This is a genomic window from Actinokineospora lacus (assembly GCF_053813445.1).
Map to the genome: position 1 here is coordinate 166,802 of NZ_JBQERA010000001.1, position 54,994 is coordinate 221,795.

The window sequence follows — 54,994 nt, forward strand, 5'->3', positions numbered from 1 at the left end:
CAGGCCGCCGACCTCGGTCCAGCGCTCCACCAGCTTCTCGTGCAGGGAGTTCCACTGGTCGTCGTCCGGGAAGACCTCGGTCTTCCAGAACCACTGCACGACGGCGGCCTCCAGCAGGGAGGTCGGGGTGTCGGCGTTGTACTCCAGCAGCTTGGCCGGGCCGGTGGAGTCGTAGCGCAGGTCGAAGCGGCCGTAGAGGTGCGGGTCGTGGCGCTTCCACGACTCGGCGATGTGCGGCCAGGCCCACTCCGGGATGCCGAAGTCGCGGTAGCGCTCCATCAGCACGACGGTGTCGACGGCCTCGAGGCACATCGAGTGCAGCAGCTCCACGTCGGCCTCGATGGACAGGATCTCGTCCATGTCGAACACGTAGTGGACGGACTCGTCCCAGTACGGGCGCGCGCCGCCGTCGCCGTAGCGGGCGGGCTGGCCGAAGACCAGCCCCTGCGACTCGATCTTGGCACGCCAGTCGGCGCGGGGCCGTGAGCGCTCACGGCGCACGTCAGCTGCCCCCGCTCTTGCCGCCGCTGCCGCCGACGCCGAGCCCCCCGCGCTGCACGGTCTTGCCCGAGGGGGACTTCACGGTGGCGCCGGAGGGGGCGACGAAGCTGCCCCCGCTGACCCGCTGCCCGACCGCGCCCGCGCCGCCGTAGTTGTAGCGGTAGGAGGTGCCGCCGATGAAGATGAACCCGCCGCTCACGTAGCCGCCGTTACTGCGCGCGTAGTTCTCGTCGCAGTAGTCCTCCTCGACGATCACGCCTTCGGGGTTGACGCACTGGGCGGTGACCTCGTCGGGCTGCGAGGACGCGTAGATCACGGCCACCAGTCCGACGACGCCGACCGTCACACCGGTGCCGATCAGGATGCGCTTGCGCTTCTTGCGCTTCTCCTCGGCCTCGGCCGCGGCGGCGTACTCCGCGTCGCGGGCGCGCCGCTGCGCCTCCTGCCTGGCCCGGCGCTCGGCCAGGCTCGGCTCGCGGGGCACCGTGGTGTGGGGGTCCTGGTAATTGATCGACCCCGGCCGGTGCTCCGGCGGCTCGTAGGGCTCTGGGTTGTCTTTGTCAGTCATGAACCACTCCCGGCGCGCACATTAGCCCAAACACCAGCCTTGACGTCGGGGGAATGACCTGATCGAAACCTGAATCACTCCCGAGGGCGTCCGCACTCCCGCGGACACGGCATCATGGTGTAGATGTCTGGACCCGGTGATTGGTTTCGCTCAGCCGACAGGGGCACGATGCGCACCCGGCTGTGGATGGTCGCCGCCTGCGTGGGGGCGGTCATGGTGCTGGGCACGAGCATGGCGTTCTCCTGGCCGGTGGCCGTCGGCGGCACCGACGTGCCCACGCCGGAGGACGAGCGCGCGCTGGCCTTCGACTCCCCCGCGGGCACCTGCCTGTTCTGGTCGGCCCCCGACGGCGCGGACATGCGCAGGGTCGACTGCGCCGAGCCGCACCTGTTCGAGGTCACCAGCAACGTCGACATCGCCGCGGAGTACCCCGAGGCCGCGCCGCCGCCGGAGCTGGCCCGCTGGCAGGAACTCGCCGTGGAGAAGTGCGCACCCGGGGTGACCGACTACCTCGGCGGCACCCTGGACCCGAACGGCCGCTACAAGGTCAACGCGCTCAAGCCCTCGGCCGCGCAGTGGGAGGAGGGCGACCGCAAGCTCCGCTGCGGCGTCCAGACCGCCAGCCGCTCCGGGGCGCTGCTGCCCGCCAAGGGCTCGGCGGCGGGCCAGGACCAGTCCGGCATCCACGAGCCGGGCACCTGCCTCGCGCTGGACGGCCAAGCCATCGGCGACCCGGTCCCGTGCAGCGAGCCGCACGCCGTGGAGATCGTCGGCAACGTCGACCTGGGCGCGTCGTTCCCGGACAAGTACCCGGCCGAGGACGCCCAGATCGAGAAGGCCATCGCCCTGTGCGTCGCGGTGACCAAGGAGTACACCAACGGCCTCGACCTGGATAAGAAGCGCCTGATCCCCTACCCGGACGCGCTGAGCGAGGAGAGCTGGGCGGCCGGGTCGCGCAAGGTCGACTGCAAGGTCGCCGCCAAGCTCGGCGACGGCACCGGCCTCGCCCCGGTCACCGGCAGCGTCCGCGGCACCAACCCGACGACCACGACCGCCCCACCGCCGACCACCGCCACCCCCGGCGGCTGAGCCGTGCCGGTGGAGATGACCAGGACCCGCTTCGAGGAACTGGTCGCCGACGCGCTGGACCTCCTCCCCGCGGAGTTCGCCACGGCGATGAACAACGTGGTGGTGCTGGTCGAGGACCGCGACCAGGAGGAGCCGTCCCTGCTCGGCCTCTACCACGGGGTCGCCCTGACGGAACGCACGTCGATGTACGGCGGCGACCTCCCGGACCGCATCTTCATCTACCGCGAGGCGATCCTCGACATCTGCGACTCGGAGGAGGACGTGGTGGAGGAGGTGGCGATCACCGTCATCCACGAGATCGCCCACCACTTCGGCGTCGACGACGCCCGCCTCCACGAACTGGGCTGGGGCTGAACGTCCCGTTTGGACACTTCGACAGTCACAGCAGGTGGGCGGCGCGCAGGAGGTGGGTTGAGGGGCCGCCGACGAGGCCGGTGTCGGTGAGGAAGGACATGACCTTCTCGGTCATCCAGCGGCGGGTTTCGCGGTGGTGGGGGTTGGCGAGGGCGGCGGCTCGGCCCTGGCGGGGGTCGATGCCGACGGAGCGGTAGGCGCGGGGGTTGACCATGGCGTCGATGACGCCGACGGCGGTGACGGCCAGGAGCCAGCGGTGGGCTTCGCGCTGGGCGCGGGTGAGCTTGGGGGTGTCGCGGAGGACGATCTCGCGGGCGAAGCGGACGTGGCGGGCCTCCTCGACGACGTGGATGCGGTTGACCATGCGGATCAGCGGCTGCATGTCGGGGTCGTCCATGGTGGCGCGCTGCAGGCGGTCGGTGGCCTCCTCGGCGACGAGGACCGCGCCGAACATCGACGGGCCGCCCGCGAGCGCGCCGTAGACCTTGCCCGCCTGGCGGATCAGGCGGACCGGGCCGTAGGCGGGCGCGCCGAAGCGGGTGATGGCCTTGGCGAACATGATCGAGTGGCGGGTCTCGTCGCCGATCTCGGTCAGGGCGTACTGGGCGTGGGCCGAGCGCGGGTCGAGGTCGTAGACGTGGCGGACCAGCAGCTGCATGAGGACGATCTCGAACCACAGGCCGACGCTGGCGATGCTGGCGATCTCGTGCTTGGACAGCTCGACGCGCTGCTCCCGCGAGAGCCCGCGCCACAGGTCGGTGCCGTAGAGGGAGACCCGCTCCAGCGGCATGAACGCCTTGCCTGGCTCCAGCGGCGCGTCCCAGTCGATGTCGACGTGCGGGTCGTAGCTGCCGCGGGCCGACGCGTCGAGCAGGCGGGACGCGACCAGGTCGGCGTCCTTGGGCTGCGGGGTTCGCGCCATCGCGAGCCACCTCCTGTTACTAGCGGTAACACTCAACAGGTTGGCGTGGCGCCGGTCGCTTTGTCAAGGGTCGCGATCATCCGGCGGAGCGGCCGTCGTGCCGATACCGTCCGGGGAATGAGCCTGGGCACAAGGGTCCTCGACACCGCGCTCGACCGGGCCGTGGTGCCCGGCTACAGCAAGATCGGGTATTCGGTGCGCAGCCGGTTCTGGCCCGCCGACCCGGCGCCCGGCGCGCTGGAGGGGCACACGGTGCTGGTCACCGGGGCGAACTCCGGGCTGGGCAAGGCGACGGTGGCCGGGCTGGCCAGGCTGGGCGCGACCGTGCACATGGTGGTGCGCGACCGGGAGAAGGGCGCCGACGCGCGCGCGGAGATCCTGGCCGGGGAGCCCGACGCGCACCTGGAGGTCGAGGTCTGCGACATCGCCGACCTGACCTCGGTGCGCGCCTTCGCCGAGGAGTTCCTGAGCGCCCACGGCAGCCTGGACGTGCTGATCCACAACGCGGGCACCCTGCCGCCGCGGCGGGAGGAGACCGCCGACGGCAACGAGGTCACCGTGGCCACCCACGTCCTCGGCCCGTTCCTGCTCACCGCGCTGCTGCGCCCGGCCCTCGCCCAGGCCCGCGGCCGCGTCATCTTCGTGACCTCCGGCGGCATGTACACCGCCCCGCTGCGCGTCGACGACCCGCAGTACGCCCAGGGCGACTACTCCGGGGCCCGCGCGTACGCCAGGACCAAGCGGATGCAGGTCGTGCTCGCCGAGCAGTGGGCCGCCCGGCTCGACAGCGACGGCGTGGTCGTGCACAGCATGCACCCCGGCTGGGCCGACACCCCGGGCGTGACGGCGTCGCTGCCCGGCTTCAACCGGATCATGGGCCCGCTGCTGCGCACCCCCGACCAGGGCGCGGACACGGTGGTGTGGCTGGCGGGCTCGCCGGAGCCCGCGCGGATGACCGGCCGGTTCTGGCACGACCGCCGCGACCGGCCGACGCACCTCACGCCGTGGACGCGGGAGAAGCCCGAGCAGCGCGCCGCCCTGTGGGACCTCTGCGTGGCCCGCACGGGCGTCAATCCTTAAGGACAGCTCTGCGGACAGCAGTTCTCTGGGACACAACTTTCTGGGCGGCAATCTCGGGGCGGCGATCCCGGGGGCGGCAGTCTCGGGGCGGCGATCCCGGGGGCGGCAGTCTCGGGGCGACGATCTCGGGGGCGGCAGTTTTCCGGGCAACCCTTCATGTTCCGCTCACCCGGATGTCGCCGAAGAATGCCAGGGTGACACGCCCACCTTGGAGGTTGCCCGTGAAGATGCGGACCCTGTCAGTCGTCCCGGTGCTCGCGCTGGTCGCGGGCGCGGTGGCCGCTCCCGCCGCCCATGCCCACCCGGCGGGTGAGGTCGTGCGGTTCGCGACCTACAACGCCTCGCTGAACCGGTCGGCGGCGGGACAGCTCGTCGCCGACCTGTCCACCCCGGACAACGCGCAGGCCCGCGCGGTCGCCGAGGTCATCCAGCGCAACCGGCCGGACGTGCTGCTGATCAACGAGTTCGATCACGCGCCCGCGGCCGTGGACCTGTTCCGCGCCAACTACCTGGAGCGCGGGCAGAACGGCGCGGACCCGATCCGCTACCCGTACTCGTTCATCGCCCCGTCGAACACCGGGGTGCCCAGCGGGTTCGACCTCAACCGCGACGGGCGCACCGGCACCGCGGACGACGCCTTCGGGTTCGGCTTCTTCCCCGGCCAGTACGGCATGCTGGTGCTGTCCAAGCACCCCATCGGCCCGGCGCGGACGTTCCAGGAGTTCCGCTGGAAGGACATGCCCGGCGCGCTGCTGCCCGACGACCCGGCCACCGCCGCCCCCGGCGACTGGTACTCCCCGGAGATCCTGGCGGACTTCCGGCTCTCCTCGAAGTCGCACTGGGACCTGCCGGTCAAGGTCGGCCGCGGCGAGGTGCGCTTCCTGGTCTCGCACCCGACCCCGCCGGTGTTCGACGGCCCCGAGGACCGCAACGGCACCCGCAACCACGACGAGATCCGGTTCTGGGCCGACTACCTGAACCCGGGCAGGAGCCGCTACATCTACGACGACAGCGGCAGGCGCGGCGGGCTGCGGCCGGGCGCGCGGTTCGTCGTGGCCGGGGACCAGAACTCCGACGAGGTCGACGGCGACAGCGTGCCCGGCGCCATCCAGCAGCTGCTGAACGCGCCCCGGGTGCACGACGTGCGCCCGGCGTCAGCGGGCGGGCCCGAGGCCGCGGCCCGCCAGGGTGGGGCGAACCTGACCCATCAGGGTGACCCGCGCCATGACACCGGCGACTTCAACGACGTCGCTCCCGGCAACCTGCGCGCGGACTACGTGCTGCCCTCGCGCGGGCTGTTCCCCCTGCGTTCCGGCGTGTTCTGGCCGCTGCCGGGCTCGCGGTTCGACCACCTCAACGGCGCCACCGACCACAAGCTGGTCTGGGTCGACGTGATCGCGCCGGGCAGGTAACCCGACCGTGTGACCCCGGTTGCGGATCGCCGACAGCGCGCACACGCTCGAAAGGACGAGCGGAGGTCACGCTATGCGACGGTGGACCGCGACCGGGGTCGCCAGTGTTCTATTCGTGCTGTTGAGCGCCACGACCGCCGCGGCCGGGCCGGACCCGGCTGCCGCCGTGGTGGACCAGGAGGCGGTGCGGGCCTCGGCGCTGGCCATGGCCGACCCGGACTACCTGGCCGCGGCCGAGCCGCCCGCGCGGGCCGTGGCCGCCGAGTACGGCATCCCGGCGTCGGTCGCCGCGGCGCAGTCGATCCTGGAGTCGGGGTGGGGTCGCAGCAAGCTGGCCGTCGAGCGGCGCAACTTCTTCGGGTTCAAGTGCACCTCGGCGGGCCCCGGGCCGATCGCGGTCGGCTGCCACGAGTACCCGACCACCGAGTGCACGCCCGAGTGCCAGCCCGCGGTCGCCGCGTTCCGGGTGTACAAGTCGATGACCGACTCGTTCCGCGATTACGGCAGGCTGCTCACCACGAGCAAGTACTACACGCACGCGCTGCCCTTCGTCGACGACCCCGACAAGTTCATCACCGAGGTCGGCAAGCGCTACGCCACCGACCCGGCGTACGCGCGCAAGGTGATCGACCTAATGGTCCAACACGACCTCTACCGCCTGGATGTCCCTGAGTGACCGACTGGTGGCCTGCTGCTTCGGGACCGAGAAAGTGTCATCTCGTCCGGCGGAAATCGCTGCCATCCGGTATTTCGTGCCGCCTCCCGCGCTCTCTAAGGAGTGAAGTCACCCTTCCGGCGTAGGAGGATCACATGTCGTGCACGGTGGCGCTGGACCCCGACCGCGTCAGGCTCGACACCCGCCGAGTCCCCCGGGCGCAGCCCGCGCGCGAGAACCTCGACGAGTACGTGGTCGCCGCGAGCGGGGGCGACGACCGGGCGGTGGAGGCGCTGCTGCTGTTCCTGCGCCCGCTGGTGGTCCGCTACTGCCGTGCCAAGCTCGGCCGCCTGCCGCGCTCGTTCAGCACCGCCGACGACGTGGCGCAGGAAGTGTGCGTCGCGGTGTACCGGGCGCTGCCGACCTACCAGCACATCGGGCGCCCGTTCCTGTCCTTCGTCTACGGCATCGCCGCCCACAAGATCGCCGACGCGCACCGCGCCAACGCCCGCGACAAGTCCGACCCGATCGCCGACACCCCGGAGGTGATCAGTGTCGAGGACGGTCCCGAGCAGCTGACCCTCCGCCGTGAGCTGGCCGACCAGACCGCCACGATGCTGGCGATCCTGACCCCGCGCCAGCGCGACATCCTGCACATGCGGATCGTGATGGGCCTCTCCGCCCAGGAGACTGCCACGGTCCTGGACACCACCGCGGAGGCCATCCGCGTCGCCCAGCACCGCGCCCTCAACCGCCTGCGCAAGACCGCCACCCACCCCTGACAACCCTCACCGGCGCCAGTCAGTCGCAGTGCTCAGTCAGTCGCGGCGCAAATCGGTCGCGGCGCAAGTCGGTCGCCCGTGCCCAGTCGCTCGGTGGAGGTCAGTCGCTCGGTGGGGGTCAGTCGGTCAGGGGCGCCGGGCGCGGGAAGCGGTGCTCGTTGCGGTCAATCTTGGCGTGCGCGGCCTTGACGAGGTCGGCGCCCAGGACGTCGGCCAGGCGGACCAGGTAGAGCAGGACGTCGGCCAGCTCGTCATCGATGCGGGCGCGCAGGTCGGGGTCGGCGTAGGCGGTCGCGGCCTGCTCCGGGGTGAGCCACTGGAAGATCTCGGTGAGCTCGCCGACCTCGCCGGACAGGGCCATCACCAGGTTCTTCGGGACGTGCCAGCGCTCCCACTCGCGGGCAACGGCGAAGGCCCGCTGGCGGGCGGCCAGGTCGTCCAGGGTCACGCGTCCGTCTTCTTCTTGGAGCGCAGCAGGACCTTGTCCGACTGGGGCACCACCGTGCCCGCGGCGGGGACCTGCTCCACCACGACCCAGTTGCGGTCGGACACCAGCATCCTCCCCTGCCCGGTGGCGTCCTCCTCGGTGAGGTAGAAGAAGCCCGCCGACTGCATGGCGTCCTGGGCCTCCTGATGGCCCATCCCCACCACGTTCGGCACCGCCAGGGCGCGCACCGACTCGCTCGGCGGCACCAGGGTGGGGACCTCGGGAACGGTGACCGGCGGCGGTGTGCCGCCTGGCGGGGTGTCCCCGGCGGGCGGGTCCCCGGCCGGGGAGCACCCGGCGAGCAGAACGGCGGTGAGGAGTCCGAGCACAGGCGCGCGCATGATCACCAGTCTGGCAGCTACCGCCCACCGCGCGCCTCCGCGGGCTGTTGCCTCCTGCGCTCGTAGAGCTTGCTGTCGATCTGGACGATCACCGGGCCGAGGGCCATCGTCAGCAGCAAGACCATGGCCAGCACCACACCGATCCAGACGAGCACCGCGGTCACCATCGTGGACACCTCCGAGTTGTCGTTTTCACTGCTCATAGCCTCTCTCGCCGGGCCGGGGCCGCGGATCGGCCGAGCAGGCGGGAGTGGGTGGCCGACCGGCCGGGTTCGATCGGCCAGAGACTGGCCGATCGGCCGATGCCGGGCCGCCGGTTGGACGAGGCGCCACCGGTGCGGCGGCCCTACCGTTTGCCGACATGGACACCGAGGCGACCGTGCGGCGCTGGATGGCCGGGCTGCTGGCGTTCGCGTACCTGTTCGACGTCGCGTCGACGGGCATCGGCTGGTGGTCGGCCACCCTGCTGCTGAGCGTGCCGGTCGTGGCCTCGGTGTTCATCGCCCTGCGCCTGCCGGTTCTCGGGGGACTGGCAGGCGCGGCGTCCGTCCTGGCCGTGTCGCTGGTGATCAGGGTCAACCAGGGGTCCCGGCTCGGCCTGGAGTGGCTGGCGTCGCTGTCGGCCACCGAGGCGCTCGCCGGGATGATGCTGATCGCCATCGTCATCTGGCGGACGCCGCGCTGGGTCGCCGCGCTGGGCACCGCGGGGCTGCTCGCCGCGGCGCTGGGGGCGGTCCTGATCAGGGTGGGCCCCTGGTACTTCTCCCCGGACCGGGCCCTGCAGTTCGCGCCGGCGGGGGTGCTGGTGGCCGTCGGCGCCGGGGTGGCGCTGCGGCTGGCCCAGGGCGACTCCACCCTGCGGACGTTCCTACGCGCGCAGTGGCCGCTGACCGCGGCGCTGGCCGTGATCCTGCTGGTCGACACCACGGCCACGGTGAACGTCGACCGGTTCGGCCTGTATGCCGCGGTGCCGCTGCTGGCCGCGCTCGCCACCGCCGTGTGCGCGGTTCTCGGCCCGGGCAACCCGGTGCGGTGGGCGCTCACCGCGGCCGCGATCGCCGGGGGGCTCGCCGCGCTCGCCGCCGTGGTGGCGGCGCTGGTCTTCGACAGCAGGCTGTTCGAGGTCCGGCCGCCGCTGAGCATGGTGGCGGCGCACATGGCCCTGATCGCCTACGTCGTGCGCCACGCCGACCGCAGGCAGGCGACGGTGACGGTGGCCGTGCTCGTCGGCGCCGACCTGCTGGGCGCCATCGCGCTCGCGGCGCTCACCCGCACGGAGCCGTCCAGCGAGCTGTTGCTCCTCGCGGCGTTCCTGCTGCTGGTGTCGCTGGCCACCGGCCAGTACTTCGGCTCCCGCGACCGCGCCCGCGGCCAGGCGGTGCGGGTCGCGGTGCGCGGGGCCCAGCAGGCCGAGCGGATGGCGCTGGCGCGCGAGCTGCACGACGTCGTCGCCCACCACGTCACCGGGATCGTGGTGCAGGCCCAGGCCGCGCAGCTGGTCAGGGACCCGGAGGCCAGCACGCTGGCCATGGCCAAGATCGAGCGCAGCGGGACGGAGGCGCTGGCCGCGATGCGGATGCTGGTGGCCAGCATGCGCGCCGCGGCGGCGGGCGAGGCGGGCGCGGCCGACGCGGCCACCAGCGACCTGGCCGCCGACCTGCGCGCCGTCGCCGACAGCTACTCCGGGCCGCCCGTCCACCTGGAACTGTCGCTGCCGGACACGCTGCCGCCCGAGGCCGGGCGCACGGTGCTGCGCGTGGTGCAGGAGTCGCTGACCAACGTCACCAAGCACGCCGGGGACGCCACCGCCGCCCTGGTCACCGTCGGGCCCGAGGACGGCGACCTCCGCATCCGGGTGAGCGACGACGCGGCCACGGCCCGGCCGCGGCCGGGCGGGGACTCCGGCGGCTACGGTCTGGTGGGCATGCGCGAGCGCATCGAACTGCTGGGCGGCACGTTCGCCGCGGGCCCGGGACCGGCCGGGGGCTGGACCGTCGACGCCCGCTTCCCCCTGCGAAAGGACCGACCGTGATCCGCGTGCTCATCGCCGACGACCAGGAAATGGTGCGCGCCGGGTTCCGGATGATCTTGGAGACCCAGGACGACATGGAGGTCGTCGCCGACGTGCCCGACGGGATCACGGCCGTGGCCAGGGCCCGCGAGCTGCGCCCGGACGTGTGCCTGCTCGACATCCGGATGCCCGGCATGGACGGCCTGGCCGTGACCAGGGCCCTGGCGGGCCCCGAGGTGGCCGACCCGATCCGGGTCGTCGTGGTGACCACTTTCGACCTCGACGAGTACGTCCACACGGCACTGGCCAACGGCGCCAGCGGCTTCCTGCTCAAGGACGCGGGCCCGGCGCTGCTGATGGAGGCGGTCCGGGCGGCCGTGCGCGGCGACGCGCTGGTCTCCCCGCAGATCACCGTGCGGCTGCTGCGCCACTTCGCCGGTCCCGGCCCCACCGACCCGGCGCTCCGCTCCCTGACCGGGCGGGAGACCGACGTGGTGAAAGCCGCCGCCCGCGGCCTGACCAACACCGAGATAGGCGCGGAGCTGTTCCTGTCACTGTCCACGGTGAAAACGCACCTGGGCGCCGTGCAGACCAAGATCGGCGCCCGCAACCGGGTCGAGGTGGCCGCTTGGGCCTGGCGCAACGGTTTGATGAGCTGAGGCCCTAGCGCGCAACGGTTCTAGCCCGCCTCGACGGTCTTCACGATCAGCTGGTTGCCAGGGGGGTTGCCCGCGCAGCCGACCCCCGGCTGGGCCACGAACATCGACTCCGTCTCCTGCGGCGGGTACACCCGCAGCCCGCGCACCTCGGTGGGCTCGCACACCGCCGGTTCGTAGTTGCGCACGTTCACGAACCCGACCGGGGCGACCGCCGCCGCGCCGGGCGCCAGCGACACCGCCCTGCCCTTGGCGCCGTCGCGGTAAGCCGCGGGGCCGACCTGGTGGCCGTCCTTGCCCGCCACATAGGACACACCGGGGAAGCCCTGCATGGTGCACGTGCGCTGACCGGTGTTGGTGAAGACCAGCTCGCGGTATACGGTGCCCGCCGCCGCGCTGTCGTCCTTGATGGAGAGCCCCAGTTCGGCGGCCTTGCAGTCGGTTCCGGTCGCCGCCGACGACGAGCGCGGCGCCGTGGTCGTGGTGGTGGCCGCCGCCTCGGACGAGGTTTCCTCCACCGGCACGACGATCGAGGTCTGCGTGCCGCTCGCGGGTTCGACCGGCGGCGGTGCGCCACAACCGGCCAACGCCACCAGAAGCGCCCCCGTTCCGATCACCCTCCCGCGCATGGCACCCTCCCCGAATGGTTGCCCTCTCACTTTCTCCTCCCACAATGCGCCAATGATCAACCACGCGCCACCCGAAACGCGGACCCGATTCACACTCACGATCGGGTGTTGGGAAGAATTGCCGCCCGTTCGGGGGTGGTGACGCCCCATGTGCAGACAGTAGCGTCGCGGCATGGCGGGTACTGGGGCGGCACGATTACCCATCGTGCCCACGGGGGCGGTGTGGTGACAAAAGATCGACGGCTGGCCTGGCTGCTCAGTTCGAGTGCCTTGTCCAACCTGGGGGACGGCATCGGCAAGGTGGCGTTCCCGCTCCTGGCGGTGAGCATCACCAGGGACCCCGTGCTCATCGCCGGGCTGTCCGCCACCTCCTTCCTGCCCTGGCTGCTGTTCTCCCTGCTCACCGGCGTGCTCATCGACCGGGTCGACCGCCGCCGGGCCATGCTGCTGGCCAACGCCGCGCGCGCGGTGATCGTCGGCGGGCTCGCCGTGCTGGTGCTCACCGACGCGACCACGATCTGGCTGCTCTACGCGTTCGCCCTCGTCCTGGGAACCGTCGAGACGGTCGCGGACAGTGCCGCCCAGGCGCTGGTGCCCGCCGTCGTCAACCGCGCCGGACTGGAATCTGCAAATGGCAAGTTGCAATCCGTGGAGATTGTCGGCCAGACCTTCCTCGGCGGCCCGCTGGGCAGCCTGACTTTCGCGTTGTTCGCCGCGCTGCCGTTCCTGCTCAATTCCGCCGGTTTCGCCATCGCGGCGGTTCTGCTGGTGCTCCTCCACGGCAAGTACAAGCCGAAGAGGACTTCCACAGAGGACACCGCGCTGCGCACCCAGCTCGCCGAGGGCGTGCGGTGGCTGCGCGGCAACGCGCTGATGGTGCAGCTGGTGCTGTTCGCGGCGTCGGTCGCGCTCACCTCGGAGCTGGCCCAGGCGCTGCTGGTGCTCTACGCCGTGGAGGACCTGGGCCTGTCCGCGGCGGCCTTCGGCGTGTTCGCCCTCGTCGGCGGCGCGGGCGGGCTGCTGGGCGCCGCGATGGCGCCCCGGCTGACCAGGATGCTGCCCCGGCGGACCGTGCTGGCGCTGGCCAGCGGGTTCTGCGGGCTGGGCTTCGGGCTGATGTCGGTGGTCGGCGACCCGATCACCGCGAGCCTGCTGTTCGGGCTGTTCGCCGCGTCCGTCGTGGTCATCAACGTCATCCTCGGCGCGCTGCGCGGCGCGCTGGTGCCCGAGCACCTGTTCGGCCGGGTCCTCGGCGTCTGGCGCACGGCGGTGTGGGGCGCGATCCCGCTGGGCGCGCTGATCGGCGGGCTGCTGGCCACCTGGCTGGGCACGCGGGCGGTGTTCGGGGTGTCCGGGGCGCTGCAGGTGCTGCTGGGCGGGTTCGTCTGGGTCTCGCTGGCCCGCCACGCCGACGAGGTGGACAGCCTCAACGGCGCGCCCGCCCCGGCGGAGAACGGCCAGTAACCCCCGGCCGTCCCCCGCCTCGGGCGGGTCCTACTTGCTCGCCACCTTGCGGTACTTGGCGACCGAGAGCGGCACGAAGACCGCCAGGATGATCAGCGAGGACAGCACCGCCCACAGCTGGGGGTGCTGCGCGGGCCAGGCGTCGGAGGTGCCCAGGACGCCGGGGCGCGGGTTGCCGAAGAGCTGGCGCGCCGCGTCGGCGGTGGCGGTCACCGGGTTCCACTCGGCGATGGTCTTGAGGAAGCCGGGCATGCTCGACGCGGAGACGAACGCCGAGGAGATGAACGCGAACGGGAACATCCAGATGAAGCCCGCGCTCTGCGCGACCTGGACGTTGCCCGCCAGCATCCCGACCAGCGCGCCGATCCACGACATGGCGAAGGAGAACAGCAGCAGGATCGCGAAAGCCAGCACGGCGTCGAGGACGCTGCCCCGGATGCGCCAGCCGACGAGCAGCCCGCAGACGGCCATGACGACCAGCCCCAGCACGGAGACCATCAGGTCGGCGCTGGTGCGCCCGATCAGCACCGCGGAGCGGGCCATCGGCAGCGACCTGAACCGGTCGATGACGCCCTTGTCCAGGTCGGCGGCCATGCCCAAGGTGGTGTACCCGGAGTTGAAGGCCACGGTCTGGGCGAAGATGCCGCCCATCAGGAACTCGCGGTAGGCGTCGGGGTTGTCGCCGATGCTGCCGCCGAAGACGTAGGCGAACAGCAGCACGAACATGATCGGCTGCAGGGTGGCGCCCAGCAGCAGGTCGGGCTGGCGGCGCACGTTCAGCAGGTTGCGCCAGGCCACGATCCCGCTGTCGCGGGTGCCCGCGGTGAGCATGGCCATCAGGACTCCCCCATCTTGGCGCGCTTCTTCTTCTTCGCGGGCTCGGGCCGCTCTTCCTCGGCCGCGTGGCCGGTCAGCGCCAGGAACACGTCGTCGAGGGTCGGGCGGTGCAGCCCGACGTCGAGCACGGCGACGCTGTCGCGGTCGAGCAGGCGCAGCGCCTCCACCAGCGCCTTCGGGCCGGTCTCGACCTTGATCGAGAGCCGCCGCTGGTGCTCGTCGACCTCCGGCTCGCCCACCCCGACCGCGGTCAGCGCGGCGCGCGCGGCGGCGAGTTCGCCGAGGTCGGCCACGACGATGTCCAGGCGCTCACCGCCGACCTCGCCCTTGAGCTGGTCGGCGGTGCCCGAGGCGATCACCTTCCCGCGGTCGATCACCAGGATGCGGTCGGCCAACTGGTCGGCCTCCTCGAGGTACTGGGTGGTCAGCAGGACGGTGGCGCCGTCGGCGACCAGCTCGCCGATGACGTCCCAGGTCTCCATGCGCCCACGCGGGTCCAGCCCGGTGGTCGGCTCGTCCAGCACGACGACCGCGGGCTCGGCGATCAGCGCGCCCGCCAGGTCGAGCCTGCGGCGCATGCCGCCGGAGTACGTGCGGGCCGGGCGGCCCGCCGCCTCGGTGAGCCGGAAGCGGCCCACCAGCTCCTTCGCGCGGGAGCGGGCGTCGGCGCGGCTGAGGCCGTAGAGCCGCCCCACCATGTAGAGGTTCTCCGTGCCGGTCAGGTTCTCGTCGACGGCCGCGTACTGGCCGGACAGCCCGATGGACCGACGCACCGCCTGAGGATCGGCGGCGACGTCGTGCCCCGCGACGAACGCCCTCCCGGCGTCCGGCTTCAAGAGTGTGGTCAGGATGCGCACGGTGGTCGTCTTGCCCGCCCCATTGGGGCCCAACAACCCGAGCACAGTGCCCGTGGGGATCTCCAGGTCGACGCCGTCGAGCGCGCGGGTGGACCCGAAGGTCTTCACCAGCCCCTCGGCGCGGACCGCTAGCGATGACATGTGGCGCAGGGTAGACCCGGCGTCCGACAAAAATCGCCGGATTTTACAACCGGACCCCGGTCCATTCAAGACAGTGCCAGCCACCGGCGCGCGTCTCCAGGAGAACGTGGCCGGTGTTGGGGATCAGCCCGGCGTTGGCCAGCTGCGGGCCGACGTTGTCGGCGAGGAACTCCGCGCCCAGCCGGAGCACCCCGCCGTGGGTGAACACCGCGACCGTCTCATCCGGATGCGCGGCGCGCACGGCGGCGATGTCGGCGGCGAAGCGGTCGAGGACGTCCTGGCCGGTCTCGCCGCCGGGCATGGACAGGTGCAGCTCGCCGTCGGTCCAGGCGCGGTAGACCTCGACGAAAGCGGCGAGGGCGTCGGGGTCCGCGCGGCCCTCCAGGTCGCCGACCTGCACCTCGTGGACGCCGTTCAGCACGCTCACGTCCAGGCCGCGGCGCTTGGCCAGCGGCGCGGCGGTCTCCTGGGCGCGGATGGCGACGCTGGCGTAGACGGCGGTCACCGGCTCGTCAGCCGTGCGCTCGGCGAACACCTCGGCCTGGTGGCGGCCCAGCTCCGTCAGGGACGGCCCGGGAGGGGCGGAGTCCAGCACGTGGCCGACGTTGGAGGGGGTCTCGCCGTGGCGGACCAGCAGCAGCCGGGTCACGCGGTCCCACCCGCGCGCAGCTGCGACAGCCAGGCCGTCGACGCGAGGTGGTCGACGTCGCGGTGCCCCGGCGGCGCGATGGACGCCGCGCCGTCGGCCCTGGGGTAGGAGCCGAGGAAGCGCACCTGCTGGCTGCGCCGGTGCAGCGCGGCCAGCGCCTCGCCGACGCGGTGCTCGGCGATGTGGCCGTCGAAGTCGAGGTAGAAGCGGTACTCGCCGAAGCGGCCCCGCAGCGGGCGGGACTCGATCCGGGTGACGTTGATGCCGCGCAGGGCCAGTTCGGTGAGCATCGCCTGCAGCTCGCCGGGCTGGTGGGCGACCACGGCCAGCACCGAGGTCCGGTCGGCGCCGGTCGGGGCGGGGGCCGGGGTGGGCCTGCTCAGCAGCAGGAACCGGGTGACGGCGTCGCGCTCGTCGGCGACGTCGCCCGCCAGTTCCTCCAGCGGGTAGTGCGCGGCGGCGACGGGCGCGGTGACCGCAGCGTCGTAGCCGCCCTCGACCACGCCGACGGCGGCGGCCGCGGTGGAGGTGGCGGCGAGCTGGGCGGCGCCGGGCAGGTGCGCGGCGAGCCAGCGCTGGACCTGGGCGAGGGCGTGCGGGTGGCTGGCCACGCTGCGCACCTCCGTCGTCCCGGGGCGGACCAGGACGGAGAACCGGATCGGCAGCACCTGCTCGGCGACGGCGACCACCGGGTCGTCCACGGCGAGCGCGTCCATGGTGGCCGAGACGGCGCCCTCCACGGAGTTCTCCACCGGCACGCACGCCAGGTCGGCCCCGCCCGCGCGCACGGCGGCGACGGCTTGGGGGATCGTGGGCAGCGCCACCAGCTCGGCCTGTCCATCAAACGCGCGGGCGGCCTGCTCGGTGAAGGTGCCCTGGGGTCCGAAGTAGGCGATACGCGGCACCCGACCACCTTACGGGCAGGCGCGCGCGTCCCCGGTGGGGGCCGCTCGTCTCTCCTCGTGTCACTGATGGACACCTCGGGTTGTGCTCAGGGTTGCCAAATGGCGGTTACCGCGCGCCACGCCGGAATGCCATGCTGGTCGAGTGACCGCGGATTCGGAGACCGGGACAGCGACGGACCGACACCCGCGGGCGGACACGCTGGAACTGGTGCTCTGCGCGGTGGACGAGCCGCTGGCCAGCGCCTGGCAGTCCGCGGCGGCGGGCAGGCGGCGCGTCCGCGTCCACCGGGGATCGGTGCTCGACGTCGCGGCCCAGGCCGTGGTCTCGCCCGCGAACTCCTACGGCTGGATGCGCGGCGGCATCGACGCCCTGTACGCGCGGTCCTTCCCCCGCGTCGAGGAAGCCGTGCGCAGCGCCGTGCTGGCCTACCACGGCGGTGAGCTGCCCGTCGGGGAGGCGCTGGTCGTGCCGACCGGGACGCGCGCGCCGCGCTGGCTGATCAGCGCGCCGACGATGCGCGAGCCCGCGACCACGCTGCCGCCGGACACCGTGCACCCGTACCTGGCCGCGCGGGCGGTGTTCCGGCTGTGGCGCGACGGGGTGTTCGACGACGGCGCCCCCGTCCGCGCCGACGTCCGCACGGTCGCCATGCCCGGCCTCGGGACCGGTGTCGGCGGGGTGTCCCCGCAGACCTGCGCGCGCCAGGTGGCGGCGGCCTGGGACGAGATTTTCCCGGACTAAACGCAACACGGGCTTCATGTCCACGTTGCCTGCGCCACACTCGAACGGTGTACTCGGTCACACCACATTTCGGCTCGGAGCACCTACGTTGACGCGGTACCCCCATAACCCGCCCGCGAGGAGTCCGGACATGGCACGGGTCCGCGAGCTGAGCCCGTACGTCGAACTCCGCCGCGAGCAGTGGCGCGAGCTGCGCAAGTCCACTCCGCTGCCGCTGACGCTGGACGAGCTGGTCCGGCTGCGGGGCCTGGGCGACCCGGTCGACCTGGCCGAGGTGGTCGACGTCTACCTGCCGCTGTCGCGGCTGATCTCGCTGCAGGTCGCGGCCAGGCAGCGGCTGTACGAGACGACGACGGCGTTCCTGGGCGAGGAGCACCACTCGCGGGTGCCGTTCGTCATCGGGATCGCGGGCAGCGTGGCGGTCGGCAAGTCGACCACCGCCCGGCTGCTGCGCACGCTGCTGGCCCGCTGGCCGGACCACCCGCACGTCGACCTGGTGACCACCGACGGGTTCCTGTACCCGCGGGCGGAGCTGACCCGGCGCGGGCTGATGAGCCGCAAGGGCTTCCCGGAGAGCTACGACCGCCGCGCCCTGCTGCGGTTCGTCTCGGAGGTGAAGTCCGGCGCGGAGGAGGTGCGCGCGCCGGTGTACTCGCACCTGGCGTACGACATCGTGCCCGAGGAGGAGCAGGTGGTCCGCAGGCCGGACATCCTGATCATCGAGGGCCTCAACGTCCTGCAGCCGGGGCCGCGGCTGGCGGTCTCGGACCTGTTCGACTTCTCGGTCTACGTCGACGCGCACACAGAAGACATCGAGCGCTGGTACATCGAGCGGTTCCTGGCCCTGCGCAGCACCGCCTTCGCCGACCCGTCCTCGCACTTCCACCACTACGCGGCCCTGTCCGACGACGAGGCGCGCGCGGAGGCGGCGCTGCTGTGGAAGCGGATCAACGAGCCCAACCTGGTCTCCAACATCCTGCCGACCCGGCCCCGGGCGACGCTGGTGCTGCGCAAGGGCTCCGACCACCGCATCTCGCGCGTGCGGCTCCGTAAGCTCTGAAGCGTGATCCGGGTGCTGCTGGTCGACGACCACGAGGTCGTCCGGCGCGGGCTGCGCGACCTGCTCGACGGCGAGGACGGCATCGAGGTCGTCGCCCAGGCGGGGTCGGTGGCCGAGGCGCTGGTGCGGGCCGGGGCCGCGCGCCCGGACGTCGCGGTGGTCGACGTGCGGCTGCCCGACGGGGACGGGGTGTCGCTGTGCCGGTCGCTGCGCGCGCTGGACCCGGCGCCGCACTGCCTGGTGCTGACCGCCTTCGACGACGAGAACGCCCTGGTCGAGGCGATCATGGCGGGGGCGGCGGGGTACCTGTTGAAGCAGGTGCGCGGCCAGGACCTGGTGACCGCGGTGCGCGAGGTCGCCGCGGGCCGCTCGCTGCTGGACCCGGTGACGACGGCCCGCGTGCTCGACCGGATGCGGCGCTCGGCGCAGTCCGACGACCTGGCGTCGATGTCGGAGCGGGAGCGGGAGGTGCTGGCGCTGATGGGCGAGGGCCTGTCGAACCGGCAGATCGCGGAGCGGCTGTTCCTGGCGGAGAAGACGGTGAAGAACTACGTCACCTCGGTGCTGGCGAAGCTGGGGATGCAGCGGCGCACCCAGGCCGTGGCGTGGATCGCGCGCCGGGACAAGCGCGGCTAGACCGGCACTTCCCAGGTCACCGTCGTCCCGCTGCGGGGTGAGGAGCGGACGGTGCAGGCGCCGCCCAGGTTCTCCGCGCGGTCGTGGAGGTTGCGCAGGCCGCGGCGGGTGACGCCCTCGGGGATGCCGCAGCCGTCGTCGGCGACGGTCAGGCGCAGGGTGTCGGGCGAGCGGCGGATGTGGACGGCCACCCGCAGGGCGCCCGCGTGGCGGACCACGTTGGACAAGGCCTCGCGCAGGGCCGCGCGGGTGTTGTCGGCGATGGCCGGGGGCAGGTCGCGGATGCCGCCGGTGACCTCAAGGGACGGCGCGAAGCCGAGCAGCTCGCTGGCGATGGCGACCTCGGCGGCCACCGAGTCGGCGAGGTCGGCGGCGGGCTCGGCGGGGTCGGGGCTGCGCAGGGTCCGGACGACGGCGCGGACGTCGGCGATGGCGGTGTCGAGCTGGTCGATGACCTCGGCGACGCGGGCGGCGTCGGCGCGGGCGAGCTTGCGGGCCGGGCGGCGGGTGAGCAGGTCGAGCTGCATCCCCGCGGCGTAGAGGCGCTGGACGATGACATCGTGCAGGTCGCGGGCGATGCGCTCGCGCTCCTCGTAGACGCCGACGCGGCGGCGGGCGGTCGCGCCCTCGGCGAGGACCAGCACCAGCCCGGCCTGGGCGGCGAACGCGGTCAGCACCTCGACGCCCGCGGGGGTGAAGGGTTTCGCGCCGCGCTTGCGGTACACCGTCAGCGCGCCGAGGCGGCGTTCGCGGGTGCCGAAGGGGGCCGCGGCGAACGGGCCGTAGATCTGGAGCTCGCGGGGCACGTAGGGCGCGGTGCGCGGGTCGGTGGTGACGTCGTCGGCGACGATCGGGACGCCGCCGCGGGCCACGCGGGCGGCCGACGAGCGGGCGGACAGGACCAGGCCGACCGGGCTCTGGGCGCCGTGGGCGGCCTCGACGGTGAGGCTGCCGTCCTCGCCCAGGGCCATGACCAGGCCGAGGTCGGCCTCGGCGAGGGCGGCCGCGCTGCGCACGACCAGGCCGATGACCGCGTCCGGGTCGTCACCGGCCAGGGCGGCGGTGGCGATCTCGGTGGACGCGGTGAGGGTGCGGGCGGCCAGCGTGGGGTCCATGGTCGGGACCAAGGCTATGCCCTGCTCATGGTCCGCACGCGGCCCCGCGCCACCTCGACCACCACATCGGCGGCCGCCGCCTCCGACGGGCGGTGGGTGACGTGGACGACGATCCGGTCGGCCAGGGTTTCCCGCAGATAAGCCAGGACGGCGGCGGCGGTCGCCTCGTCCAGGTGCGCGGTCGGCTCGTCCAGCAGGACCAGGTCGGCGTCGGCGAGCAGGGCGCGGGCCAGGCCGATCCGCTGGGCCTCGCCGCCGGAGACGGCGGTGGCGGGGGCGTCGAGGTCGAAGCCGGGCAGCCCGGCGCGGGCCAGGGCGTCGGCCAGGCGGGGGTCGTCGGCGCGCGGGTCGGCCAGGCGCAGGTTCTCCCGGACGGTGGTGGACACCAGCATCGGGTCCTGCGGGGCCCAGGCGACCGAGCGCGGCCGGGCCACGACCCCGGCGGGCAGGAACCCGAGCAGCGCCGCGAGCAGCGTCGACTTGCCCGCTCCGGACGGCCCGACCACGGCCACGTGCGTGCCCGGCGCGATCCGCAGGTCCACTTCCCGCAGCGCGGGGTCGAGCGAGCCGGGCCAGCGCACCTCCTCGGCCACCACCCGCACCCCGGTGCACTCCTGGGACGGCGCCACGGCCTGCCCCGCGTCCGAGCGCAACGCGGCCACGCGCCCGTAGGCGGCTCGCAAGGGTGCGAGGTGGGTCACCGCCCCCGGCAGCGGTGTCAGCGCCTCGGCGACGGCCAGCGGGACCAGCGCCACGATCGGCACCAGCACCGGATCGAGAACACCGGCCGCCAGGTAGACCGACACCACCGCGGCCGCGCCCAGCAGCAGGGTGATCAGCGCCTGCCCGAGCCCGGCGCCCAGCGCCTGCCGCCGCGCCCCGGCGGTCAGGTCCCGGTCCAGCCGGGCCAGCTCCGCGCGCCGCCCCGCGTCGCGGCCGAACGCGACCAGGTCGGCGGCGCCCTCCAGCAGCGCGAACACCCGCGCGGCCACCGTCCGCCCCCCGGAAGCCAGCGCCGCGCTCGCCCGCCGCTCCACCGCCAGCGTCACCAGCGGCGCGAGCACCCCCGCCAGCACGGCGGCCACCCCCAGCGCGAGCCCGGCGGCGGGCGCCAGGACCGTCAGCACCGCCACCGCGGCGACGCCGACCCCGGCCGCGACCACCGGGGGCGCCAGCACCCGCGGCGTCAGGTCGCGCACGGTGTCCACGTCGTCCACCAGCCGCCGCAGGCCCTCGCCCGCCCGCAGCGCCCGCGCGGGCCCGCGCCGCACCAGGGCCGCCCACAGGTCGCCCCGCAGCGACGTCGCGTCGCGGAACGCGGCGTCATGGCTCACAACCCGTTCCAGGTAGCGCAATCCGGCCCGCGCCAACCCGAAGGTCCGCACGCCGACGATCGCCACCGACAGCACCAGGAGAGCGGGCTGCTGCGACGCCCGCGCGATCAACCACGCCGACAGCGCCGTCAGCGCCACACCACAGACCAGCGCCACGGCCCCCAGCAGCGCCCCTCCCAGGGTCCGCCGCGTCAGCAGCGCGCGCAGCCCGCCCACTGTCGTGTCCTCATCGGACACCTGCGAGACGACCGACCCCTCGGCGACCTCCCGCGTCCCCTCCTCCACGCCGTGCGAGGCGATGCACACCGCCACCCCGCGCGCGGCCAGCCGCTCGACGGCCCGCAGCACCAGCCCGGCGGTCGCCGGGTCCAGGTGCGCGGTGGGCTCGTCGAGCAGCAGCAGCCGCACATCGCGGCGCACCAGCGCGCGCAGCACCGCCAACCGCTGCCGCTCCCCGGCCGAGAGCCCGTCCACCCGGCGGTCCAGCAGGTGCCCGGCGGCCACGGTCCGCGCCGCGGCGGCCAGCTCCGCCCGCGGCAGCGGGCCCACCTCCTCGGCCACCGTCGACGCCGAGAACACCGGCTTCTGCGGCACCCAGGCCACCACCCGCCGCCACGCCGACGGGTCGATCTCGCCCAGCGGCACCCCGTCGACCAGCACCCGCCCCCGGTCCGGCGCGATGAACCCCAGCAGCACCCCGAACAGGGTGGACTTCCCGCTGCCGCTGGGCGAGTCCAGCCGCACCACCGACCCGGGCCGCAGCACCAGCGACAGCCCGTCCGGCGCCCACCCCCCGCGCCTGCGCACCCCCACGCCCTCGACCCGGACGGTGTCGAACCCCTCGACCGGCACCGTCCCCGCCGACGGCGCGACCGGCAGCGCGGCGACGCGCCGCACGGCCTCCACCCCGTCCTCCGCGGCGTGGTAGGCCGCGCCCGCCGCCCGCAGCGGCAGGTAGCACTCCGGGACCACGACGAGCACGAACAGGCCCACCAGCAGCGTCAGGTCCCCCGACACCAGCCGCAGCCCGATCACCACCGCCACCAGGGCCACCGACAGCGTGGCGATGAGCTCCAGCGCCAGCGCCGAGGAGAACGCCACCCGCAGCACCCCGACGGTGACCGACCGGTGCGCCTCGGAGACCTCCCGGACCGTGCGCTCCTGCGCCCGGTCCCGGCCGAACGCGGCCAGCACGGGCAGCGCGCGCACCAGCTCCAGCAGCCGCCCGGAGAGCCGCTCGGAGACCGCCGCCGAGGCCCCGACCCGGTCGGCGGTGTGCTTGCCGATGAGGATGGCGAACAGCGGGACCAGCGGCACCGTCAGCGCGACCACCACGGCCGAGGGCCAGTCCACGAACAGGATGACCGCGCCCACTCCCAGCGGGGTGGCCACCGCGGTCACCAGCGACGGCAGGAACGTGCCGAAGTAGGCGTCCAGCGCGTCCAGCCCGCGGGTGGCCAGCGCGGTCAGCTCGCCGGGGCCCCGTGCCGCGATCCACTCCGGACCGGCGGCCAGCGAGCGGTCCAGCAGCACCGCGCGCAGCTCCGCCTTGGCCCCCGCCGCCGCTCGGGTGGCGACGACCTGCGTCGCCCACCCGAGCAGCGACCGGGCGGCGACCGCGACCCCCACCGCGGCCAGCCACCCCAGGGGCACCCCCGTACCCGCGACGACAGAAGACAGCACCGTGGCCAGCGACCACGCCTGCCCGATCAGCGCGACCGCCGTGAGCACGGCGAGCACGCCGGTGAGGGTCAGCGCCCGGCGCGCCGACGGAGACAGCTCCGGCAGCGCGCCGAGCGGACCCCTGCCCCGGGGGTGTTCGGCGGGAGTGACAGGACCCCGGGGCGAGTTCATGGGGGGCGGGCTCATGGGACGTGCACCGGCGGGATGTGCGCGGCGCTGACCCTGCGCCGGAACACCCAGTACGTCCAGCCTTGGTAGAGCAGCACCGCGGGCATGCCGAACAGCGCCACCCAGCTGATGACCTGCAACGTGTACGGGCTCGACGCCGTCGCGGCGATCGTCAGCGAGAACGCCGAGTCCACAGTGGAGGGGAGGACGTCGGGGTGCAGCGCGCCGAACAGCGCCACCACCGACGCGGCGATCACCGCCCCAAGCGCGGCGAACGCCTGCCCCTCGCGGCCCAGCCGCAGCCTGGTGAACGCCGTCATCGCCGCGGCGAGCGCCAGCCCGGCCGCCACCCAGGTCCACAGCTCGCCCGAGGCCAGCTGCACCACCAGCAGCAGCGCGAACAGCGGCAGCAGCGCCAGCGGCCCCACGCGCAGGGCCAGCTCACGCGCCCGGCGCCGGATCGGGCCGTCGGTCTTCAGCGCGGTGAAGACGGCGCCGTGCGTGAGGGAGAACCCGGCGACGGCCAGCGCGCCCAGCAGCGTCTGGTAGGTCACCACGGCGAACGCGCCGCCGACCCGGTCGCCGTTGGAGTCGAGCGGCAGTCCCAGGAACGTCGTGGTCAGCACCAGCCCGACGCCGAGCGCGGGCAGCCACGACCCGGCCACGATCACCCGGTCCCAGTTGCGCCGCCAGCGCGCGGAGTCCACCTTGCCGCGGTACTCGAAGGCCACCCCGCGCCCGATCAGGCCGAGCAGCACCAGCAGCAGCGGCAGGTACGCGGCGCTGAGCAGCGAGGCGTACCAGCCGGGGAAGGCGGCGAAGGTCGCGCCGACGGCCACGATCAGCCACACCTCGTTGCCGTCCCACACCGGCCCGATGGTGTTGATCATGACCCGCCGGTCGGCCTCGTCGCGGGCCAGCACCGGCAGCAGCATCCCGACGCCGAAGTCGAAACCCTCCAGGAACAGGTAGCCCAGCCACAGCAGGGCGATGACGGCGAACCAGATCAGCGCGAGGTCCACGGTGTCCCCTCAGTACGCGAAGGCGAGCGTGTCGCCGGGCTTGTCGGTCTTCTCCGGCGGCATCACCGCGGCCACCCCGGCGCGCACGTAGCGGGCGATGAGGAAGACCTCGACGGCGGCCAGCGCGGCGTAGACCAGGGTGAGCCCGATCAGCGACGCCCACACCTCCCCGACGCCCAGCCCGGACACCGCGCGGGCGGTGAACATCCACACCCCGTCCACCCCGGAGGGGTTGGGCACCACCACGAACGGCTGCCTGCCCATCTCGGTGAAGATCCAGCCGAAGCTGTTGCCCATGAACGGCAGCGCGATGCCGGCCAGTGCCAGCCGGGGGAACCAGCGCCCCGCCGGGACGCGGCCGCGGCGGGTGAGCCACAGGACGAGCACCGAGATCGCCGCGCCGAGCGCGCCGAGGCCGATCATCAGCCGGAAGCCCCAGTAGGTGACCGGCAGGTTGGGCACGTAGTCGATCGGCTGCCCGGACAGCTCGCCGAGGCGCTCGTCGACCGGGTAGTTCGCCCCGTAGCGCTCGCGGTACTCCACCACCAGGTCCTCGATGCCGCGGACCTCGGTGCTGAAGTCGCCGTGCGCCAGGAAGGACAGCAGCGCGGGCACGGTGATCGACTTGACGTTCTCGCAGTCGGGCCGGGTGAGGTCGCCCACGGCGAAGACCGAGAACGCGGCGGGCGACTCGGTGTGGCACAGCGCCTCCGCGGCGGCCATCTTCATCGGCTGCTGCTCGAACATCAGCTTGCCCTGCAGGTCGCCGGTCACCGCCAGCGCGGCGAAGGCCACCGCCGAGACCCACCCGCCGACGCGCACCGACGAGCGCCACACGGGACCGTCGGCGTCCTCGGCCTCCCGCTCGCGCCACAGGTGCCACGCCGCGATCCCGACGAGGAACGACCCGGCCACCGCGAACGTCCCGGCGATGGTGTGCGGGATCGCGGCCAGCGCGGTGTTGTTGGTCAGCACCGCCCAGATCGAGGTCAGCCGGGGCCGCCCGTCGACCAGCTCCACCCCGACCGGGTGCTGCATCCAGGAGTTCGCCGCGAGGATGAAGTACGCCGAGGCCACCGTGGCCAGGCTGAACGCCCACGCGCAGGCCAGGTGCGCGCGCCGGGGGAGCCGGTCCCAGCCGAAGATCCACAGGCCGAGGAAGGTGGACTCCACGAAGAAGGCGACCAGGCCCTCCATCGCCAGCGGCGCGCCGAAGACGTCGCCGACGAAGCGGGAGTACTCGCTCCAGGCCATGCCGAACTGGAACTCCTGGACGATGCCGGTCACCACGCCCATGGCGAAGTTGATCAGCAGCAGCTTGCCCCAGAACTTGGTCATCCGCAGGTACTTGGCGTCGCCGGTGCGCACCCACGCGGTCTGCATCCCGGCGACCAGGATGGACAGTCCGATGGTCAGCGGGACCATCAGGAAGTGGTAGACGGTCGTGATGCCGAACTGCCATCGCGCCAGGTCGAGTACGTCCACGCGACCCAGTCTTCGCCGATTCCCTGGTCACCGGCAGGTTCCCCGGTCCCGAGCCCGCGGGACGTAGGTCCCGTGAGGGGCTTCACGTGTCTGAAAGGGGCACCGCGGGTTAGGCTGGGCGTGCCTGAGGGGAGTAGTTCCCGCGATCGCGCCTCGGCGCGGTCCGGCGGGGCTGTCGACATACTGACTCGCTCGCGAGTCCGGCACCCCACCCGCGCGCAGCGGGCGAACGAGACCTCCGGCCGGGTAGACCCATGCCCGGTCGGAGTCACCATCCCTCCGTCCGGGTTCCGTTCGGATGAGAGGCATCCCCGTGGGAACCGCACTGGTCGCGCTGCTGAGCGCGTTCGCCCTGGTGTTCGTGGTCGAACTGCCGGACAAGACGCTCGTCGCCACGCTGATCCTGACCACCCGCTACCGGGCCTGGCCGGTGTTCGCCGGGGTGAGCGCCGCCTTCGCCGTCCAGGTCGTGATCGCCGCGGCGTTCGGCGGGGTGCTGACCCTGCTGCCCGACCGGGTGGTCGCCGCCGTGGTCGCCCTGCTGTTCGGCATCGGCGCCGTCCTGCTGCTGCGCGAGGGCTTCGCGAAGCGGGAGGAGGAGGTCGCCGAGACCGCCCCGAACGGCGCGGCGAGCTTCACCCGCGCCGCCCTGACGTCCTTCGGCGTGCTGTTCGCCGCCGAGTGGGGCGACGCCTCCCAGATCGCCACCGCGGGCCTGACCGCGAAGTACGCCGAGCCGGTGTGGGTCGCGCTCGGCGCGTGGCTGGCGCTGGTGTCGGTGGCGGGCATCGCCGTGCTGGTCGGCCGCAAGCTCGCCGACCGGCTGCGCCCGCACCTGATCCAGCGCGGCGCCGGGCTGGTCTTCGCCGGGTTCGCCCTGTTCGCGGCCTACCAGGCGGTCACCGCAGGGCCGTAGCGATGGCCGCCGCGGCGGCCACGACCCGCGGGCCGACGACGGCCGGGTCCAGCGTCTCGAAGGTCACCACGCCGACGCTGGCCCGCAGCCCGGAGACCCCGCGCACCGGCGCGGCGACGCCGTGCGCGCTGGGCTGCAGCTCCCCGATCGTGCTCACCCAGGGCTGGTCGTCGCCGCGCAGGCCGATGGCCTTGCCCGCGGCGCCCTTGTGCAGGGCGTGGCGGGTGCCCACCCGGTAGGCGACGTGGTACGCCGTCCAGGACGGCTCCACGACGGCGACCGCCTGGGCCTCGTCGCCGTCGGCGACGGTCAGGTGCGCGGTGGCGCCGACCGCCTCGGCCAGCTCGCGCAGCGCGGGCAGCGCCGCCACCCGCAGCTGCGGGGCGACCTTGGCGGCCAGCTGGAGCAGCCCGAGCCCGAGCCGGACCTTGGAGCCCTCCCGCCGGACCAGGCCCCGGGACTGCAGCGGCACCAGCAGCCGGTACACCGCCGCCCGGCTGGCCCCGATCGCCACGGCCAGGTCACTGATCGTCGGCGCCTCGGTGTCGGCGTCGGCCACGGCCTGCAGCAGGGCGAGGCCGCGGTCGAGCGTCAGCGAGCTCTCCTTGCCCGCCGGGTTCGACGGCCGAGGCGCCGACGACCGGATGCCGGGCACGTCAGTCCGCCGCCACGACGGTGCCGGTGACCTCGGACAGGCCGACCACCGAGCCGTCCGGGCCGGGCGCGGTGGCGGTGATGGTGACGGTGTCGCCGTCCTCCAGGAACGTCCGCACGCTGCCGTCGGCCAGGGTGACCGGCTCGGTGCCGTTCCAGCTCAGCTCCAGGAACGAGCCGCGCTGGTCCTTGCGCGGGCCGGAGACCGTCCCGGAGGCGAACAGGTCCCCGGGGCGCACGGTGGCGCCGTTGACGGTCATGTGGGCCAGCTGCTGGGCGCAGGAGTACGACATCCCCCGGAACTCCGGGCGCGAGACCACGGTCCCGTTCCAGGTGATCTCGATGCTGATGTCCAGGCCCCAGTCCCGCGTGTCGACCAGGTAGTCCAGCCGGGGCAGCTCGCCGGGGACCGGCACGCGCGCGTCGGCGAAGGCGTCCAGCGGGGTGATCCAGGCGCCGACGGAGGTGGCGAAGGACTTGCCGAGAAACGGGCCGAGCGGCACGTACTCCCAGGCCTGGATGTCGCGGGCGGACCAGTCGTTGACGGCGACCACGCCGAAGATGTGGTCGGCCGCCGCCGAGGTGGGCACCCGGCGCGCCACCTGCCCGCCGCAGACGAAGCCGATCTCCGCCTCGACGTCGAGGCGGACGCTGGGACCGAACACCGGGCCGTTCTCGCCCGCGCGCTGCCCGTGCGGGCGGGGGATGTCGGTGCCGGAGACGCAGACCGTGCCCGCGCGGCCGTGGTAGCCCACCGGCAGGTGCGTCCAGTTCGGCAGCAGCGCCTCGGCGTCCGGGCGGAACATCCGCCCGACGTTCTCGGCGTGGTCGCGCGATGAGTAGAAGTCCACGTAGTCGCCCACGGTGAACGGCAGCCGGGCGGTGTCGACGGGCACCAGCACGGCCCGCTCGGGCGCGGTCGGGGCGGTCACCAGCTCGCGCAGGGTGGACCGCACGGCCGACCACGCCTGCCTGCCCGCGGCCAGCAGCGGGTCCAGCGTCGGCGCGGTCAGCAGCGGGCCCACCTGGACCGGGAACGCCGAGGCGATCGGGGCCAGCGGCAGGGCGTGGTCGCCCACCCGCACGGCCACGCCCTCGGCGACGACGCCGTAGGGCAGCGTCTGCGGGCCGAAGGGCTGGTCGGCGGCGAAAGCGGGGTCGTCGATCCAGCTCACAGCAGGCCCAGCCCTTCGAGGTCGGCGATCGGCTCGGTCAGCGAGCAGGAGCCGTAGGAGCTGAACACCGCCCGCACGGCGTGCGCGGCCTGGTCGGTCAGCGCGCCCGCCTCCTCGGCGAGCGCGGCCCCGTCGGTCTCCAGCAGCGCCGCGCGCACGTCACCGCCGGAGAGCAGCCGCGAGGTGGCGACCAGCAGGTTGAGGAAGCCGTGGTGGGTGAACCCGGTGGCGTCCTCGGTGTGGCGCACGGCGTTGTGCAGGCCCGCGGTGGCCTTGAACGACGCCTCCCCCGCGCTGATCACGGCGAGGAAGTCGGCGACCTCGTCGACGCTGGGGAACGCCTCGCGGCTCACCCCGCCGCAGCGGATCTTGGGCCAGCTGCCGTGCTCGACCACCCGCCGGATGCCGTCGAGCCACTCCACGCCGCCGCGGCGGGGCTCGACGACGCGGATGACGTCCTCGGGCACGAACTCGTTCACCCGCTCCAGCCAGACGTCGTCGAGGTCGGCGGGGGCGGGCATCTCGACCATGCGCAGCGCGAGCAGCTCCGCGCGCGACTCCACGATCGACAGGGCCTTCGGCACGCCGCCCAGCCCGGTGTCGATCACCAGGGAGAGGGCGACGGGCCTGGTCGGCTTCGCCTTGATCAACTCAGTGATCAGCTCGGGAAGCCGGGAGGCCGGGCAGAGGAACACGCCCATGGCCGCGGCGTGCCCGCCCTCCCGTCCTTCCAGGTGCAGGCGCACCGCGTCGGGCATCGCGGCGCTGCCCGGCGGGAAGAGGGCGGCGTCATCGACCAGCCGCGCGAACAGGGGCGGGATGCCACGAGAACCGGGCGCAGGGAGAGGAACGGCACTTGACACGCCTGACACGCTAATGGTGTACCGGCTAATGAACAAAGATGTCCGACATGCGGACACTCGGAGGGACCATGCCCTACTACCGCCAAGTCGGTGAGATACCGCCGAAAAGGCACACCCAGTTCCGCTCTCCGGACGGACGGCTCTACGCCGAGGAGCTGATGGGGGTGGAGGGCTTCTCGTCGGACTCGGCGCTGCTCTACCACCGCCACCTGCCGACGGCGATCGTGGACGCGCAGGTCGCGCCAGACTTCCGGGGTCAGCTGACGCCCAACCACCCGCTCAAGCCCCGGCACCTTCGCACCCAGGACCTGAAGTTCGCCGGGGAGACCGACGCGGTGTCCGGCAGGCGGACGCTGTTCGGCAACGCCGACGTCGTGATCAGCTTCGCGGTGGCGAGCCAGGCGAGCGGCCTCTACCGCAACGCGGTCGGGGACGAGCTGTTCTACGTCCAAGGCGGCAGCGGGACCGTCGAGACCATTTACGGGGCCCTGCGCGTCGCTGAGGGCGATTACGTCGTCCTGCCCACCTCGACCACCTACCGGGTCGTGCCGGACGGCGAGATGCGCCTCTACGTCATCGAGGCGAGCGGCCACGTGCGCCCGCCGAAGCGCTACCTGTCGACCAAGGGCCAGTTCCTGGAGCACGCGCCGTACTGCGAGCGCGACCTGCGCGGCCCGACCGAGCCGCTGCTGGCCGAGGGCGAGGACGTCGAGGTCCTGGTCCGCCACCGCGGCGGCCTCACCCGCTACACCTACGCCCAGCACCCGTTCGACGTCGTCGGCTGGGACGGCTGCCTGTACCCGTGGGTGTTCAACATCGCCGACTTCGAGCCGATCACCGGGCGCGTCCACCAGCCGCCGACGGTGCACCAGACCTTCGAGGGCCCGAACTTCGTGGTGTGCTCCTTCGTGCCCCGCAAGGTCGACTACCACCCGCTGTCGGTCCCGGTGCCGTACAACCACGCCAACGTCGACTCCGACGAGCTGATGTTCTACGTCGGCGGCGACTACGAGGCCCGCAAGGGCTCGGGCATCGGCATCGGATCGCTGTCCCTGCACCCCGGCGGGTTCACCCACGGCCCCCAGCCCGGCGCGGCCGAGGCGTCCCTCGGCGCGGAGCGCTTCGACGAGACCGCCGTCATGGTCGACACTTTCCGACCGCTCGACCTGGGCGAGGCCGCCGCGGACTGCGAGGACCCGCGCTACGCGTGGTCGTGGAGCCGCCGCGGCCCGGACTGGCCCTGAGCTGTCCGGATATCCCCCATTCGGGCCTCCCCGGACGCATAATGTCGCGGTACCCAGGGAGGCCCGAATGCACAGCCACGTCCGCGCACTCGCCGACCCCTGGGGCCTGCTGCTGGCGGGCAGCGCGGCGGCGGTCGGCGTGGCGATCCACCTGCCGCCCGTGCTGACGGTCACGGTGGGCGCCGCGGTGTGGCTGGGACGGGCCATGGTGCCGCGCTACCTCCGCCGCTTCGAGGCCGCCCAGCCGCCGGTCCCGCCGGACGTCGCCCCCGGCTCGACCGAGGCGTGGTGGCTGGACCAGGCGATCGACGCCGAGGCCGACTTCGACGCGCTGGTCGCCGACGGCCCGCTGACGGCGCTGCGGGCGGTGGTGGCGGAGACGGTCACCGCGCTGTACGCGATCGCCGAGCAGGCCACGGCGACGGGCCGCGCGGACGGCGACCCGGCGGACCTGATCGCCGTCCTGGAGTGGGCGACCCTCGAACTGCAGGACGCGGTCTCCCACACCGCGGGACTGTCCACACCGGCGGACCCGGCCGGGGACGATGTCGCGGAACTGACGGCCAGGTTGGAAGAAATCCGACAGACGGTGACCGAGCCCAGCCAAGTGGCTTAGGACCTGCCTGAAGACCGGGGCTCGCCGATCCTGGCGGTGGCGAGGAACGGGTAGCCGGGAAGGCCGACCGCCACCTGGGCCGTGCCGCCGTCCACCGGGCCCGCCGTCCACATGCGACCGGTGGCGGCGATGTTGGCCAGCAGGGCGGGGCTCGGCTTGCGCAGCTCCGCGACCCTGCCGTCCGGCAGCGCCGCGCGGGCGGTCCCGTCGTCCAGGTCCGCCTGCACCGGCGTCCACGGGCCCCGGGCCAGCAGCCTGCTCACCTGCCGCCAGTGCCGCAGCCGGTGGACGCGCCAGCCCAGCAACCCGAGGATCAGCACCGTCACCCCGAGCAGCCCCAGCAGCAGGTCCGCCCGACCCTGCACCCCGCGCCGCAGCAGGTCCACCATCACGAACAGCGCGAAGGCCAGCAGCAGCCCCGGCGCCACCAGGTCGGTCCGCGACCGCCTGCGGGGAGCGGCGATCGCCCGCGCCAGCACCGCGTCCTCCCCCGCCGTCGCCACGGCGGCGGGCGCGGGCTGCACCGGGCTGACCTCGAAGCCCGCGGTCACGTCGACATCAGCCACCTTGGCCTGGCCCAGCGGCAGCGCCAGGCCCGCCGACCGGATCGCCGCCCACCCCCGGGCGTCCGGGCCCACCAGCCACACCCGCCCGGTCCGCGCCATGACCTGCTGCGCCGCCCACGGCAGCGCCGGGGCCAGCAGCGACACCGTCGAGCCGTCGGGCTCGCGCACGTGCAGCGGGGTCCGCGGCAGGCCCTTGGTCACCCGGTACACCCGCACCCGCGCGGGCCGCCACGGCTGCGCGCGCAGCAGGCGGGTGGCGGGCCGCAGCCAGAAGCCCGTCACCGCGACCGCGACCATCGTTCCGAGCACGAACGCCAGCGCCCCGATGGTCAGCAGGGCCACCGCCAGTCCGCCCGTCCCCCGCACGGCGAGCACAATGGCGGGCAGACCGCACACAAGGGCGGCGGGTGGCAGGACCAGCAATGGGCGCCGCAGCCCGCGCAGGGCGCGCGCGGTGGCCGGGTCGGCCAGCGCCGGGCCGTCGGTGGGCGGCTCTGCCGCCGGGACCTCGCTCATGGTTTCCTCCCGGGGTGGCCGGTCGCGGCAGCGTAACCAGTTCGGGTAACCGGTTCGGGCGGAACTCCCGATGACGACTACCGTTCGAGCCGGACTCAAGTTAGGGTGACCTAAGTCAGGAGGTGGCAGGTGACCGAACGCCGTCCGCCCGCGCCCGCCCCCGCCGAGCGGGCGCGCACCATCGCCGCCCTCGGGGGGCGGGCCACGGTCGCGCCCACGACCGACGAGCGCGTCACCCCGGTGCTGCACCACGTGCACGCCGACGGCGGCGTCACCGTCCTGCTCGCCGCCGACCACCCCGTCGTCGCCGCCGCGTGGCAGGCGCCGCGCGGGGAGGTGGCCACGATGGTCGAGCTGGCCGACGCCGCCCCCGTGCCGCTGCGCGAACCCGTGCGCGGGCTGCTGTGGATCAGCGGCTGGTTGCGCGCGCTGACCGACGAGCAGGCCCGCGACCTGGCCGTCACCGTCGCCGAGACCCGGCCCGACCCGCGCCTGCTCGACGTCGGGCACGGCGCGGCGCTGCTGCACCTGACCCCGGCCGCGCTCGTCCTGGCCGACGCCGAGGGCACCCACCCCATCCGGCTGCCCGACTTCGCCGCCGCCGCGCCCGACCCCTTCGCCGCGCAGGAAGCCGCCTGGCTGCGGCACCTCGAGCTCTCCCACACCGACGTGGTCGGCGCCCTGAGCAGGCACCTGCCGACGGAGCTGCGCGGCGGGCACGTCCGCCCGCTGGGCCTGGACCGCTTCGGCATCCGGCTGCGGGTCGAGGCCGTCGACTCCGACCACGACGTCCGCCTCGCCTTCAGCCGCCCGGTGCGCACCAGCGAGGAGCTGGGCCGGGAACTGCGCGCGCTCCTCGGCTGCCCGTTCCTGGCCGCGCAACGCTGACCACACGCTGACCGGGTACCTTCGCGGCCGTGGGAGGGTGGTTGCGGCCCGAGCGGCCTGACGTCGAGATCGTGGACCCCGCCGAGCGCAGGCTGGTCAAGGCCGAGATCCTGGTCGTCTTCCTGGTGACGCTCGGGCTGGCCGGGATGAGCAGCCTGCTGACCCTGCTCGACGCCCTGCTCGCGCCCGCGCCGATCAAGAACCAGACCATCGCCATCAACGTGCCGCTCGCGCGCGCGGGGCTGCTGGACTTCCTCAAGCAGCTCGTCGGCGTGATCCGGCTGCTCGCCTGGGGCGCGCTCGGGGCCTTCCTGCTCTACCGCGCGGGGACGCGCCTGCACGCGATCGGCCTGGACGCCACCCGCAAGGGCCGCGACGGTGCCGTCGGCGTCGGGCTGGCCGCGCTGATCGGGCTCCCCGGGCTGGCGTTCTACCTCGCCGCGCACGCCGCGGGCATGAACCTCGCGGTGGCGCCGTCGACCCTGGACGACACCTGGTGGCGGCCGGTCGCGCTGGTGCTGCTCGCGGTGGGCAACGCGTGGGCCGAGGAGGTGCTCGTGGTCGGGTACCTGATCACGCGGCTGCGGCACCTCGGCGTGTCCGAGAACGGCTCGCTGCTCGTCTCCGCGCTCGTGCGCGGCTCCTACCACCTCTACCAGGGCTTCGGCGGGTTCCTGGGCAACGTGGTCATGGGCCTGGTGTTCGGCCGGGTGTGGCAGCGCAGCACCCGGCTCTGGCCGCTGGTCATCGCGCACACCCTGCTCGACGTCGTCGCGTTCGTCGGGTACTCGCTGCTGCGCGACCGGGTCGGCTGGCTGCCCTAGCCGCGTCTATCGGGTCGGGTCGGTCACCATCAGCGGGTCCGGGGGCAGCCACTCGCCCTCGTGCATGGCGGCCAGCTCGGCGGCGGTGATGCCGACGGCGGTCAGGAACTCCACCCGCCCGTTCGGGGTCTCCAGCGGCGGCAGCTCCGGGTCGTTGGCGAAGGCCACCGCGGTCAGCGCCGAGCCCTCGGTCAGGGGCTGGCGCAGGTCGACGCGGTGGCCGTCGGCGAGCAGGGCGCGCTGCTCGCGGATGAACCGGGCCAGGTGCTCCAGCAGGGAGAACGGCCAGCCGGGGGCCAAATCCTGCCCCGGCAGCCGCCGCACGCGCATGGTCAGCTCGAAGCCCCAGCCGCTCCACTGGGGATCGGCGTCGGAGTCCTTCTGCCACAGTTCGGTCAGGCCGTAGCTGACGTAGTGCCAGTACGACTCGGTCGGGTACGCGCTGCACCCCTGTAAGCCGCTGCCGAAGTGGACGCCAGGGGTGTAGCCGACGTGGCGTGGTTCCACACCCGGGTACAGCTCGCGCAGCGCCGCTTCGATCGCGTCCCAGCCGGGCGCCTCATCGAGGTCGGTCATCCGTGCATTCTGCCGAATCGGCGGCACAGCAGTTTCGGCGGTGGCGTTTCGCCGCAGGTGGCGGTACCAATGGGACATGGCAGGACTCGGCGAGTACCGCCGGAAGCGCAACGCCGGGCGTACCCCCGAGCCGATCCCCGCCGACGCGGCGCTCCCGCGCGGCGACGACGACACCTTCGTCATCCAGGAGCACCACGCCCGCAGGCTGCACTGGGACGTGCGCCTGGAGCGCGGCGGGGTGCTGGTCAGCTGGGCCGTGCCGCGCGGGCTGCCCACCGAGCCCGGCGACATCCGGCTCGCGGTGCACACCGAGGACCACCCGATGGAGTACGCCACCTTCGAGGGCGAGATCCCGCGCGGGGAGTACGGCGGCGGGCGCATGGTCATCTGGGACCGGGGCCACTACGAGACGGTCAAGTGGAGCGAGCGGGAGGTCGCCGTCGTCTTCCACGGCAGCCGCGCCCAGGGCCGCTACACCTTCTTCCGCGGCAAGTCCGACAAGGACTGGATGGTCCGCCGCTCCGAGGCCGCCCCCAGCGACTGGACCCCGCTGCCGGAGTACTTCGAGCCGATGCTGGCCACCGCGGGCGCGCTGCCGCCGACCGCGGAGGACGAGCTGTGGGCCTACGAGTTCAAGTGGGACGGCGTGCGGGCGCTGGCCAGGGTCGAGGGCGGCAGGCTCGTCCTGCTCTCCCGGCAGGGCAACGACGTCACCTCCCACTACCCCGAGCTGCGCCCGATGGCCGAGGAGCTCGGCGCCACCCAGGTCTGGCTCGACGGGGAGATCGTCGTGCTGGAGAACGGGCGGCCCTCCTTCGGCGCGCTGCAGAAGCGCATGCACGTCGGCCACGAGCGGCTGGCCCGCCGCTGGGCCACCGAGCTGCCCGCCACCTACATCGTCTTCGACCTGCTGCACCTCGACGGCCACTCGACGCTGACCCTGCCGCTGAGCGAGCGCAGGGAGCTGCTGGAGGCGATGGAGCTGCGCGGCCCGAACTGGCTGCTCTCGCCGAGCTACCCCGGCGAGGGGGCGGCCGTGGTGGAGGCGGCCAACGAGCGCGGGCTGGAGGGCGTGGTCGCCAAGCGGCTGACCTCGCGGTACCTGCCGGGGCGGCGCTCGCCGGACTGGGTCAAGATCGCCCACGTCCGGGCGCTCGAGGTGATCGTCGGCGGCTGGCGGCCCGGCGAGGGCAGGCGCGCGAACCTGTTCGGCTCGCTGATGCTCGGCGTGCCCAGCGACGAGGGGCTGCGCTACGTCGGGCAGGTGGGCACCGGGTTCAGCGAGGAGACGCTGCGCGTGATCACCGCGAGCCTGCGCGGGCTGGCCCGCAAGACCTCCCCGTTCCACAACGAGATCCCCGTCGAGCGCGCCCGCGGGGCGCGGTGGGTGACCCCGAGCCTGGTCGGCGAGGTGGTGTTCCGGAACTGGACGGCCGACAGCAGGCTGCGCGCCGCCTCCTGGCGCGGCCTGCGCCCGGACAAGGGGCCCGAGGACGTCGAGAGGTGGTCAGCCGATGCCCCGTGAGGTGGTCGTCGATGTCCAGGGGCAGCGGATGCGGCTGTCCAACCTGGAGAAGGTCCTCTACCCCGAGGTCTCCTTCACCAAGGGTGAGGTGATCAACTACTACAGCCGGGTCGCGGGCGCCCTCCTGCCGCACCTGGCCGACCGGCCGGTGACCTTCCGCCGCTTCCCCGACGGCGTGGCCAAGGCGGGGTTCTTCGACAAGAACGCCTCCCGGCACGCCCCGGACTGGATTCGCACCGTCACCATCGACACCCCGGGCAGCAGCACCGGCGCGGAGACCCTGGACTTCGCGGTGCTCGGCGACCTGCCCTCCCTGGTGTGGGCGGCCAACCTGGCCGGGCTGGAGCTGCACGTTCCCCAGTGGACGGTCGGCCCGCGCGGCGGCAAGCGGCTGCCCGACCGGCTGGTGTTCGACCTCGACCCCGGCGAGCCCGCCACCGTCGTCGAGTGCTGCGCCGTGGCCCTGCGCCTGCGCGACACGCTCGCCGAGGCGGGCCTGACCGCGGTGGCGAAATCCAGCGGCAACAAGGGGATGCAGGTCTACGCCGCGATCCGCACCACCAGCGCGACCCGCCCGTCGGAGTACGCGAAGGCCGTCGCCGAGGAGTTCGAGCGGGAGACCCCAGCGCTCGTGCTGTCCCGGATGGCCAGGAACCTGCGGCCGGGCAAGGTGTTCATCGACTGGAGCCAGAACAACCCGCACAAGACGACGGTCGCGCCGTACTCGCTGCGGGCCCGCGGCGAGCCGACGGTGTCCACCCCGGTCACGTGGGCGGAGGTCGCGGCCTGCCGCGAGCCCGCCGACCTGACCTTCACCGCCGACGAGGTCCTGGACCGCGTCGCCGAGCACGGCGACATCTTCGGACCGCTGGTCACGGGCGGGCCGCCCGCGCTGCCCGCCGGGTTACCGGGAGCGCGAAAGGGGTAGCTACCCCTCATGCGCGCTGTGACGGTCATGCCCGGGACGCCAGGACAAGCGACGGTCACCGACGTGCCGGAACCCGAACCAGGGCCGGGGGACCTGCTGGTCGACGGCCTGGCCATCGGCATCTGCGGCACCGACCGGGAGATCGCCGCGGGCCACTACGGCGCCCCCGCCCCCGGCCGCGACCGGCTGGTCATCGGCCACGAGTCGCTCGGCAGGGTGGTGCGCGCGCCCGGGGGCAGCGGTTTCGCCGAGGGCGACCTGGTCGCGGGCGTGGTCCGGCGGCCGGACCCGGTGCCGTGCGGGGCGTGCGCGCACGGGGAATTCGACATGTGCCGCAACGGCCGCTACACCGAGCGCGGCATCAAGGGGGCCGACGGCTACGGCAGCGAGCGCTGGTCGGTCGACCCCGCCTACGCCGTGGTCATCGACCCGGCCCTTGAGCACGTCGGGATGCTCATGGAACCGACCAGCGTGGTGGCCAAGGCGTGGGAGCAGGTGCGCCGCGTCGGCGAGCGGTCCTGGTTCGAGCCGCAGCGGGTGCTGGTCACCGGCGCGGGCCCGATCGGCCTGCTCGCGGCGCTGCTCGGCGTGCAGCAGGGTTTCGACGTGCACGTCCTCGACCGGGTGACCGACGGCCCCAAGCCGAACCTGGTCGCCGCCCTCGGCGCCACCTACCACAGCACCACCGTCCCCGAGGTCGCCGACAAGGCCCGCCCGGACATCATCATCGAGGCCACCGGCGCGGGACCGGTCATCATCGACGCGATCGCCGAGACCGGCGGCTACGGCATCGTCTGCCTCACCGGGGTGTCCACCGGCGGCCGCGTGATCCCGGTCGACGCGGGCGCGATCAACCGGGAGATGGTGCTGGAGAACGACGTCGTCATCGGCTCGGTCAACGCCAACCAGCGCCACTTCCGCCAGGCCGCGGTCGCCCTCGCCGAGGCCGACCTGGACTGGCTGGCCGGGCTCATCAGCCGCCGCGTCCCCCTCGACCGGCTCGACGAGGCGCTGGAGCCCCGCGAACACGACGTGAAGGTCGTCCTCACCCTGGGGGAGAGCCATGCTGCTTGAGGACTACGCCCTGCTCGGCGACCTGCAGACGGCCGCGCTGGTCGGCCGCGACGGCGGCATCGACTGGCTGTGCCTGCCCCGCTTCGACTCCCCGGCCTGCTTCGCCGCCCTGCTGCACGACGAGAGCGCCGGGCGCTGGCAGATCGGCCCGGCCGCGGGCGGCCCGGCGACGCGGCGCGCCTACCGGGGCGACTCCCTGGTGCTGGAGTCCGAGTGGGACACCCCGGAGGGCACCGTCCGGGTCATCGACTGCATGCCCCCGCGCGGCGAGGCCGCCGACGTGGTCCGCGTGGTGGAGGGCGTCTCCGGGCGGGTCCCGATGCGGATGCTGCTGCGGCTGCGCTTCGACTACGGCAGCGTCGCGCCGTGGGTCAGGAGCGACGGCCACAGCCTCGCCGCGGTCGCCGGGCCGGACGCGGTCTGGCTGCACACGCCGGTGCCCACCCACGGCCGGGACCTGGCCACCCACGCGGAGTTCACCGTCGGGCCGGGCGAGCGGGTGCCGTTCGTGCTGACGTACCAGCTCTCGCACCTGCCGCAGCCGCACGCCGTCGACCCCGAGCGGGCGATCGCCGAGACCGAGGCGTTCTGGTCGGCGTGGATGGCCAAGTGCACCTACACCGGTCCGTGGGCCGAGGACGTGCGGCGCTCGCTGGTGCTGCTCAAGGCGCTGACCTACGCCCCGACCGGGGGCATCATCGCCGCGGCCACCACGTCGCTGCCCGAACTGCTCGGCGGCTCCCGCAACTGGGACTACCGGTACTGCTGGCTGCGCGACTCCACGGTCACCCTGCAGGCCCTGCTGGGCACCGGGTTCGTCGACGAGGCGCACGCCTGGCGCGAGTGGCTGGTCCGCGCGGTCGCGGGCGACCCGGCGAAGCTGCAGATCATGTACGGCCTCGACGGCACGCGGCGGCTGCCGGAGTACACGCTGCCCTGGCTGTCGGGCTACGAGGGCTCCGGCCCGGTCCGGGTCGGCAACGGCGCAGCCGACCAGTTCCAGCTCGACGTGTGGGGCGAGGTCCTCGACGGCCTGCACCTGGCCAGGGAGGCGGGCCTGCCCGCCGACGACACCGCCTGGGACGTCCAGCGCGCCCTGCTCGACTGGCTGGAGGGGCACTGGGACGAGCCGGACAACGGCCTGTGGGAGGTCCGCGGGCCGCGCAGGCACTTCACCCACTCCAAGGTGATGGCCTGGGCGGGCCTGGACCGCGCCGTGCACAGCGTCGAGCACCACGGCCTCGACGGCCCGGCCGACCGCTGGCGCGCGGTCCGCGACCAGATCCACGCCGAGGTGTGCGCCAAGGGCTACGACGCCGAGCGGGGCGCCTTCACCCAGTTCTACGGCTCCGAGGGCCTCGACGCCGCGCTGCTCCTGCTGCCCAGGGTCGGCTTCCTGCCGTGGGACGACGAGCGCGTCCTCGGCACGATCGAGGCGATCCGCGGGGACCTGTGCGTCGACGGGCTGGTGCTGCGCTACCGGCCCGAGCTGGCCGAGGCCGTCGACGGGCTGCCCGGCACCGAGGGCGCGTTCCTGGCCTGCTCGTTCTGGCTGGCCGACGCCCTGGCCGCCACCGGCCGCGCCGGGGAGGCTCGGGAGCTGTTCGAGCACCTGCTGTCGCTGCGCAACGACGTCGGGATGCTGAGCGAGGAGTACGACGTGGCCGCGGGCAGGCAGGTGGGCAACACGCCACAGGCGTTCAGCCTGGTCGGCCTGGTGAACACCGCCCGCCAGCTCGCGGGCGCCGAGACCGCGACAGCGGCGTCGCGGGCCAGCCAGGATCTCTGAGAGGCCAGCCAAGGTTAAGGACAGGCAGGATCTAAGGACAGGCAGGATCTCTAGAGGTCGAGGGGCGCCGAGCCGAAGGCCACGTTGAAGCGGTCGCACCAGATGACGACGCTGCGCATCCCGTCGAGGTCGGCGTCGGCGGGGATGGCGTAGTTCTGGTTGCCGTCGGTGGCCTTGACCTTGCCGAGGCGCAGGTAGCGGCCGTCGTCGTACTTGCCCCACTCGCCGCCCGCGGTGGCGTCGGTGATCCACACGTGGATGTCGGGCCCGTCGGAGGTGGAGAAGCCCTCCAGGCGCAGCAGGCGGGCGCCGTTCTGCTCCAGCACGCGGGCGGTGCCGCGGGTCTCGTGCTCCTGGCTGACGAAGGCGCCCTGGGCGAGGACCGCCGGTCCGGCGGGGGCGGTGGTCGTCGGCGCCGCGGTCATGGGCTTGGCCGCGCCGGTCGTCGGCTGGGCCATCGGCTGGGATGTCGGCTGGGCCATCGGCTGGGACGTCGGTTGGGCCGCGGTGGTCGTGGGGGCGGCCGTGGTCAGCGGGGCCTCGACCGCGAACCCCGCGGGCAGCGCCTCGTCCACCTCGCTGCGGGTGAACACCTTCCAGGGCTGGAAAGCCCACAAACCGACGGTCGCGACGACAACCACGAACGCCAGCGCCACCCAAGTGACCTTCTTGCGCAACAAACCGCGCATCAATGCAGCCTTTCGTTTAACGAACCGACAAACGCCTTCACCGATTCCGGCTTCTTCTTCCAGTCTGCCCGGTCAGCGGCGGCATTTTCCTTACCGACTGGTTACGCTGCCGGACGTGACCGACCTTCCCGTGCCCGACGCCGAGAACCCCGCGCCCGCGCCCCGGGTCGACAGCGAGGTGGGGCCGCTGCGCACGGTGCTGCTGCACCGGCCAGGCAACGAGCTCAAGCGGCTCACCCCGCGCAACAACGACCAGCTGCTGTTCGACAGCATCCCGTGGGTCGACCGCGCGCAGGACGAGCACGACATCTTCGCCGAGGTGCTCGGCAGGCGCGGCGTGGAGGTCATGCTGCTCTCCGACGCCCTGGTCGCCGCCCTGGCCGACGAGCGCGCGCACGCCGCCGCCGCGGCCACCGCCGTCGACCGGCGGCGCATCGGCAACGAGCTGGCCGACGCGCTGGCGGGCTACCTGTCCACGGTCGACGCCAAGGGCCTGGCCGACGTGCTGATGGCGGGCATGACCTTCGAGGAGCTGCCCGCCGCCGAGGGCGCCTCGCTGGTGCGCAAGATGCACCACCCGCACGACTTCGTGGTCGACCCGCTGCCCAACCTGCTGTTCACCCGCGACTCGTCGGTGTGGATCGGCGACCGGGTGGCGATCGCGTCGCTGGCGATGCCCGCCCGCGCGCGCGAGACCGCGCTGCTGGACCTGGTCTACGCCTACCACCCGCGCTTCCGGGCCGCGGGCCGCGCCTACGGGGCGAGCTCCGCCCCGGTCGAGGGCGGCGACGTGCTGCTGCTGGCCCCGGGCGTGCTGGCCATCGGCGTCGGCGAGCGGACCACGCCCGCGGGCGCGGAGTCGCTGGCCCGCTCCGCCTTCGCCGACGGGCTCGCGCACACCGTGCTGGCCGTGCCCATCGCCCAGGACCGCGCCACCATGCACCTGGACACCGTGTGCACGATGGTCGACCGCGACGCGGTGGTGATGTACCCGGCGGTGCGCGACACCCTGCAGGCGTACTCCCTGCGCATGTCCGACGGGGGCGTCGTGGTCGACGGCCCGACGCCGTTCCTCGACGCCGCCGCGGCGGCCATGGGGATCGACCGGCTGCGAGTGATCGACACCGGCCTCGACCCGGTCACCGCCGAGCGCGAGCAGTGGGACGACGGCAACAACACCCTGGCCGTCGCGCCGGGTGTCGTCGTGGCCTACGAGCGCAACGTCGAGACCAACTCCCGGCTGGAGGACGCGGGCATCGAGGTGCTGCGGATCAGCGGCTCGGAGCTGGGCACCGGCCGCGGCGGCCCCCGCTGCATGTCCTGCCCGGTCCACCGCGACGCGCTCTAGGCGAGCACCCACCGCACCGCCAGGAACGCCCCCGCGCCGAAGACGAGCATCAGGACGATCAGGACGCCGGTCAGCCAGCCCTTCTCCGACATCATCGCCCCACCGATCGAGTGAACAACACACGGGCCTCCCTGGAAGTACGGTGATCTTGTCACCTCCCGGGCGCGGCCCGCATCCGACCCGTTCCCCCTATGGGGTGAATCATTAGGAATGCCTAACCTGAATAGCGTTCCGATAGGCTTGCCTAATGTGACAGAAATGGACCGGGAATTACCTCGAAAGGATCGCGAAACCACCGGATCGAACGTATTCTCCTCAGCATGACCTCGAAGTTCCATCGCCTGCTGCAGGCCCAGATCCGCAACGAGTTCACGGCCTCCCAGCAGTACGTGGCGCTGGCCGTGTGGTTCGACAGCGAAGACCTTCCCCAGCTGGCCCGGCACTTCTACCGGCAGTCGCTCGAGGAGCGCAACCACGCCATGATGATCGTGCAGTACCTCATCGACAAGGACATCCCGGTGACCATTCCCGGGGTCGACGAGGTCCGCAACGAATTCGGCGAGGTGGCCGACCTCGTCGCCCTGGCGCTCCAGCAGGAGCGCGGCGTCACCGACGACATCATCGCCCTGGCGAAGGTCGCCCGCGACGAGGACGACTACGCGGGCGAGCAGTTCATGCAGTGGTTCCTCAAGGAGCAGGTCGAGGAAGTCGCCCAGATGACCAGCCTGCTCAACGTCGTCAAGCGCGCCGAGGGCAACCTGTTCCACGTCGAGGACTTCCTCGCCCGCGAGCACGTCGGCGCCACCGACAACACCGATCCCCTGGCCCCGCGCATCGCGGGCGGCACCGTCTGATCAGCACGACATGACAAGAGCGGGCGGCCCAGGCCGCCCGCTCTTGTCATGTCCAGGTCGTGCCTAGCGGTGGGCCAGCGCGGCGGGCAGCGTGAACCGCCCGTCCGGGCCGGGCGGGAAGTCGTGGACGGCGACCACCGCGGCGGCCGTGATCGGCCCGTAGACGTGCGGGAACCAGGGGCCGTCTGGGATCGGCGGCGAGCCGGGCTCCCAGCGCACCGGGACGTCCAGCAGCGCGGGATCGATCTCCAGGAGGACCAGGTCGTCGCGGCCCTGGAAGATCCGGTTGGCAGGCAGGTGCGCGGTGCCGAAGTCCGAGCAGTGGATGAACTCCTCGGCGCCCAGCGGCCGCAGCTCGGCCGCGGGCCACTGCGCCCGCGGGAGGATGTGCAGGATCATCGGATGGTGATCTGCCTGCCGAGGAGGCCGTCGCGGGCGCGGCGCTCGGCGCCGGTCAGCGGGTCGCTGTCCAGCGAGGCCAGGGCGGCGTCGACGCGCGCGCCGAGGTCGGTGGCCGGGGCCGCCCACTCACGGGCGTGCAGCTCCCGGTCGAGGTCCCACACCGGTACCAGCAGGCCGTGGGCGCGGAACGAGCCCGCGTAGCGCGAGCCCTCGCCCATGGCCAGCTCCCCGCGGGCGTGCAGGCGGGCCAGCGCGGCCAGCAGGCGCTCCTCGGGCTCCGGGCGCACCCAGCGCAGGTGGGCCTTCTCCCCCGCGTCGACCCAGTAGGCGGCCGGGCCGACCTGCTCGGTGGGCAGGATGGCCTGGTTGGCGCGCTCCAGGGACAGCGCGACGTCGCCGGAGGGCTCGCTGCCCTCGGGCAGCCACCAGCCGAAGTCGGCGTGCACCTCGACGGTCAGCTCGGCATCGGTGTCGACCAGGTCCTGCAGCCGCTCGGGCTCCGAGCCGGGGTCGACCTCGGGGCCGACAACGGAGAGCACGTCGCCCGCCTCGGCCGTCATCAGCCAGCGCAGAGCCCTGGCGAGGTCGCGGCTGATGTCGTTGGAGCGGGTCTGGACCTGCAGCCCGAGGAAAGCCACCCCGTCGGCGCGCACGAGCGCGGCGGCGGCCATCGGCAGCACCGTCGCCAGCGTCACCTCTCGCTCGCCCTGGTCCTTGAGGGCCAGCTTGGCCGTGCCCGACGGCACGAACTCGCGCAGCGCCACCAGCTCGCACTCGAACGCCAGCCCCTCGAACGGCCGGGCCACCGGCACGTCGACCACACCGCCCGAGGAGCCGTGGCACGCCTTGTAGCGCTTGCCTGAGCCGCACGGGCAGGGCTGGCGCGGGTTGACGCCCGAGGAGTCCTGCTCCTTGACCTTGCGCGCGCTCTTCACCGCGGATCGCTTGGACACCTGGGCACTCCTCGTCGAGACCGGGGACACCTATGCGTTTGACGCTACCCAACCGCCCTTATCGGCCCGGTGGCAGGTCACACTCCCGGACCGGCCAGGGCGGCCCGGGTCGACGCCGGGGCGTTCGTGGCGATCCACCGGACGCCGATGTCCGCGCACAGCGCCGCGTCGCGCGGCTCGTCGACGGTCCAGCAGTACGTGGCGTGGCCGTGGCGGGCGGCGCGGGCGACGTAGCCGGGGTCGCGGCGGAGCAGGCCGATGCTGGGGCCGGTGTAGTCCGCCCACGGCGGCAGCGTGCCGTCGCGCTGGGTCGGCCACAGCTGGCTCAGCAGCAGGACCGTCGGCAGCAGGGGCGCCGCCGTCCGCACCCGGCGCACGGCCAGGGTGGAGAAGGACATCACCACGACCGGCGACTCGTCCTTTGTGGACGGCGCGGCCAGGCCGTGCCTGGCCAGCAGCGCCACCAGCTTCGTCTCCACCAGACCGCCGTAGCGCACCGGGTGCTTGGTCTCGACGAACAGCCGCGCGCCGTGGTCGACCGCGAGGCCGAGCAGCGCGTCCAGCGTCAGCACGCCGACCTCGCCGCCGTAGTCCAGCAGCGCCATCTCGGCCAGGGACAGGGTGCTGACCACCCCGCGGGCGTTGGTCGTGCGGTCGACGCGGCGGTCGTGCACGCAGACCAGGTGCCCGTCGCGGGTCAGGCGGACGTCGCACTCCAGGGCGTCGGCCCCCTGGGTCAGGGCCAGGTCGTAGGCGGCCAGGGTGTGCTCGGCGGCGAGCGCGGAGGCACCGCGGTGGGCGACGACGGCGGGCTGCACGCCGCGGATGATGCCGGCCCGGTCCCCAGAAGAACACGGTTAGCGTGGGCCCCATGACGTTCGACCCCGCCGACCCGCGGTTCATCGCCGACCCGTACCCGGTGTTCGCCCGGCTGCGCGCCGAGGCGCAGGTGCACCACAGCGCCGCGCTGGGCCTGGCGGTGGCCGTCTCGCACGGGGCCTGCTCCGCGGTGCTGCGGCACCGGGGCCTCGGCCGGGTGTGGGCGGACGCCCGCCCGGTGGAGGCGTTCGCCGCGGTCAACCTGCTGCACCGCAACTCGCTGCTGGAGAGCGAGCCGCCGACGCACACCCGGCTGCGGCGGCTCATCTCCGCGGCGTTCGGGCGGGGCCACACCGAGCGGCTGCGGCCGCGGGTGCGGGAGCTGGCCGAGGACATGGTCGCGGGCCTGGCCGACGCGGCCCGGCGCGACGGGTCCGCCGACCTCCTGGCGCACGTGGCCGCGCCGCTGCCGATCGCGGTGATCGGGGAGCTGCTCGGCGTGCCCGAGGCCGACCGCGGGCTGCTGCAGCCGTGGTCGAACGCGATCGTGAAGATGTACGAGTACGGCCTGGCCGCCGAGCAGGCCGCCGCCGCGGAGACCGCCGCCGCCGAGTTCGTCGCCTACCTGCGCGAGCTGGCCGCGCACCGCCGCGACCATCCCGGTCCCGACCTGATCTCCGACCTGGTCGCCGTGCGGGACGGCTCCGACCGGCTCAGCGACGACGAGCTGGTCGCCACCGCGGTGCTGCTGCTCATGGCCGGGCACGAGGCGACGGTCAACGTCATCGGCAACGGCGTGCACGCCCTGCTCACCCACCCCGCCGAGTGGGCCAGGCTGCGCGCGGACCCCGCCCTGCTGCCCACCGCGGTCGAGGAGCTGATCCGCTACGACGCGCCCCTGCAACTGTTCGAGCGCACGGCGACCGAGCCGGTGGAGATCGCGGGCCACCGGGTCGAGCCGGGGGCGAAGATCGCCGCCCTGCTCGGCGCCGCCGCCCGCGACCCGGCCGTCTTCCCCGACCCGGACCGCCTCGACGTCGGCCGCGCGCCCAACCCGCACCTGGGCTTCGGCGCGGGCATCCACTACTGCGTCGGCGCCCCGCTGGCCCGCGTCGAGATCGCCGCCGCGCTGCGCGCGCTGCTGGCGCGGATGCCGGACCTGCGACTGGCCGCCGACCCGGTCCGCAGGCCCGAGTTCGTGATCCGCGGCTGGGCCGCCCTCGCCGTCACGGGCTGACCGGTTCGACGCCAGCCGGGCTCAGCGACAGCCGGGCTCAGCGGCGGGAGTTCTCCGGCCGGGCGCGCCGGGCGGGGTCGGGGGCGCCGGTGACCCTGATCAGCCGCAGGCGGGGCACCGAGGCCGGGTCGATGGGGGCCAGCAGCCTGGTGAGCCTGGTGACCACCAGCGCCGTCATGACGGCGGCGGCCGCGGCGGCGAGGTCGGTCGCGGCGGCCAGCAGCACCCCGTCGGCCAGCGCCTGCACCCCGTCGCGGAGGCGCCACAGGACCGTCACGGCGAACAGCGCGCCGCACACCGCCAGGACCACCCACCAGGCCCGGACGAGCCCGCTGGGCGACGGGCGGGCATCCGCGGGCCGCTCCAGCGTCGAGTGCTCCAGCTCGGCCATCGCCGAGCCGGCCACCACCAGGTTCACCCCGGGGACCAGCAGGCTCGGCAGCACGTGCCGGTCCGGCCGGGCGGGCAGGTAGCCCGCCTGCTCGCCCGCGGCGCGCCGGGCGGCGAAGAACCACCACAGCGTCGCGGCCACCGCGCACAGCGCCGCCACCAGCGCCAGCGACGCGGCGGTCACCACCAGGGTGTCGGACAGGACGACGGTGTCGCGCACGAGCGCGCTCGTGCGCCCGCGGAGCAGCAGCGTGTACCGGAACACCTCGGCGGCGGCGGCGAGGACCGACAGCACCGCCAGTGTCCACAGCAGGGTCAGCGCGAAGGTCGCCCGCGCGCGGACCCGCACCGGCGGCGCGGGCGCGTCCCCCACACCGGGGATCGACACGCCGGGGATCGATGTCGGACGCCGCCAGGCCAGCGCGGGGAAGCCCCAGCGCGGCGGGGTGCGGTAAGTCGGCGGGCCGAGGTAGGCCATGCGCCGGGCCGGGCGCGGCGCGGGGTAGGCGCCGGGGGGCGGCGTGGCCTCCCAGCGCACCGGCGGCGTCGGGCGCACCTAGATGACCTCGGGGGCTGTCCCGGTCTCGCAGGCCATCGGCCTGCCCGCGGCGGCCCAGGACTGCATGCCGCCGTCGACGTTGACCGCGTCCCAGCCGTTGGCGTTGAGGTACGCGGTGACCCTGGCCGAGCGCCCGCCGGAGCGGCAGATCACGTGCAGTGGCGAGTGGGGCAGCTCGTCGAGACGGCCCGCCAGCTCGCCCATCGGGATGTGGACGGCGTCGGGGGCGTGCCCGGCGTCCCACTCGTCTTGCTCCCGGACGTCCAGCAGCGCGGCGTCCGCGGGGAGGTCGGTCACGGTCACGGCGGGCACGTTCATCACGGTGCCGATGCTGCCACGCCGACCTGTAGAACGCTGGTGAAGGGGCGGCCACAAGGGACCGCCCCCACCCACTTCAGTGCGTGAGCGCCGCCTTCTCCGCGCCCGTGCCGGTCAGCGCGCGGACCTCCATCTCGGCGTACTTCGCCGCGCTGGCGGGCTTGCCGAGCACGGTGCCCAGCCAGCCGAGCAGGAACGACACCGGGATGGACACCAGGCCCGGGTTGGCCAGCGGGAACACGTCGAAGTCCGCGTCGGGGAACATCGCCTTGGGCGAGCCGGACACCGCCGGGGACAGCACGATCAGCAGCACGCACACCGTCAGGCCGCCGTAGATGCTCCACAGCGCGCCGGTGGTGTTGAACTTCCTCCAGAACAGCGAGTACAGGATCGTCGGCAGGTTCGCCGAGGCCGCCACCGCGAAGGCCAGCGCGACGAGGAACGCCACGTTCTGCCCGTTGGCCGCGATGCCGCCGACGATGGCCACCGCGCCGATCACGACCGCGGTGATCCTGGCGACCCTGACCTCGGAGTCCTTGTCGTCGGCCTGCCCCTTCTTGATCACGTTGGCGTAGATGTCGTGGGCGAAGGACGCCGACGCGGTGATCGTCAGGCCCGCGACGACGGCCAGGATCGTGGCGAAGGCGACCGCGGCGATGAACCCGAGCAGCACCGGCCCGCCCAGCGCCTCGGCCAGCAGCGGCGCCGCGGAGTTGGCCCCGCCCGGGGCGTTCCTGATCGCCTCCGGGCCGACCAGCGCCGCCGCGCCGTAGCCCAGGACGAGGGTGAACAGGTAGAACAGCCCGATCAGCGCGATCGCCCACACCACAGACCGGCGCGCCTCCTTGGCGGAGGGCACGGTGTAGAAGCGCATGAGGATGTGCGGCAGGCCCGCGGTGCCCAGCACCAGCGCGATCGCCAGGGACAGGAAGTCCAGCTTGCTGGTCTCGCTGGCGCCGTACTGCAGGCCCGGCCCCAGCACGGCCTGGCCCTGCGGGCTGGCCTCGACGGCCGCGCCGAGCAGGGTGGAGAGGTTGAGCCCGAACTTCGCCAGCACCCACACCGTCATCACCGCGGCGCCGGTGATCAGCAGCGCGGCCTTGATGATCTGCACCCAGGTGGTGCCCTTCATGCCGCCGATGAGCACGTACATGATCATCAAGGCGCCGACGACGGCGATCACCAGCGCCTGGCCGGTCTTGTCGGTGATGCCGAGCAGCAGGGCGACCAGGCCGCCCGCGCCCGCCATCTGGGCCAGCAGGTAGAAGAAGGACACCGCCAGCGTGGAGGTCGCCGCCGCGGCGCGGACCGGGCGCTGGCGCATCCGGAAGGCCAGCACGTCGCCCATCGTGTACTTGCCGGTGTTGCGCAACAGTTCGGCCACCAGCAGCAGCGCCACCAGCCAGGCGACCAGGAAGCCGATCGAGTAGAGGAAGCCGTCGTAGCCGTTGAGCGCGATCGCGCCCGCGATGCCGAGGAACGACGCCGCGGAGAGGTAGTCCCCGGAGATGGCGATGCCGTTCTGCGGCCCGGTGAAGGAGCGCCCGGCGGCGTAGTAGTCCGACGCGGTGCGGGAGTTCTTGCTGGCGCGGAACACCACGACCATGGTCACGGCCACGAACGCGGCGAAGATCGCGAGGTTGAGCGCGGTGTTCGAGCCCGCCGTCTGGGCGAGGGTCATCGGGACTCCAGGTCGTGCCGAATGCGGTCGGCCAGCGGGTCGATCCGGCGATCGGCGTGGCGGACGTAGAGGAAGGTGATGAGGAAGGTCGAGGCGAACTGGGCCAGTCCGAGGACGAGGCCGACCGTGATGTTCCCGACGACCCGCGCGGACATGAATTCCGGGGCGTAATCGGCCAGCAGGACGAAGGCCAGGTACCAGATCAGGAACGCCGCGGTCATCGGGAAGACGAATCCGCGGAGCCGTCGCCGCAACTCGATGAAGTCCGGCTCCTCCCGCACTCGCTCCCAGGAGGTTTCCGCTGGGCTGAGAGTCACTTGCACACCCTTCGCGCTCGATTGCATTCGAGGCGCCACCATAGAACGCGGCCTTACCGACGCATGCCGCCATTCAGGGCGAAATCGCCAACCAGTCGAGTGATGCGCCGAACGGCATTATTCCGCAAGGCCCGTCACGAATAGCCGTCCTATTGGCCGCGGTACCGCTATTGAGTGAATTCATTTGTCACTCGATGGGGAATTCCATGACGACCTGTCGAGCGTTTAGCAGACCGCCACCAACGGGTCAGCGGCGGTGTCTGCCCAGGGCGTGGCGGGCGGTGGTCTCGTCGAGGCCCGCGGCCCGGTCGCGGATGAGGCCGAGGCGGTCGGGGGCGTGCATCCGCATCCGGATGTGCTTGGTCTCGGCCGGGACGTGCCGCTGGGTCGCCTTGCTCATCAGGATCACCGCGATGAAGGACAGCGGCACCGAGACCAGGCCCGGCTGCTGCACGTACCAGGGCGCCCAGTCCCCGGTGTACCCGCTGACCGTGGTCAGCGCCAGGGCGGTCAGCACCAGCGTCCCGCCGGTCAGCATCCCGGCCGCCGCGCCGACCCAGGTGATCTTGCGCCACCAGATGCCCAGCAGCAGCACCGGGCAGAACGTCGAGGCGGCCAGCGCGAAGGACATGCCCACGCTCAGCGACAGGTCGGAGGGGCGCAGCAGCAGCGCCGCGGTCAGCGGCAGCACGCCCGCCATCGCGGTGGCCAGCCGGAAGTCGCGCACCCTGGACTTGAGCACGTCGGTGGACAGCACCCCGGCCACGCTCACCAGCAGCCCCGAGGACGTCGACAGGAACGCCGCGAACGCCCCCGCGGCCACCACCGCGCCCAGGATCTCCCCGGCGACGTTGTCCACCACCGCCATCGGCAGCTGCAGCATCGCCCTGTCGGTCTGCCCGGTGACCAGCAGCTCGGGCAGGTAGATCCGCGACAGCGCGCCCATCACCGTCGGGAACAGGTAGAACAGGCCCAGCAGCAGCATCACGTGCAGGGTCGTGCGCCGGGCGGCCTGCCCGTCGGGGTTGGTGTAGAAGCGGACCAGCACGTGCGGCAGGCCCATCGTGCCCAGGAACAGCGCGAAGATCAGCGAGTACGTCGTGAGCAGGTCCTCGGTGTCCGACGCCGGGCTCTGCCAGTCGGCGTTGGTGCCCGCCGCGCCGCGCACCACCGGCACCGGGTCGCCCGCGCCGAAGGTCAGCCGGGTGCCCGCCTCGACGGCGTGGTCGCCCTCGCCCCAGTAGGTGTGCGCCGCGCCCCTCGGGCCCTCCACCACCAGCCGCACCGGGGTCTCGACCGAGAGCACCACCGGCGTCTCGACGTCGATCACCGCGGCGGCGGTGAACCGCGGCGGCAGCGGCTCGGAGAGCCCCCGGGCGCCGATGCCGCGCGCGCCGCCGTCACCGATGAACAGCGCGCACAGCACGAAAGCGGGCGCGGCGATGGCGAACAGCTTGATCCAGTACTGGAAGGCCTGCACGACGGTGATCGCGCGCATCCCGCCGCCGAGCACGTTGACGATCACCAGCACGGCCACCAGCCCGGCGCCGACCTGGGTGGGCATCCCGGGCAGGACGTGCCGCACGGTCAGCCCGGCGCCCTGCAGCTGCGGGACCATGTAGAGCATCCCGATGAAGATCACGAACACCGCGGCCAGCCTGCGCAGGCCCGCCGAGCGCAGCCGGAACTCGCAGAAGTCGGGCAGCGTGTACGCCCCCGAGCGGCGCAGCGGCGCGGCGACGAACAGCATCAGCGCCAGGTACCCGGCGGTGAAGCCGATCGGGTACCACAGCGCGTCGGCGCCGTCCTTGAGCACGAGCCCGGCCACGCCGAGGAACGACGCGGCCGACAGGTACTCCCCCGACACCGCGGCGGCGTTGCGCCGGGACCGCACCGTGCGCCGGGCGACCAGGAAGTCCTGCGTGGTGTTGGCCAGCCGCGAACTGCGGTACCCGAGCGCGAAGGTGGCCAGGCTGACCAGCACGATGCCCGCGGCAGCCCAAGGGTTGAATTCCATCCACGTCCAAGCTCGCAGGGAGGAGCGCTACTTCTCGACCATGCCGACGAAGGCCTTCTCGTGCTCCTCGGCCAGCACGTTGTACCAATACCCGATCCCGAACAGCAGCGGGAACGGCGCGATCCCCAGCAGCAGCCACGGCAGCGCGATCCCGGCGACGCTCACCGCGGACAGCCCCGGCAGCAGGAAGAACAGCGCGGGCAGCACCCCGAGCACGCCGAGGGCCAGGCAGGCGAGCAGCGTCGCCGAGCGGATCTGGGCCCGGATGAACTCGCTGACGACCTCCTCGGCCCAGCTGGTCTGCTCCTCCAGCTCGTCGACGGTGCGCAGCAGCGTCACCGGGGCGGCGGAGTCGGCGAGGATCACCCGCTTGCGGCGGGGGCGCGCCGACGGGCCGCGCCCCTCGCCCGCGCCGTCGGCCGCCGAGTGCTTGCTCATCGGCCCTGGCCCCGCACGAGCCGGTCCTTCAGCTCGCGGGTGTGCCGCCTGCTGACCGGCAGCACCTTCTCCTCGTGGCCGATGACCACGGAGTAGCCGGAGCCGCCCATGCGCAGCTCGGTGATCAGCGACAGCGGGACGAGGTAGCTGCGGTGGATGCGGACGAACCCGGCCTTCTCCCAGCGCTCCTCCAGCTGCGCCAAGGGAATGCGCACCAGGTGCGAGCCGTCGGAGGTGTGCAGGCGGGCGTAGTCGCCCTGGGCCTCCACCCAGCGCACGGAGGCGCGCGAGACGAGCTTGGTGGTGCCCGCCAGCTCGACCGGGATCACCTCGTCGTCGCGCTGCTCCGGCACGGCGGGGGCCTTCTCGGCGCTGTCGCGGTCGATCTTGGCGATGACCCGCTCGACGGCCTTGTCGATGCGCGGCTGCTCGGCGGGCTTGAGCAGGTAGTCCACCGCGCCCAGGTCGAAGGCGTTGACCGCCTCGTGGGCGTGCGCGGTGACGAAGACCAGCACCGGCGCGGGCGAGAACCCGGCCAGCACCTTGGCCAGCTCCATCCCGGTGAGGCCGGGCATGTCCAGGTCGGCGAACACGGCGTCGACCACCGACAGCCCGGCCTGCTTGCGCCCGGCCAGCTCGGCGTCGTCGCCCGCCAGGATCAGCAGTGCCTCGGTGGCGTCGAAGGCCCGGAGCACCCGGCGCACGTGCCGGTTGCCGCTCAGGCGTTCCTCCAGCAGGTCCATGCCTGCGGGCTCGTCGTCGACGGCCAGGACGACAAGTCCGGAGGTGGGGTTCGCGGTACTCACGGTGACCTGCATCTTGCCGAGTGTCCACCGTGCCTGTCTATGCCCAAACATCCGGTCCGCCCACCAGGTGAGGGACCGGCGCGGATCGTGACGCTCCGTTTACGCTTTCGTCGTCCTCAGAGCCCGAACCGGGACCAGGTGGCCCGCGACTCCACCGCTTCGAGCACGGCGAGTACGCGGTCCGGAGTGGACATCCCCGGTGCGCTGACCCCGAGCCGGGCCAGCAGCGGCCGCTTGGGCGTGGCGACGGCGAGTTCGGCGTCGGGGTAGCGCTCGGCGATCACCCCGCGCAGGGTGCCGATGCCGTCGACGAGGCCGAGCTGCCTGGCCTTGAGGCCGGTCCAGACCTCGCCGGAGAACAGCTCGTCGTCGGAGCCGACGAGCTTGTCCCCGCGGCGCTCGCGCACCCAGGCGGTGAACTGCTCGTGCAGCTGGCCCTGCAGGTCCTTGAGCCAGGCGACGTCCTCGGGGTTCTCCGGCTGGAACGGGTCGAGCCGCACCTTGCGCGTCCCCGCGGTGTGCACCCGCCGCTCGACCCCGAAGCGCTCCAGCAGCCCGGAGAGCCCGAAGCCCGCGGTGACCACGCCGATGGAGCCCACCATCGAGGACCCGTGCGCGAAGATCTCGTCCCCCGCGCAGGCCAGCCAGTACCCGCCGGAGGCGGCGACGTCCTCGCAGAACGCGAGCACCGGCACCCCCCGCTTGCCTGCCAGCTCCCTGATCCGCTCGGCCACCATCGCCGACTGCGTCGGCGCGCCCCCGGGCGAGTTGATCGCCAGCGCGACGGCGACCAGGCGGTCGTGGTCGAAGGCCCGCGACAGCGCGGTCTCGGTCGTGGTGGTGTTGATGACCCCCCGAGCCGCCAACGGCGTCGGCGTCGGGCTGATCACCCCGTGCAGCCGCACAACGGACACGACAGGCCCACGATCACCCCGCTCGCCGATCCTGGGCAGCCGGGCGGCCAGCTTCTCGGTGACGCTCATACCGCCCCACCTTACGTCGATCTCCGTGCAAGGTCTGAGTGAGGACCGACCACTGGTCAAGCTCAACGGAAGCCTGGATCGCCCTGGTGACGTCCCTGGCGAATTCGATCTGTTCCTCGGGCGGCAGGACATCCGCCCACGGGCATTCCTCGACAAGTGCCTCAGCTACCGCCTCGGCCGAGATGTGCGTCATGACGGTCCGCATGGCCCGTGCCGCGAACAGCGCCCCTTCCGCGGTCGTCTGGGCGCGGTCTTCGCGGGTCAGCAGCAGCGGTGCGCCATCACGTCTGCGCACGCGGACGTCACCTCGTCGGCGAGGGCGGCGACACTCTTGGGGTCGCGCTGGAGCTCGCTCCACTGAACCTCGGTAGCCATGAGCCCATTCTGAACTTTCAGCGGACGGCGCGCTGGGGGCCGGTGTGCTCGGCGTCGTCGGGGGTGAAAGGGGTCTGGTCGATGCGGACGCCGGGGAAGAACTTGGGGACCCGGAGGGTGATCTTGGTGCCCTGGCCGGGGGCGGTGTCGACCATGAGGGCGTGGCCGTCGCCGAAGACCTGGCGCATGCGCTGGTTGATGTTGCCGACGCCGACGTGGGAGCCGGTCTTGTGGGCGTCCCTGAGGTCCTTCAGCAGGCGGTCGGGGTCCATGCCGACGCCGTCGTCCTCGATGACGATGAGGGCCTCGTTGCCGTGGTCGTGGGCGAAGACGCCGATGGTGCCGCCGCCGGGCTTCTTGGCGATGCCGTGGCGCACGGCGTTCTCCACCAGGGGCTGCAGCACCAGGAACGGCACCACCACGGACTGGACCTCGGGGGCGATGCGGAAGCGGACGTTGAGCCGGTCGCCGTAGCGGGCGCACTCGATGGTCAGGTAGCGCTCGACGTTGGCCAGCTCGTCGGCGAGGGTGGCGAACATGCCGGAGGTGCGGAACGAGTAGCGGGTGAACTCGGCGAAGTCCTGCAGGAGCTCGCGGGCCTGCTCCGGGTCGGAGCGGATCAGCGAGGAGATGGTGTTCAGGGCGTTGTAGATGAAGTGCGGGGAGATCTGGGCGCGCAGGGCGCGGATCTCGGCCTGGGCGAGCTGCTGCTTCTGCTCGTCGAGCTTGGCCAGCTCCAGCTGCACCTGCAGGAACGTCGCCACCTCGTCGGCGGCGCGGATCAGGCGGCGGCTGTCGACGCCGCCGACCAGGATCAGCGCGCCCTCGATCTGGCCGTCGACGATGAGCGGGACGATCACCGCGGCGCGCATCGGGCAGCTGCCGCGCTTGCTGCACTGCAGGTTCTCGTGCTTGACGTGCGCGCGGGTGCCCTGGTTGACGACCTCGACGGTGGCGGCGGCCAGGTCGTCGTAGTGCTCGTTGGCCTCCCCGTCCCAGGACATCAGCCGCCCGTCGGCGTCGCACATGCCGACGGCGACGTTCTTCAGCAGTTCGAGCAGGTGCTTGC

57 protein-coding genes (2 of these 57 cut by a window edge) are annotated in these 54,994 nt (G+C 73.1%); 24 read left to right on the top strand and 33 right to left on the bottom strand.

All coding sequences use genetic code 11. The features are described 5' to 3' along the window. Together ACTG9Q_RS00855 and ACTG9Q_RS00860 are read right to left on the bottom strand one after the other, a co-directional pair. Nucleotides 1-501, bottom strand: the start of a protein-coding gene (locus ACTG9Q_RS00855; protein ID WP_455570605.1) for a glutathionylspermidine synthase family protein. 666 nt of this gene lie to the left of the window's left edge; only the first 501 of its 1,167 coding nucleotides appear in the window; it begins with the start codon at nt 499-501; its stop codon lies off the left edge, out of view. Nucleotide 502: 1 nt separating this feature from the next. After that, nucleotides 503-1,069 carry a hypothetical protein gene (locus ACTG9Q_RS00860; protein WP_455570606.1) on the bottom strand — a complete coding sequence of 189 codons (567 nt, stop codon included), beginning with the start codon at nt 1,067-1,069 and terminating at the stop codon, nt 503-505. A gap of 168 nt (nt 1,070-1,237) precedes the next feature. Between ACTG9Q_RS00860 and ACTG9Q_RS00865 the strand changes: the two genes are divergently transcribed. Both ACTG9Q_RS00865 and ACTG9Q_RS00870 read left to right on the top strand, forming a co-directional pair. Next, complete coding sequence (locus ACTG9Q_RS00865; protein ID WP_455570607.1) at nt 1,238-2,158, top strand: septum formation family protein; 921 nt, start codon at nt 1,238-1,240, stop codon at nt 2,156-2,158. Between the two features lie 3 nt (nt 2,159-2,161). Then, nucleotides 2,162-2,512, top strand: a complete 351-nt coding sequence (locus ACTG9Q_RS00870; RefSeq protein ID WP_455570608.1) for a metallopeptidase family protein — start codon at nt 2,162-2,164, stop codon at nt 2,510-2,512. Nucleotides 2,513-2,537: 25 nt separating this feature from the next. On the opposite strand, the gene ACTG9Q_RS00875 is transcribed toward ACTG9Q_RS00870, so the two are convergent. Beyond that, entirely contained in the window at nt 2,538-3,434 is an 897-nt protein-coding gene (locus ACTG9Q_RS00875; protein ID WP_455570609.1) for an AurF N-oxygenase family protein, read from the bottom strand. A 117-nt stretch (nt 3,435-3,551) separates the two neighbouring features. On the opposite strand from ACTG9Q_RS00875, the gene ACTG9Q_RS00880 reads away from it, so the two are divergent. The 4 genes from ACTG9Q_RS00880 to shbA all read left to right on the top strand — a co-directional run bounded on the left by ACTG9Q_RS00880 (nt 3,552) and on the right by shbA (nt 7,363). Beyond that, nucleotides 3,552-4,514, top strand: a complete 963-nt coding sequence (locus tag ACTG9Q_RS00880) for an SDR family NAD(P)-dependent oxidoreductase (RefSeq protein ID WP_455570610.1) — start codon at nt 3,552-3,554, stop codon at nt 4,512-4,514. A 227-nt stretch (nt 4,515-4,741) separates the two neighbouring features. Further along, nucleotides 4,742-5,926 carry an endonuclease/exonuclease/phosphatase family protein gene (locus tag ACTG9Q_RS00885; protein ID WP_455570611.1) on the top strand — a complete coding sequence of 395 codons (1,185 nt, stop codon included), beginning with the start codon at nt 4,742-4,744 and terminating at the stop codon, nt 5,924-5,926. A gap of 73 nt (nt 5,927-5,999) precedes the next feature. After that, complete coding sequence (locus tag ACTG9Q_RS00890; protein ID WP_455570612.1) at nt 6,000-6,602, top strand: glucosaminidase domain-containing protein; 603 nt, start codon at nt 6,000-6,002, stop codon at nt 6,600-6,602. Between the two features lie 134 nt (nt 6,603-6,736). Further along, entirely contained in the window at nt 6,737-7,363 is a 627-nt protein-coding gene (gene shbA / locus ACTG9Q_RS00895) for an RNA polymerase sigma factor ShbA (RefSeq protein ID WP_455570613.1), read from the top strand. 118 nt (nt 7,364-7,481) lie between these two features. Here shbA and ACTG9Q_RS00900 read toward each other — a convergent pair whose 3' ends face one another. From ACTG9Q_RS00900 to ACTG9Q_RS00910, 3 genes are read right to left on the bottom strand one after another with little or no spacing between them, the layout of a single operon-like run. Then, nucleotides 7,482-7,811, bottom strand: a complete 330-nt coding sequence (locus tag ACTG9Q_RS00900; RefSeq protein WP_455570614.1) for a nucleotide pyrophosphohydrolase — start codon at nt 7,809-7,811, stop codon at nt 7,482-7,484. After that, nucleotides 7,808-8,191, bottom strand: a complete 384-nt coding sequence (locus tag ACTG9Q_RS00905) for a PASTA domain-containing protein (protein WP_455570615.1) — start codon at nt 8,189-8,191, stop codon at nt 7,808-7,810. Before ACTG9Q_RS00905 ends, ACTG9Q_RS00900 begins: the two co-directional genes overlap by 4 nt. A 17-nt stretch (nt 8,192-8,208) precedes the next feature. Then, nucleotides 8,209-8,394, bottom strand: a complete 186-nt coding sequence (locus tag ACTG9Q_RS00910) for a hypothetical protein (protein WP_455570616.1) — start codon at nt 8,392-8,394, stop codon at nt 8,209-8,211. Nucleotides 8,395-8,552: 158 nt separating this feature from the next. Here ACTG9Q_RS00910 and ACTG9Q_RS00915 point away from each other — a divergent pair, with 158 nt between their 5' ends. Both ACTG9Q_RS00915 and ACTG9Q_RS00920 read left to right on the top strand, forming a co-directional pair. Continuing rightward, nucleotides 8,553-10,223: a sensor histidine kinase gene (locus ACTG9Q_RS00915; RefSeq protein ID WP_455570617.1), complete on the top strand. Its 1,671-nt coding sequence runs from the start codon at nt 8,553-8,555 to the stop codon at nt 10,221-10,223. Next, nucleotides 10,220-10,861 (top strand): response regulator, encoded by a 642-nt coding sequence (locus ACTG9Q_RS00920; RefSeq protein ID WP_455570618.1) that lies wholly within the window; start codon nt 10,220-10,222, stop codon nt 10,859-10,861. The genes ACTG9Q_RS00915 and ACTG9Q_RS00920 overlap by 4 nt, the downstream gene beginning before the upstream one ends. A gap of 20 nt (nt 10,862-10,881) precedes the next feature. Here ACTG9Q_RS00920 and ACTG9Q_RS00925 read toward each other — a convergent pair whose 3' ends face one another. Next, a complete protein-coding gene (locus ACTG9Q_RS00925) occupies nt 10,882-11,487 on the bottom strand; it encodes a DUF4232 domain-containing protein (protein WP_455570619.1) in 606 nt (201 codons plus the stop codon). Between the two features lie 225 nt (nt 11,488-11,712). On the opposite strand from ACTG9Q_RS00925, the gene ACTG9Q_RS00930 reads away from it, so the two are divergent. Continuing rightward, nucleotides 11,713-12,951: an MFS transporter gene (locus tag ACTG9Q_RS00930; protein ID WP_455570620.1), complete on the top strand. Its 1,239-nt coding sequence runs from the start codon at nt 11,713-11,715 to the stop codon at nt 12,949-12,951. 30 nt (nt 12,952-12,981) lie between these two features. Here ACTG9Q_RS00930 and ACTG9Q_RS00935 read toward each other — a convergent pair whose 3' ends face one another. From ACTG9Q_RS00935 to pheA, 4 genes are read right to left on the bottom strand one after another with little or no spacing between them, the layout of a single operon-like run. Then, nucleotides 12,982-13,788: an ABC transporter permease gene (locus tag ACTG9Q_RS00935; protein WP_455570621.1), complete on the bottom strand. Its 807-nt coding sequence runs from the start codon at nt 13,786-13,788 to the stop codon at nt 12,982-12,984. Then, nucleotides 13,788-14,786 (bottom strand): ATP-binding cassette domain-containing protein, encoded by a 999-nt coding sequence (locus ACTG9Q_RS00940; RefSeq protein ID WP_455570622.1) that lies wholly within the window; start codon nt 14,784-14,786, stop codon nt 13,788-13,790. The genes ACTG9Q_RS00935 and ACTG9Q_RS00940 overlap by 1 nt, the downstream gene beginning before the upstream one ends. 43 nt (nt 14,787-14,829) lie before the next feature. Further along, entirely contained in the window at nt 14,830-15,435 is a 606-nt protein-coding gene (locus ACTG9Q_RS00945) for a histidine phosphatase family protein (protein WP_455570623.1), read from the bottom strand. Beyond that, complete coding sequence (gene pheA / locus ACTG9Q_RS00950) at nt 15,432-16,340, bottom strand: prephenate dehydratase (RefSeq protein ID WP_455570624.1); 909 nt, start codon at nt 16,338-16,340, stop codon at nt 15,432-15,434. Before pheA ends, ACTG9Q_RS00945 begins: the two co-directional genes overlap by 4 nt. A gap of 142 nt (nt 16,341-16,482) precedes the next feature. On the opposite strand from pheA, the gene ACTG9Q_RS00955 reads away from it, so the two are divergent. From ACTG9Q_RS00955 to ACTG9Q_RS00965, 3 genes are all read left to right on the top strand, one after another. Beyond that, entirely contained in the window at nt 16,483-17,082 is a 600-nt protein-coding gene (locus ACTG9Q_RS00955; RefSeq protein ID WP_455570625.1) for a macro domain-containing protein, read from the top strand. 130 nt (nt 17,083-17,212) lie between these two features. Next, complete coding sequence (gene coaA, locus ACTG9Q_RS00960) at nt 17,213-18,142, top strand: type I pantothenate kinase (protein ID WP_455570626.1); 930 nt, start codon at nt 17,213-17,215, stop codon at nt 18,140-18,142. 6 nt (nt 18,143-18,148) lie between these two features. Next, complete coding sequence (locus ACTG9Q_RS00965) at nt 18,149-18,778, top strand: response regulator (RefSeq protein WP_455571289.1); 630 nt, start codon at nt 18,149-18,151, stop codon at nt 18,776-18,778. Here ACTG9Q_RS00965 and ACTG9Q_RS00970 read toward each other — a convergent pair. The 4 genes from ACTG9Q_RS00970 to ACTG9Q_RS00985 are packed head-to-tail and all read right to left on the bottom strand — an operon-like array spanning nt 18,775 to nt 25,585. Beyond that, entirely contained in the window at nt 18,775-19,893 is a 1,119-nt protein-coding gene (locus ACTG9Q_RS00970; RefSeq protein ID WP_455570627.1) for a GAF domain-containing sensor histidine kinase, read from the bottom strand. The genes ACTG9Q_RS00965 and ACTG9Q_RS00970 overlap by 4 nt on opposite strands. A gap of 14 nt (nt 19,894-19,907) precedes the next feature. Beyond that, entirely contained in the window at nt 19,908-23,096 is a 3,189-nt protein-coding gene (gene cydD / locus ACTG9Q_RS00975) for a thiol reductant ABC exporter subunit CydD (RefSeq protein WP_455570628.1), read from the bottom strand. Then, the gene (cydB, locus tag ACTG9Q_RS00980; RefSeq protein ID WP_455570629.1) at nt 23,093-24,100 is read right to left on the bottom strand and encodes a cytochrome d ubiquinol oxidase subunit II; all 1,008 of its coding nucleotides are present in this window, start codon (nt 24,098-24,100) and stop codon (nt 23,093-23,095) included. The genes cydD and cydB overlap by 4 nt, the downstream gene beginning before the upstream one ends. A 9-nt stretch (nt 24,101-24,109) precedes the next feature. Next, nucleotides 24,110-25,585, bottom strand: coding sequence for a cytochrome ubiquinol oxidase subunit I (locus ACTG9Q_RS00985; protein WP_455570630.1), 1,476 nt, complete (start codon nt 25,583-25,585; stop codon nt 24,110-24,112). 325 nt (nt 25,586-25,910) lie between these two features. Here ACTG9Q_RS00985 and ACTG9Q_RS00990 point away from each other — a divergent pair, with 325 nt between their 5' ends. After that, the gene (locus ACTG9Q_RS00990) at nt 25,911-26,501 is read left to right on the top strand and encodes a TMEM165/GDT1 family protein (RefSeq protein WP_455571290.1); all 591 of its coding nucleotides are present in this window, start codon (nt 25,911-25,913) and stop codon (nt 26,499-26,501) included. Here ACTG9Q_RS00990 and ACTG9Q_RS00995 read toward each other — a convergent pair. From ACTG9Q_RS00995 to ACTG9Q_RS01005, 3 genes are read right to left on the bottom strand one after another with little or no spacing between them, the layout of a single operon-like run. Next, nucleotides 26,485-27,156, bottom strand: coding sequence for a helix-turn-helix domain-containing protein (locus ACTG9Q_RS00995; protein ID WP_455570631.1), 672 nt, complete (start codon nt 27,154-27,156; stop codon nt 26,485-26,487). The two genes, ACTG9Q_RS00990 and ACTG9Q_RS00995, sit on opposite strands and share 17 nt — an antisense overlap. 1 nt (nt 27,157) lies before the next feature. Next, nucleotides 27,158-28,330: a fumarylacetoacetase gene (gene fahA / locus ACTG9Q_RS01000; protein ID WP_455570632.1), complete on the bottom strand. Its 1,173-nt coding sequence runs from the start codon at nt 28,328-28,330 to the stop codon at nt 27,158-27,160. Continuing rightward, the gene (locus tag ACTG9Q_RS01005) at nt 28,327-29,193 is read right to left on the bottom strand and encodes a hypothetical protein (RefSeq protein ID WP_455570633.1); all 867 of its coding nucleotides are present in this window, start codon (nt 29,191-29,193) and stop codon (nt 28,327-28,329) included. Before ACTG9Q_RS01005 ends, fahA begins: the two co-directional genes overlap by 4 nt. A gap of 68 nt (nt 29,194-29,261) precedes the next feature. Here ACTG9Q_RS01005 and ACTG9Q_RS01010 point away from each other — a divergent pair, with 68 nt between their 5' ends. Together ACTG9Q_RS01010 and ACTG9Q_RS01015 are read left to right on the top strand one after the other, a co-directional pair. Then, nucleotides 29,262-30,437 carry a homogentisate 1,2-dioxygenase gene (locus ACTG9Q_RS01010; protein WP_455571291.1) on the top strand — a complete coding sequence of 392 codons (1,176 nt, stop codon included), beginning with the start codon at nt 29,262-29,264 and terminating at the stop codon, nt 30,435-30,437. A 67-nt stretch (nt 30,438-30,504) separates the two neighbouring features. After that, nucleotides 30,505-31,053: a hypothetical protein gene (locus tag ACTG9Q_RS01015; RefSeq protein ID WP_455570634.1), complete on the top strand. Its 549-nt coding sequence runs from the start codon at nt 30,505-30,507 to the stop codon at nt 31,051-31,053. On the opposite strand, the gene ACTG9Q_RS01020 is transcribed toward ACTG9Q_RS01015, so the two are convergent. After that, on the bottom strand, nt 31,050-32,135 hold the full coding sequence (locus tag ACTG9Q_RS01020) for a hypothetical protein (protein WP_455570635.1): 1,086 nt from the start codon (nt 32,133-32,135) through the stop codon (nt 31,050-31,052). The two genes, ACTG9Q_RS01015 and ACTG9Q_RS01020, sit on opposite strands and share 4 nt — an antisense overlap. Before the next feature lie 129 nt (nt 32,136-32,264). Here ACTG9Q_RS01020 and ACTG9Q_RS01025 point away from each other — a divergent pair, with 129 nt between their 5' ends. Beyond that, the gene (locus ACTG9Q_RS01025; RefSeq protein ID WP_455570636.1) at nt 32,265-33,023 is read left to right on the top strand and encodes a DUF2470 domain-containing protein; all 759 of its coding nucleotides are present in this window, start codon (nt 32,265-32,267) and stop codon (nt 33,021-33,023) included. Nucleotides 33,024-33,052: 29 nt separating this feature from the next. Further along, the gene (locus ACTG9Q_RS01030) at nt 33,053-33,847 is read left to right on the top strand and encodes a CPBP family intramembrane glutamic endopeptidase (RefSeq protein WP_455570637.1); all 795 of its coding nucleotides are present in this window, start codon (nt 33,053-33,055) and stop codon (nt 33,845-33,847) included. A 6-nt stretch (nt 33,848-33,853) separates the two neighbouring features. Here the strand turns inward: ACTG9Q_RS01030 and ACTG9Q_RS01035 are convergent, their stop codons facing one another. Next, nucleotides 33,854-34,423, bottom strand: coding sequence for a suppressor of fused domain protein (locus ACTG9Q_RS01035; protein ID WP_455570638.1), 570 nt, complete (start codon nt 34,421-34,423; stop codon nt 33,854-33,856). A gap of 76 nt (nt 34,424-34,499) precedes the next feature. On the opposite strand from ACTG9Q_RS01035, the gene ligD (ACTG9Q_RS01040) reads away from it, so the two are divergent. Genes ligD (ACTG9Q_RS01040) through ACTG9Q_RS01055 form a run of 4 tightly spaced genes read left to right on the top strand, consistent with a single transcriptional unit; the run spans nt 34,500 to nt 39,739 of the window. After that, nucleotides 34,500-35,948, top strand: coding sequence for a non-homologous end-joining DNA ligase (ligD, locus tag ACTG9Q_RS01040; RefSeq protein WP_455570639.1), 1,449 nt, complete (start codon nt 34,500-34,502; stop codon nt 35,946-35,948). Next, entirely contained in the window at nt 35,938-36,876 is a 939-nt protein-coding gene (gene ligD / locus ACTG9Q_RS01045) for a non-homologous end-joining DNA ligase (protein WP_455570640.1), read from the top strand. Before ligD (ACTG9Q_RS01040) ends, ligD (ACTG9Q_RS01045) begins: the two co-directional genes overlap by 11 nt. Before the next feature lie 9 nt (nt 36,877-36,885). Further along, entirely contained in the window at nt 36,886-37,950 is a 1,065-nt protein-coding gene (locus ACTG9Q_RS01050; RefSeq protein ID WP_455570641.1) for a glucose 1-dehydrogenase, read from the top strand. After that, nucleotides 37,940-39,739, top strand: coding sequence for a glycoside hydrolase family 15 protein (locus ACTG9Q_RS01055; protein ID WP_455570642.1), 1,800 nt, complete (start codon nt 37,940-37,942; stop codon nt 39,737-39,739). Before ACTG9Q_RS01050 ends, ACTG9Q_RS01055 begins: the two co-directional genes overlap by 11 nt. Before the next feature lie 50 nt (nt 39,740-39,789). Here ACTG9Q_RS01055 and ACTG9Q_RS01060 read toward each other — a convergent pair whose 3' ends face one another. Beyond that, nucleotides 39,790-40,428 carry a DM13 domain-containing protein gene (locus tag ACTG9Q_RS01060; protein WP_455570643.1) on the bottom strand — a complete coding sequence of 213 codons (639 nt, stop codon included), beginning with the start codon at nt 40,426-40,428 and terminating at the stop codon, nt 39,790-39,792. A gap of 115 nt (nt 40,429-40,543) precedes the next feature. On the opposite strand from ACTG9Q_RS01060, the gene ACTG9Q_RS01065 reads away from it, so the two are divergent. Further along, nucleotides 40,544-41,776: an arginine deiminase gene (locus ACTG9Q_RS01065; RefSeq protein ID WP_455570644.1), complete on the top strand. Its 1,233-nt coding sequence runs from the start codon at nt 40,544-40,546 to the stop codon at nt 41,774-41,776. Between the two features lie 320 nt (nt 41,777-42,096). After that, entirely contained in the window at nt 42,097-42,630 is a 534-nt protein-coding gene (locus ACTG9Q_RS01070; RefSeq protein WP_455570645.1) for a ferritin, read from the top strand. 63 nt (nt 42,631-42,693) lie between these two features. On the opposite strand, the gene ACTG9Q_RS01075 is transcribed toward ACTG9Q_RS01070, so the two are convergent. The 3 genes from ACTG9Q_RS01075 to ACTG9Q_RS01085 all read right to left on the bottom strand — a co-directional run bounded on the left by ACTG9Q_RS01075 (nt 42,694) and on the right by ACTG9Q_RS01085 (nt 44,803). Beyond that, on the bottom strand, nt 42,694-43,029 hold the full coding sequence (locus tag ACTG9Q_RS01075; RefSeq protein ID WP_455570646.1) for a DUF952 domain-containing protein: 336 nt from the start codon (nt 43,027-43,029) through the stop codon (nt 42,694-42,696). After that, nucleotides 43,026-43,985 carry a DUF5926 family protein gene (locus ACTG9Q_RS01080; protein ID WP_455570647.1) on the bottom strand — a complete coding sequence of 320 codons (960 nt, stop codon included), beginning with the start codon at nt 43,983-43,985 and terminating at the stop codon, nt 43,026-43,028. The genes ACTG9Q_RS01075 and ACTG9Q_RS01080 overlap by 4 nt, the downstream gene beginning before the upstream one ends. Before the next feature lie 77 nt (nt 43,986-44,062). After that, the gene (locus tag ACTG9Q_RS01085) at nt 44,063-44,803 is read right to left on the bottom strand and encodes a glycerophosphodiester phosphodiesterase (protein ID WP_455570648.1); all 741 of its coding nucleotides are present in this window, start codon (nt 44,801-44,803) and stop codon (nt 44,063-44,065) included. 53 nt (nt 44,804-44,856) lie between these two features. On the opposite strand from ACTG9Q_RS01085, the gene ACTG9Q_RS01090 reads away from it, so the two are divergent. Next, entirely contained in the window at nt 44,857-46,041 is a 1,185-nt protein-coding gene (locus ACTG9Q_RS01090) for a cytochrome P450 (RefSeq protein ID WP_455570649.1), read from the top strand. Nucleotides 46,042-46,078: 37 nt separating this feature from the next. Here ACTG9Q_RS01090 and ACTG9Q_RS01095 read toward each other — a convergent pair whose 3' ends face one another. The 9 genes from ACTG9Q_RS01095 to ACTG9Q_RS01135 form a co-directional block, all read right to left on the bottom strand. Further along, complete coding sequence (locus tag ACTG9Q_RS01095) at nt 46,079-46,987, bottom strand: DUF4328 domain-containing protein (protein WP_455570650.1); 909 nt, start codon at nt 46,985-46,987, stop codon at nt 46,079-46,081. Further along, nucleotides 46,988-47,308 (bottom strand): rhodanese-like domain-containing protein, encoded by a 321-nt coding sequence (locus ACTG9Q_RS01100; protein ID WP_455571292.1) that lies wholly within the window; start codon nt 47,306-47,308, stop codon nt 46,988-46,990. 76 nt (nt 47,309-47,384) lie between these two features. Continuing rightward, nucleotides 47,385-48,989, bottom strand: a complete 1,605-nt coding sequence (locus ACTG9Q_RS01105) for a solute symporter family protein (protein ID WP_455570651.1) — start codon at nt 48,987-48,989, stop codon at nt 47,385-47,387. Next, nucleotides 48,986-49,306 (bottom strand): DUF485 domain-containing protein, encoded by a 321-nt coding sequence (locus tag ACTG9Q_RS01110; protein WP_455570652.1) that lies wholly within the window; start codon nt 49,304-49,306, stop codon nt 48,986-48,988. Before ACTG9Q_RS01110 ends, ACTG9Q_RS01105 begins: the two co-directional genes overlap by 4 nt. Before the next feature lie 247 nt (nt 49,307-49,553). Continuing rightward, on the bottom strand, nt 49,554-51,323 hold the full coding sequence (locus tag ACTG9Q_RS01115) for a sodium/solute symporter (protein ID WP_455570653.1): 1,770 nt from the start codon (nt 51,321-51,323) through the stop codon (nt 49,554-49,556). 27 nt (nt 51,324-51,350) lie between these two features. Further along, the gene (locus ACTG9Q_RS01120; RefSeq protein ID WP_455570654.1) at nt 51,351-51,761 is read right to left on the bottom strand and encodes a hypothetical protein; all 411 of its coding nucleotides are present in this window, start codon (nt 51,759-51,761) and stop codon (nt 51,351-51,353) included. Continuing rightward, complete coding sequence (locus ACTG9Q_RS01125; protein ID WP_455570655.1) at nt 51,758-52,579, bottom strand: LytR/AlgR family response regulator transcription factor; 822 nt, start codon at nt 52,577-52,579, stop codon at nt 51,758-51,760. The genes ACTG9Q_RS01120 and ACTG9Q_RS01125 overlap by 4 nt, the downstream gene beginning before the upstream one ends. A 104-nt stretch (nt 52,580-52,683) precedes the next feature. Then, on the bottom strand, nt 52,684-53,550 hold the full coding sequence (locus ACTG9Q_RS01130) for a S49 family peptidase (protein WP_455570656.1): 867 nt from the start codon (nt 53,548-53,550) through the stop codon (nt 52,684-52,686). A gap of 392 nt (nt 53,551-53,942) precedes the next feature. Continuing rightward, nucleotides 53,943-54,994, bottom strand: partial view of a sensor histidine kinase gene (locus ACTG9Q_RS01135; protein ID WP_455570657.1) — the 3' portion only. Its footprint extends 196 nt past the window's final position; the window shows 1,052 of its 1,248 coding nt (coding positions 197-1,248); its start codon lies off the right edge, out of view — the gene reads right to left on this strand; its stop codon occupies nt 53,943-53,945.

Bases quoted from the DNA above. Each gene is read 5' to 3' on its own strand.
- ACTG9Q_RS00860 (WP_455570606.1), bottom strand. From the start codon at position 1,069: ATGACTGACAAAGACAACCCAGAGCCCTACGAGCCGCCGGAGCACCGG.
- ACTG9Q_RS00910 (WP_455570616.1), bottom strand. From the start codon at position 8,394: ATGAGCAGTGAAAACGACAACTCGGAGGTGTCCACGATGGTGACCGCG.
- ACTG9Q_RS00970 (WP_455570627.1), bottom strand. From the start codon at position 19,893: ATGGACCCCACGCTGGCCGCCCGCACCCTCACCGCGTCCACCGAGATC.
- ACTG9Q_RS01070 (WP_455570645.1), top strand. From the start codon at position 42,097: ATGACCTCGAAGTTCCATCGCCTGCTGCAGGCCCAGATCCGCAACGAG.
- ACTG9Q_RS00890 (WP_455570612.1), top strand. From the start codon at position 6,000: ATGCGACGGTGGACCGCGACCGGGGTCGCCAGTGTTCTATTCGTGCTG.
- ACTG9Q_RS01120 (WP_455570654.1), bottom strand. From the start codon at position 51,761: ATGAGCAAGCACTCGGCGGCCGACGGCGCGGGCGAGGGGCGCGGCCCG.
- ACTG9Q_RS00865 (WP_455570607.1), top strand. From the start codon at position 1,238: ATGCGCACCCGGCTGTGGATGGTCGCCGCCTGCGTGGGGGCGGTCATG.
- coaA (WP_455570626.1), top strand. From the start codon at position 17,213: ATGGCACGGGTCCGCGAGCTGAGCCCGTACGTCGAACTCCGCCGCGAG.
- ACTG9Q_RS01105 (WP_455570651.1), bottom strand. From the start codon at position 48,989: ATGACCCTCGCCCAGACGGCGGGCTCGAACACCGCGCTCAACCTCGCG.
- ACTG9Q_RS01055 (WP_455570642.1), top strand. From the start codon at position 37,940: ATGCTGCTTGAGGACTACGCCCTGCTCGGCGACCTGCAGACGGCCGCG.
- ACTG9Q_RS01050 (WP_455570641.1), top strand. From the start codon at position 36,886: ATGCGCGCTGTGACGGTCATGCCCGGGACGCCAGGACAAGCGACGGTC.
- ACTG9Q_RS01090 (WP_455570649.1), top strand. From the start codon at position 44,857: ATGACGTTCGACCCCGCCGACCCGCGGTTCATCGCCGACCCGTACCCG.
- ACTG9Q_RS01100 (WP_455571292.1), bottom strand. From the start codon at position 47,308: ATGAACGTGCCCGCCGTGACCGTGACCGACCTCCCCGCGGACGCCGCG.
- cydD (WP_455570628.1), bottom strand. From the start codon at position 23,096: ATGAGCCCGCCCCCCATGAACTCGCCCCGGGGTCCTGTCACTCCCGCC.
- ACTG9Q_RS00915 (WP_455570617.1), top strand. From the start codon at position 8,553: ATGGACACCGAGGCGACCGTGCGGCGCTGGATGGCCGGGCTGCTGGCG.
- ligD (WP_455570640.1), top strand. From the start codon at position 35,938: ATGCCCCGTGAGGTGGTCGTCGATGTCCAGGGGCAGCGGATGCGGCTG.
- ACTG9Q_RS01035 (WP_455570638.1), bottom strand. From the start codon at position 34,423: ATGACCGACCTCGATGAGGCGCCCGGCTGGGACGCGATCGAAGCGGCG.
- ACTG9Q_RS01020 (WP_455570635.1), bottom strand. From the start codon at position 32,135: ATGAGCGAGGTCCCGGCGGCAGAGCCGCCCACCGACGGCCCGGCGCTG.
- ACTG9Q_RS01115 (WP_455570653.1), bottom strand. From the start codon at position 51,323: ATGGAATTCAACCCTTGGGCTGCCGCGGGCATCGTGCTGGTCAGCCTG.
- ACTG9Q_RS01015 (WP_455570634.1), top strand. From the start codon at position 30,505: ATGCACAGCCACGTCCGCGCACTCGCCGACCCCTGGGGCCTGCTGCTG.
- ACTG9Q_RS00935 (WP_455570621.1), bottom strand. From the start codon at position 13,788: ATGGCCATGCTCACCGCGGGCACCCGCGACAGCGGGATCGTGGCCTGG.
- ACTG9Q_RS01125 (WP_455570655.1), bottom strand. From the start codon at position 52,579: ATGCAGGTCACCGTGAGTACCGCGAACCCCACCTCCGGACTTGTCGTC.
- ACTG9Q_RS01010 (WP_455571291.1), top strand. From the start codon at position 29,262: ATGCCCTACTACCGCCAAGTCGGTGAGATACCGCCGAAAAGGCACACC.
- ACTG9Q_RS01060 (WP_455570643.1), bottom strand. From the start codon at position 40,428: ATGCGCGGTTTGTTGCGCAAGAAGGTCACTTGGGTGGCGCTGGCGTTC.
- ACTG9Q_RS00940 (WP_455570622.1), bottom strand. From the start codon at position 14,786: ATGTCATCGCTAGCGGTCCGCGCCGAGGGGCTGGTGAAGACCTTCGGG.
- ligD (WP_455570639.1), top strand. From the start codon at position 34,500: ATGGCAGGACTCGGCGAGTACCGCCGGAAGCGCAACGCCGGGCGTACC.
- ACTG9Q_RS01075 (WP_455570646.1), bottom strand. From the start codon at position 43,029: ATGATCCTGCACATCCTCCCGCGGGCGCAGTGGCCCGCGGCCGAGCTG.
- shbA (WP_455570613.1), top strand. From the start codon at position 6,737: ATGTCGTGCACGGTGGCGCTGGACCCCGACCGCGTCAGGCTCGACACC.
- ACTG9Q_RS00905 (WP_455570615.1), bottom strand. From the start codon at position 8,191: ATGCGCGCGCCTGTGCTCGGACTCCTCACCGCCGTTCTGCTCGCCGGG.
- ACTG9Q_RS00875 (WP_455570609.1), bottom strand. From the start codon at position 3,434: ATGGCGCGAACCCCGCAGCCCAAGGACGCCGACCTGGTCGCGTCCCGC.
- ACTG9Q_RS00925 (WP_455570619.1), bottom strand. From the start codon at position 11,487: ATGCGCGGGAGGGTGATCGGAACGGGGGCGCTTCTGGTGGCGTTGGCC.
- ACTG9Q_RS00880 (WP_455570610.1), top strand. From the start codon at position 3,552: ATGAGCCTGGGCACAAGGGTCCTCGACACCGCGCTCGACCGGGCCGTG.
- ACTG9Q_RS01130 (WP_455570656.1), bottom strand. From the start codon at position 53,550: ATGAGCGTCACCGAGAAGCTGGCCGCCCGGCTGCCCAGGATCGGCGAG.
- ACTG9Q_RS00885 (WP_455570611.1), top strand. From the start codon at position 4,742: ATGCGGACCCTGTCAGTCGTCCCGGTGCTCGCGCTGGTCGCGGGCGCG.